Origin of the sequence: Myroides injenensis M09-0166, from assembly GCF_000246945.1 — a bacterium.
Lineage (GTDB): Bacteria > Bacteroidota > Bacteroidia > Flavobacteriales > Flavobacteriaceae > Flavobacterium > Flavobacterium injenense.
In genome coordinates this window covers 1-52595 of record NZ_BAEX01000011.1, presented here as the reverse complement: position 1 = coordinate 52595, position 52595 = coordinate 1, and the positions used below count along the sequence as shown (strand labels likewise).

Sequence of the window (52595 nt, the reverse complement as noted above, 5' to 3'; positions counted from 1 at the left end):
GTAATTTCATATCTCCACTATTTCAGTTTAAAAATAGTTATCACAAACTAAGTCTACATAGCTAAACCTTACATCAGCTTAAAAGCTATTTTTACATTTGTCATTTACCATTAAATTAATTTGTAATTCGGTTTTATACAATTACTGTAAAACTAAAGACAATTAAAATATTCCCTTTATTTTTTCACATGACAAATTCTAAAACCAGCATTAATAAGAGATAAAGATAAGTTGTTGATGATTTAGGCATTCTAAATGCTGTGAATAAGGAGATAATTCTTACATATAATCTTTTCATTAGTAGTAATACGAAGTGATGAATCGGTTTAATCGATTAAATACGTCCTCCTAACCTAAACTTTCATTTAGATGATAATATCGCAATACAAATAGTGCTAATTCATTTCTGACAGCTACACAATTATTAAATTATAACATAGCCAATCCATACTAAAAATTGCTGTCAGATAACCCAATCCATATTTTTAAGTTTATTGACGATAAATACTAAATTGTATCTTTGTACTATTATTATTATTAATATGGCAAGAGACGAACAATTAAAACAAAGGTGGGAATCCTTAGTTAAGAAAATATCAGACCGATTTGGGGATGGAGAGACCTTAGATATTGAGGCAATCATTTACCTGATAGGAGTGCAAGAGCTAGGTAAAATAAAAAAGAAATATAAAAAAGACGAAAAGGTAAATTTGATGCATATTGCTATATGCAGATTACTAGAGCCATATGGTTACTACGAGTTTGACCATTTTGACAATGATGGATGGCCTCACTACAATGTAAAAGAACATTTACCTGCCCTTAAGGCTGGAGAGCAAAGTGTCTTAATGAAGGAAGCCATTGTTAACTATTTCTTAGAATCAAAATTTATTGATTAATTATACTCCTATTAATCATTTAAATACTATTGAATTATAAAATCATTGACCTTTGTATTAATTATTATGACAAGGGAATGTGTTTTTTTGTGTGTGCCTAACGTTAAATACAAAGAATTATAAAAATAATAGGCTTTTAAAATTTTAATCTCTAATTGAAAAGCAGTAAATTTGCTTTTTACTTTTACTCAAGATGATAGATAAAATAAAAGAATACGTTAGTGAAGCAGAACAGTTCAACACTGACAACAAAGAGACGCTTGAAGCATTTAGAATCAAATTCTTATCGAAAAAAGGAATTTTAAACGACCTATTCGCACACTTTAAAACTGTGCCAAATGAACAAAAGAAAGATTTTGGACAAGCTATCAATTTATTGAAAAGCACGATTGAAAATAAAGTAAAATCAATTCAGGAAGAACTAGACTCAAAAGATGTTCAAGGTCTTTACGGAGATTTAACTCGTCCTGGTTACCCTCTTGAAATAGGCTCTAGACACCCTATCTCATTAGTAAAAAACCAAATTGTAGATATTTTTAATAGTATCGGTTTTAATATTTCTGAAGGACCAGAAATCGAAGATGATTGGCATAACTTCTCAGCACTGAACTTTCCCGAGTATCACCCTGCGAGAGATATGCAAGACACTTTCTTCGTACAAACTAATCCTGAACATTTGTTACGTACACATACCTCATCGGTACAAGTACGTTATATGGAAAAAAATACTCCTCCATTGAGAACTATTTCTCCAGGGCGTGTATTTAGAAATGAAGCTATTTCATCTCGTTCACACTGTATATTCCACCAAGTAGAAGGTTTATACATTGATAAAGATGTATCGTTTGCAGATTTAAAACAAACTTTATTATATTTTACTAAAGAGATGTTTGGTAAATCTAAGATACGTTTACGTCCGTCTTATTTCCCTTTTACAGAGCCTAGTGCTGAAGTAGATATCTATTGGGGATTGAAAACTGAAACAGACTATAGAATTACTAAAGGTACAGGATGGTTAGAAATTATGGGATGTGGAATGGTAGATCCTAACGTTTTAAAGAACTGTAATATCGATCCTAATGAATATAGTGGTTTTGCATTTGGTATGGGAATAGAGCGTATTGCAATGCTTTTATATCAAATTGGTGATATCCGTATGTTCTATGAAAATGATGTACGTTTCTTAGAACAATTTAAAGCAAGCTTCTAATTATAGATCAAATCATAAGATATTAAAAAGGCGTTATACAGTTGTATAACGCCTTTTTTTGAACTAATTCAATCAAATTAAAAATCTCTATATGGTATATCTATAAGTAGCTATTTGTTATTATTTGTTACACTTTATTAAGCAAAAAAATAAGAATAGTTAAACCTCATGTAGATAACAAGACTTAATTTTTATATATAACTCCTCTATTTAATATAAAAATTTGTCAAAGCTTAATTTTAAATTCTTTTTACTCAAGCGGTTTTGTATTTTTGTTTGTTCAAACAAAACTAAACTATGTCAAAATTTAATCTATTAACTGTTAAGGAAATCCGACAGGAGACTCCTAATGCGGTATCAATAGTATTTGATATTCCAGCAACTTTAAAAGATGACTATAAATTTACAGCTGGTCAATATCTAAACATCAAATACAACAATCAAGGAACTGAGATTAGAAGAGCGTATTCAATTTGTTCGACACCTAACAGTGGAGAGCTAAGAATTGCTGTTAAAAAAGTAGAAAAAGGTATTTTCTCTACTTATGCTAATGAAGTGCTAAGAGTAGGCGACAAACTTGAAGTAGAAACTCCTGAAGGAAGATTTACAATAATTCCTAATGCTAACGTAGCGAATAACTACGCTGCATTTGTTGCAGGAAGTGGTATTACACCGGTTATTGCAATTATTAAAACAGTTCTTGAGCAAGAAGCAAATAGTACATTTACTTTAGTTTATGGAAATAAAAGTGCAGAAGAGACTATTTTTCATCAAGAACTTCATTTATTACAAGAAAAATATAACGATCGACTTTTTATTCACTTTATTTATTCCAGAACAAAAGAGGATGACTGCCTATTCGGTCGTATAGGTAAAGCTGCAATTAATTTCGTCATAAATGATACTCGTAGTGAGAAGGATTTCTCTAAGTTCTTTTTATGTGGTCCAGAGGAAATGATTGATTTAATTTCTTTAACATTACAAGAAAGAGGTGTAGATAAAGAAAATATAGCTTTTGAAATCTTTACGCCAAATAACGATAATAAAGTAAATATTATAGTTGAAGAGTCAAATAATAATGCTACTATAAAAGTTACAGCACTAGTTGACGATGATGAGCAAAGCTTTGAAATGCCTAAAAATGAAATATTACTTAATGGCGTTTTAAAGGCAGGAATAGATGCTCCTTATTCATGCCAAGGTGGTATTTGTAGTTCTTGTATGTGCCGTATAATAAAAGGATCTGCAATAATGCAAAAGAATAGCATCCTATCAGAAGATGAAATTGCAGACGGATTAATACTGTCATGTCAAGCCTTAGTTACATCTGATGAAATCTACATTGACTATGATGATGTATAATTAAAAAAGAGGTTAGGAAATTATCCTAACCTCTTTTTTTTAACTTAGCTATCATTCTTAAATTTACTAGTATTATCAATAATAGAATAAACTCAGGAAAATATATTCTACTACTTAAATAATCTTATTAAAATTTAGTTCCTATAAAAGTATTAAAAAAAAGCGATTATAAAAGTAAAATAGATAAATTAACAATTAAGATTATATATTATATGCAAGCATAATACTTTATACTTAACGTTTTATTACATTCTAATTTAATAATCCCTGGTATATATAACTCTAGATTTCTTTTATTGTTAACCAAAGTTTGAAAAAAGTAAAAAAAGCTCTCCCACCGCGTGGGAAAGCCTTTTAGCAATTTATCACAACACTAAACTTACTAGTTTCTCATTTACTTGGTCAAAACCAAATGACGCATATACATGGTCAAACTCAGCTTTGATTGCATCATTCATCAGGTTACCTACACTCCCTTCGTGTGTATGGTTAACCTCTTTTGAAGGTTGATAAGTTCCTGCCTCTATAGACAGACCTATCTCTTTATATGCTTCTCTAAAAGGCATTCCTTTTAGTACATAATCATTCACAACCTCAACACTAAACAAATAGTCGTATTTCGGATCGCTTAATATGTCTTTATTCACCTCGATATTATCTAACATCAGTTTTAAAATATCTAAACATTCTTTTAAAGAAGTAAAAGCTGGAAACAGGTTCTCTTTTAACAACTGAAGATCTCTATGGTACCCAGAAGGCAAATTAGCAGTCATTAAGGCTATTTCGTTTGGCAAAGCTTGTATCTTGTTACATCTTGAACGAATAAGCTCTAAAACGTCAGGATTCTTCTTATGAGGCATAATACTTGACCCGGTTGTTAAATTATCAGGAAACTTAATAAACCCCATATTTTGACTCATATACAAGCACCCATCCATTGCGAACTTAGCTAAAGTAGCAGCTATAGCACTCAACCCTTGAGCTAAGATACGTTCTGTCTTACCTCTCCCCATTTGAGCATAGACTACATTATAATTCATAGACTGAAAGCCCAATAAATCGGTAGTCATCTGTCTATTTAGAGGAAATGATGAACCATAACCAGCAGCTGAGCCTAATGGATTCTTATTTGTCACTTTCCATGCGGCTAACATCATCTCTAAGTCATCCACTAAGCTCTCCGCATACGCACCAAACCACAAGCCAAATGACGAAGGCATTGCGATTTGTAAATGCGTATAACCAGGTAATAAGACCTCTTTATACTGGTCGCTTAAACCTTGTAATGTGTCAAACACCTCTTTTGTCTTTACTGCAATCTCTTCTATCTCATGGCGGAAATATAACTTAAGATCTACTAACACTTGGTCGTTTCTTGAACGTCCTGAATGTATCTTCTTACCTGCTTCACCAATTCTTCTTGTCAATAACAACTCTACTTGTGAATGAATATCTTCTACATCATCCTCTATTGTGAATTGTCCAGCTAATATCTCTTGGTAAATCTGTTTTAATTCTTTCTGTATAATTACTAAGTCTTCAGCCTCTAGTAATCCGATGCTTTCTAACATCTGTGTATGTGCTAGTGACCCCATCACGTCAAATGCCGCTAGGTTCATATCTAACACTCTATCTTGTCCTACTGTGAATGTATCTACTGATTGATTCACTGTAGTATTCTTTTGCCATAATTTCATTTGCTACACGATTTGCGTTAACATCTCTATATACAAGGCTATTCCCTCTTTGATTTCATTTACATAGACAAATTCGTCTGCTGTATGCGAGCGAGCTGAGTCACCAGGTCCACACTTAAGCGATGGAATACTTAATAAGGCTTGGTCACTCGTAGTAGGTGATCCATAAGTATCTCTTCCCAATGCTATTCCAGCCTGTACAATAGGATGATCCTTAGCTATAGAGGAAGGTTTTAATCGAGTAGAACGAGCAGTGACATCACAGTTTACATGCTGTTTTACCATTTCTAATACTTCTTCATTTGTATAGGCATCTGTCACACGTACATCTACTACAAAATCACAAGTAGAAGGCACTACATTATGCTGAGTTCCTGAGTTAATCATAGTAACACTCATCTTAATAGGTCCAAACTCTTCAGATACCTTAGGAAACTGATACGTATTAAACCACTCTATATCTTTAATCGCTTTAAATATCGCATTGTCCCCTTCATTGCGAGCTGCATGCCCAGAACGTCCTTTAGCCACACAGTCTAACACCATTAATCCTCGCTCTGCTACAGCTAAATGCATTTGTGTAGGTTCTCCTACGATAGCGAATTCTAATTCTCCTAATTTAGGAATCACATATTCTAAACCATTGTTTCCTGATATCTCCTCTTCCGCTGTTGCAGCAATACAGAAGTTGTATTTCAAATCTTCCTTCTCATAGAAGTAAAGAAACGTAGCGATAAGAGATACTAAGCATCCACCTGCATCATTACTACCCAATCCAAATAACTTACCATCTATAATTTCTGGTTTAAAAGGATCACGAGTATAATCCTTATTAGGCTTCACAGTATCATGATGAGAGTTTAACAGAATAGTAGGCTTACTTGGGTCATAGTATTTATTAAAAGCCCATACATTGAATAACTCTCGGTGAATAACCACTCCGTGTGACTCTAAATATGAAGCAATTAAATCTGAAGTAAGTTTTTCTTCTTTACTAAAAGAAGGAGAAGCAATTAATTTTTGTAATAAATCTACAGCCTCTGTTATTAGTATATCTTTCATGTTTCTGTTTTATAATTATGGTAATGGTATATTCTATTGCTGTATCGTAGTACCTGCCTTTTCAATTAATAAATCTTCTGCCTTTTTGATACATACTCTATCTATACCTTGGTCGATAGCAGCCAAAGCATTTTCTATCTTTGGCAACATACCATCTGCTATCACACCTTCTTGTTTTAGTTGTGTAAAGTTCTCGTAATTAATTGTGCTAATCACAGAGTCCTCGTTGTTAATGTCCTGCAACACACCTTTGCGTTCAAAGCAATATATTAAAGCCACTTTATATTCAGTCGCTAATGCTATTGCTAAATTAGATGCGATGGTGTCTGCATTCGTGTTTAATAGTTGGCCTTCCTTATCCGCCGTAATCGCAGAGAATACAGGACTTAGTCCTATCTCTACTAATTGTTTTAGTCGAACCACATTTACATCGCTAGCCTTAAAATCTCCCACATATCCATAATCTATTGGTTGTATAGGACGTTTATGACTTTGTATCAGCTTAGCATCTGCGCCTGAGATTCCTATCGCATCACAACCTCTTGATTGAAGTTGCGCTGTAATCTGTTTGTTTATTAATCCTGCATATACCATTACAGCTATGGGTAACATCGCTTCGTCAGTAATACGACGACCATTGACCATTTGAGTCTCTATCCCTAATTGAGTAGCCATACGCGTTGCTAATTTGCCTCCTCCATGTACTAAGACCTTAGGTCCTTCTATCTGAGCATAGATGTCTAGAAAAGCATTTAACGCTAACGGATCATCTACGATATTACCTCCTATCTTTATAACTGTAAGGCTCTGCATAATCTATTGGTTTTTTAGCATTTCTTTTAATACAGCTTGTGCTGCCCAAACTCTATTACCAGCTTCTTGGATTACAATAGAGTGCTCACTGTCTAATACCTCTGATGATATCACTAAATCACGTCTAACCGGCAAACAGTGCATTACTTTAGCCTTATTAGTTGCTTCTAACTTATTTAGTGTAAGCATCCACGACTTATCTGTACAAGTAATCTGTCCATAGTCTTCATAACTTGACCAGTTCTTTACATAAACGAAGTCCGCATCCGCTAAAGCTTCATCTTGATTGGTAGTTACTTTAGCACCTTGCGTAAATTCTTCTTTTAAAGCATATCCTTCAGGGTGTGTAACTACGAAATCTACTAATCCTTCTGCCTGCGCTCTACACATCCACTCTGCGAATGAATTAGGTACAGCTTGTGGCAATGCTTTTACATGAGGTGCCCAAGTCAATACTACCTTTGGTTTCTTATCAAGAGGAACTAACTTCTCTTGTGCATTATCATATTGGTAATCGAAATGCTCTACTATAGTAATCAAGTCTGTAAAACTCTGTAATGGGTGTCTTGTAGCACTCTCTAAACTAACTACTGGCTTTCCGCAATACTTAGCAAACTTGCTAAATAACTCTTCGCTATAATCCTCATCAGCATCTTTTAACCCTGGGAAAGAACGCAATCCTAAAATATCACAGTATTCGCCCATTACGGCAGCAGCCTCTTTAATATGCTCTGCAGTATTTCCGTCCATCACTACGCCATCCTTAGTCTCTAATGCCCAACCATCAGATGTCATATTCATTACCATTACATTCATCCCCAAATTCATAGCAGCCTTTTGTGTACTCATCCTTGTACGTAAACTTGGGTTTAAGAATACTAATCCTATTGTCTTATGTTTACCAAGAGCCTCATCTGCATAAGGACTCTGCTTAGATGCTAGTGCACTCTGTACTGCTTGAGATAGAGATGTTATATCGTTAACGGAAAAAAATTGTTTCATTGTTTAATCGAATTTAAAATTGTTGTAATCTATTGCTGAATTTGTCCAAGAATAAATCTGCATCTGCTTGACTTAGATTTAATGCTGGCAATAGCCGAATTACATTAGGGCTTGCTGTCCCAGTAAAGATGTTATCTTTCACTAAAAGTTCTTTACGAACGTCCTTTAACTCAGGTGCAAGATCTATACCAATCATTAATCCCTTACCTCTAACTTCTGTTATCTTATCTAACTTCTTTAACTCGTTGATTAAATAGTTTCCAATATGTGCTGTATGAGCCATTAGGTTATCTTGTTTCATTACTTCCAACACAGATAATGCTGCTGCACAAGCTAAGTGATTTCCACCAAATGTCGTTCCTAACTGCCCATGCCAAGGCTCAAACTGTGAACCTATAGCAATAGCACCAATAGGAAATCCGTTGCCCATTCCTTTTGCCATAGTATAAATATCTGCATCTACACCTCCATCATTTACAGCATAAAAAGAACCTGTACGTCCATATCCGCATTGTACCTCGTCTGCGATAAATACTGCTCCATACTGTGTAGTTAACGTTCTAATTTTCTTTAAGAAACTATCAGTAGCTACCTGAATACCTCCTACACCTTGTATTCCTTCAATAATTACAGCCGTTACCTCATCACCATAAGAAGCAAATGCTTGTTCTAACGCGTTCTCATCATTAAAAGGTAGGAACACAATATTGTCAGTCTGATTTACTGGTGCGACTATCTTTGGGTTATCAGTAGCAGAAACAGCAAGAGATGTTCTTCCGTGAAAAGCTTTATCAAAAGCAATTACTTTCTTCTTACCATTGTAAAAAGAAGCTAACTTTAATGCGTTTTCGTTTGCTTCTGCTCCTGAATTACACAAGAACAATTGATAATTGTCCAACCCAGCGACCTCTCCTAACAAAGCAGCTAACTGCTGTTGAAGAGGAATTTCTATAGAATTAGAATAAAATCCGATTTTATCAAGTTGGTCTTTTAATCTCGCTACATAGTGCGGATGAGTATGTCCGATAGAGATTACTGCGTGACCTCCATATAAATCTAAATACTCTTGATCATTGTTATCATATACTTTACTGCCTATTCCTTTTACAATTTCGATAGGATTAAGTGGGTATACATCATATAATTTCATCATAATAAACTTTTTTTAGAAAGCCGAAGCTTTTAATTGTAAACCTGTCTTTTCGTCTAACCCGAACAACAAGTTCATATTTTGAACTGCTTGCCCACTTGCACCTTTTAACAAGTTATCTATTGCACTTGTTATCAACACATCATCTCCGTTCTTTACAATAGATACAAGGCATTTATTCGTATTAACTACTTGTTTTAAATCTATTCCCTTAGCACTAACATGGGTAAATGGGTGTTGCTCATAGTAGGTATAATACAGTTTGTATAACTCTTCTTCTGTCAATGTAGATTCAAACATTACACTTGCAAAGATTCCTCTGCTAAAGTCTCCACGCTCAGGAATAAACTTAATATTCTTAGCATACCCCGGTTGTAGCTGTGTTAAGCTCTCTCCTATCTCATTAAGATGCTGATGAGTGAAAGCTTTATACACTGATATATTATTCGCTCTCCAACTAAAGTGAGAAGTAGTAGATAGACTTTGTCCTGCTCCTGTAGATCCTGTCAAGGCATTGATATAAATAGACTCTGGTAATTTCCCTGCACTCGCTAATGGCAATAAAGCCAACTGTAGCGCTGTAGCAAAACAACCTGGATTAGCTATATAACTTGCTTTTTTAATTTGCTCTCTGTTTAGCTCTGGCAATCCATATACAAATTGTCCTGCTGTCTCTTTCAATCTAAAGTCTTGGCTAAGGTCGATAATCTTTATTTCGCTATCTATCTCGTTTTCTGCTAAGAATGCTTTAGAGTCACCATGCCCCATACACAAAAACAAAACATCAATATCTTGTGTCAATGACGCACTAAACTTTAAATCTGTATCACCAAAAAGATCAGTGTGCACATCATATACTGGTTTGCCTGCACTGCTATTAGAGTGTACAAATACAATCTCTACTGCTGGATGAGGTAGTAATAATCTTAACAACTCTCCTCCAGTATAGCCAGCCCCTCCAACTATTCCTGCTTTAATTGTCTGCATATCTTATTGGTCTTGATTATTTACTTTGTGCCAAATCATTACTTGGTTACCAAAGATTTTAGAGAACCCTTTTACATCTTCTCCTGTCCATGCATTATTCATCTCTCCGTAGCTACCAAATTTGTTAGACATTAAATCGTGCTCTGACTCTATACCTATTACTACAAAACGGTGTGGGTGAAGCTCTACGATAACCTTACCACTCACAGTCTGCTGTGTACTACTTAAGAATGCTTCCATATCTCTCATCACAGGGTCGTGAAATTGTCCTTCATGTAGATAGTTACCATAAAATGATGCCAACTGCTCTTTCCAGCTTAATTGCCATTTAGTCAATGTATGTTTCTCTAAAGTATGGTGAGCTTTCACTAAGATGATTGGACCAGCAGCTTCAAAACCAACTCTTCCCTTAATACCGATAATCGTATCTCCTACGTGAATATCTCTACCAATACCGAATGGTTGAGCCAAGTCTTGTAATTGTTGGATTACCTCAGTAGGTTTTAGCTTTTTACCATTTAGCGCCACAGGCTCCCCTTTCTCAAAAACAATCTCTACTGTCTCAGGAGTTGTTTTAGTTACCGGGGTAGGCCAAGCCTCTTCTGGTAAATATAGATTAGAAGTTAGGGTTTCTTTTCCACCTACTGAAGTTCCCCACAATCCTTTATTAATTGAATACTTTGCTTTCTCTGCATTAATCTCGACGCCGTGTTTCTGTAAGAACTCGATCTCTTCTTCTCTGTTTAATTTTAAATCTCTAATCGGTGTAATGATCTCTACATTAGGCACCAAAATATTAAAGATCATATCAAAACGCACTTGGTCATTACCTGCTCCTGTACTACCGTGAGCAACTGCCTGTGCACCAATCTTTTTAGCATAATTAGCAATAGCTGTAGCCTGACACACACGTTCTGCACTTACTGATAATGGGTATGTCGCATTCTTTAATACGTTACCGAATATCAAGTACTTAACGCTATCGTTATAGTAATCTTCTGTCTCATCAATAGTCTTATGAGAAGCTACTCCTAAAGCATACGCTCTCTCTTCTATTGCTTTTACTTCTTCTGCATCAAATCCTCCTGTATTTACTGCTACAGAGTGAACTTCATACCCTAATTCTTCTTTTAAATAAATTACACAAAAGCTAGTGTCTAATCCTCCGCTAAATGCTAATACAACTTTTTTATTATTCATGATTGATGTGTTTTAAAATTAAAATAGATGTGTTTTTTTGACTGTTTTTTTCAATTGCATTTGCAAGCGTTTAAGCAACGAGTACTTTTTTTGCATGTTCTTTAGACGCTCTTTAGCCTTGGTCTTTTGGTCTATTTTAGTACGAAGCTCTTTCTCTTTTTCTTCTGGATTCCAAAGCATTGCGGTACATAAGCAATTCTTTTTCTCTTTACTCTGTAAGATTTGGAAATTCACACAACTCTCGCATCCCTTCCAAAACATCTCATCCTGTGTTAGTTCTGAGTAAGGCACAGGTTCATACCCTAAGTCTGAGTTGATCTTCATAACAGCAAATCCAGTCGTTAATCCAAATATTTTAGCTTTTGGATATTTACTTCTAGATAACTCGAATACTCTTTTCTTAATGGCTTTTGCTAATCCAAACTTTCTAAATTCAGGATTAACAATTAATCCAGAATTAGCCACATAATCTCCATGACTCCAAGTTTCTATATAGCAAAAACCTGCCCAAGTCCCATCCTTATGCAAAGCTATAACAGCCTTACCTTCAGTCATTTTATTAGCTACGTATTCTGGCTTTCTTCTTGCAATACCAGTCCCTCTAGCTTTAGCTGATTGAGCCATTTCTTCGCAAATTTGTTCAGCATATCCCACATGTGTTTCATTTGCAGGTATAACAATAAATTGATTTGAATTCATTTCAAAAACAAAGAATAAAAAACAAATAGCCAAAAGCATAGATGTAATTCTTGAATACAAGAATGCCTTGGGTTAATTGAAAAACATTAAAAATTAGATTTGTATAAACAGATATAATGCCAAAGTCAGCATTATCTTAAAAAAAGCTTAATATATATTAAGCAATTGACCGCGAAGACCGCGATGTAGACATAAAGAAAACCTCAACATTTGCTATTGCAATGCTGTTGATGAAATTAGTAATATTTGTATTTGTTTTCTTCATTTAATATTATTTAGCCGTAAAGCTGAAGCAAAGGTTGTCATTTATTTTTTAAAATTCCAAACATTTAATACTATTTTTTAAAAAAAAATATAAAACTGAATTTCAAATAGTTACTTAACAATGATACTATTATAAGTAAAAAACGATCATAAATATATAGGCTAAATGTAGTAAAGAAAGTATTTGGTAGCACTATTGTTTGCGGTACAAGCATTTTCATTATATGATGAATCCATAATGGACTCACAATGGAGTTATCGCCTATGATACTCATATCATTCATGCCTTATTGTGCTATAATGGGAAATTTAGAAACCAAAATACGATTATAATATAGCTAATTAATTCGATATTATATTCTGATAGCTAATCACAGATTTTTTTGGTCAGAAGCGATATGTACTAAGATTAATAACGAGAAGAATAGATTATCTGCATCTAGATTGGCCTACTTGACCTACATTTATTCATCAATAAAAAAAGGAGTCAATCTTTTATAGTAAAAATTGACTCCAAATACATTAAAAAATTATAATACTACTAGCGTATATATTTATAATAATTGTTTAATAACTGATTAAACTTTTAACATCATATCCCTGAAATTTATTTCGTCCATTCAAGAAAGATAATTCCATTAAAAAATTAAGTTGTACAATTTCTCCACCTAGACGTTCTACCAATTTACAAACAGCTTCTGCAGTTCCTCCAGTAGCTAAAACATCATCATGAATTAATACCTTCTCTCCTGGTTTAATAGCATCTTCATGCATTTCTAAAGCATCAGTACCATATTCCAAAGCATACTCTTGAGATATAGTTTTAAAAGGTAATTTACCAGGTTTGCGCACAGGAACAAATCCAACTCCTAAATGCTCTGCTAATAAAGTTCCAAAAAAGAAACCTCTACTTTCCATTCCTACAACTTTGTCTACTTTTAAATCACCTACTAAAGCAATTAATTGTTTTGTAGCTTCTCTCATTGCTTTATTATCGATAAGCAATGGCGTAATATCTTTAAAACCGACACCCTCTTTAGGAAAATCTTTTACATCTCGAATATAATCCTTTATCTGTAGTTCCATTTATATCTTATTTAATTCTTTATCTCTTTTGTATTTAACACTTCTATAATTTTATCGCAAATCTTTTTAGGTTCTATTGTACGCATTGCATCTTCATAACCATCTATCATTTTATTTCCAAAAACAGAGAGAGGTAATAAAGGATACTTTGTACGATCTGCTGTCAAACAATAATCCAATGGTTGATTAAAAGGTGCAAAACCAGCAAATGGATGAGTACCTCCCCATAAAGTTATGACTTTTTTTCCTAACATCGCAGCTATATGAGCATTACCGGAATCCATTGATAGCATAACATCTAGATGCTGTATAAGATTTAATTCAATATCAAATTTAACTTTCCCAGCCATCACAATTACATTGTAATTATCTCTCTTTAATTGATTTAGCAAAGCTATCTCTTTTTCTCCACCACCAAAAAGGAATATCAATGAATTTTCACGCTCTGCAAGGCTATCTATTACTTCTTGCATTAAATCTAATGGATATACTTTAGATTCATACTGAGCAAATGGTGCAATTCCTATCCACGCAGATTCTTTCTTATCCACATATTGTAATAATTCAGATTCTAAAGGTGGTACATCAGGAAAAACAGGATTGCTTAAATCAACTGCAAAGCCTAATTTAGATAGTGTTTTACAATGATTTTCAAACATTGTAGGTAATTGAGTAAAAACTTTATTCTCAGCTCGAGTTAATGCTTTTTTAGCATCTCTACCTTTATCTAAAGAGGCTACCTTTTTTCCTGATAATTTAAATAATGTTCGAACAATTTGAGAACGTAAGACATTGTGAAAATCAGCAAAATAATCCACTTTCAATGCTCTTAAATCATTATAAAGGCTTAATAGACCTAAAAAGCCCTTATGACGTTTCTTAACATCAATTGGAAAAAAGTCTACTCTCTCAATATCCTTGAAAAATGGTTTGAAAAAAGGACGTGACACTACAGTAATGCGAACATCTTTATGTTGCTGTACCAATGCTCGAAGTACAGGAACAGTCATTGCAACATCCCCCATTGCAGATAATCGAAAGACAACGATATGTTTTAAATTTTTCACAGCTTAGGAAAATTTGTTAAACAAAAGAAAAGCGTGAATAATCACGCTTTTATATTATAACTTCAAAAATAGAACTATTTTTTATTTTGATATAATACAGGATTTAACTCCTCATCATTATACATCTTCATTTGTTTATATACTTTCATATATTTATCACCATTAGCAATATCGTTCAATAAATCGTCGATTGCTGTAGTAAGATCTTTCTTTTGCTCAAGTAAAACATCTAGTTTTGCTTGACATTTCTGTCTATGATCCTCACTAGCTTCAGCTCTTGTAGCCTCTTCATTCATATGATAGATCTTAAGTGAAAGTATAGAAAGTCTATCAATTGCCCAAGCAGGACTTTCAGAGTTAATTTTAGCATTAGGCTTCACTTCTACATCAGCATATTTATTTAAAAAATAGCTATCAATGAACTCTACCATATCAGTTCGCTCTTGATTTGAAGCATCTATACGTCTTTTTAATGCCAATGCAGCTACTGGATCAATTTGTGGATCACGAATAATATCCTCAAAATGCCATTGTACAGTATCTATCCAATTTTTTAAATACAATAAATGTTTAATATCTTCTTTTGGATAAGGGTTGTTAATCGGCTGATCTACATTATCGTACTTATGATAATCACGAATACTCTCTTCGAATATCGGGAATGCTAACTCTGAAAACATAATAATAATTTTATTTACAAATATAGTTTTTATACTTTTATGGTACTAATTATACAGATATGAAAATTCATTATATTTCAGCAGAAAACAGTATTTTAAACCACTTCTTAGCTCAACTTAGAGATGTAAACATTCAGAAAGACAGTATGCGATTTCGAAAAAACATTGAGCGCATAGGTGAAATAATGGCGTATGAGTTAAGCAAAACTTTAGTTTATAAAGATATTTCTGTTCAGACACCACTTGGAATAAAACAAACAACTTGCGTGCAAGACCCAGTAGTTTTATGTTCAATATTAAGAGCTGGTCTAGCATTACACACAGGTTTCATGAACTTTTTCGACAATGCTGAGAATGGTTTTGTATCTGCTTACAGAAGACATGGAAAACACGGTGAGGCAAGTGAGATTCTTGTTGAATATCAGGCAGCACCTTCGTTCCAAGATAAAATAATGATTCTAATCGATCCTATGCTAGCCACTGGTCAATCTTTAGTTGCTGTAATTAATAAATTAATGACAGAAGAAACTCCTAAAGAAATGCATATCGCAGTAGTTATTGCCGCTCCAGAGGGAATAGAATTTTTAGAAAAGAATTTACCTGACCATATCCATTTATGGGTTGCTACATTAGATGAGAAATTAGATGATCATAACTACATCGTACCTGGATTAGGTGATGCAGGAGATTTAGCATATGGACATAAATTATAGTCTATAATATTAGTTGCATTACATAGAAAAACAAACTAATAAAGACAATAGAATATACAACTATTTCCTTTTGCCAATTAGATTTTACGCTCTCCACATAGTTTGCACCTAATACAGACAAAGGGAAAAAAGAGAATAGCAATACTCCGTTATTCTTATCATCCGAAACAATATAAATAGCGACGCCTATAAGAAATGCAAGTATCATCTTCTTATAGGTGCTTTGCATATTATATGCTTTATTAGAGATTGCACTCAACTCTGCAACAAAGAATAAAACAGAAATAGAAGCAAAAACTGCTAAGGCTATATTTTGATATACATTATCAAAATACATAAAATTAAAGCTTACCTTCAACTTACTCGTCAACCAATCTACATAACTTATATCGTTGATAAGTAGATAAAAACTTAAAAATATTGTTACACATAACAATGCTAATAAAGGGATAATCCAATTGCGATAATCTTTAGAAGCAAAAAATATAATAGCTACAAATAAGAGTATTAGGAATAATATGCTCCAAAAATGAAATAAAGAGGCTACTAAAATCCATAACGAAGCATCAAATAATTTTTCCTTTGATTGCTTTAAGGAGTGTAATGAAAACAACCTTCTCAAAGCTAACATAATAAAGTAATTGGATATAATTACCTTAGAGTGAACTAAAACAGATGGGAATAACAATAAAAAAGAGACAAAGAAAAGAGGAACATAGGCATTGTCCTTTACTAATCTATTTTTAGTAACAATAAACTGTGAGAAGACCATCATTAGTAACAACAATATCAATAATACCCCTCTCTTTACAAATTCATACTCATTCCAAACAATATCTAATTGATCTATCGTCAAGTATAAAACATAGGATGTTACGACTAATAAAGTCAGTATTATGTAATTAATAGGTTTTGTTTTACTAAAAATAGTTGCTAACATTTATATATTTTATATTTTTGTAATTAATATAGGTAATTGTGACTTCTGTTTTTAATTACTGACTATTACGGATTAATAAAATAATTTTATTTAATTTAAAATAAAGTAAAATGACTTCATTTTTTAATGGTATCGGATTCCTTTTTGAACATGTTTTGTTCATTCCAATGGATTTCTTTGCAAAATTAGAGCTTAAAAACTGGTGGGCAGCAAACATCGTTACTTGGATATTTATCCTTATCACTATTTATTTCTTTGTTTTTTGGTTGAAACAACTAAAATCATTTAAAGATAATAAAGAGGATGATCAAGATACTACAGCCCACTCATTTTTAAAATAATATCTTAAAGATCAAAACCAATATCTTTACGATAATAAATCTTATCGAAATCTAGTTTATCTATATTTTGATAAGATTTTTTTATGCCTTCTTCAAAGTTCTTTCCATAAGAAGTAACTGCTAAAACACGTCCTCCATTTGTAATTACTTCACCATCCTTCAAAGAAGTACCTGCGTGAAAAACAATAGAATCTTCTACATTTTCAAGTCCTCTTATTACTTTTCCTTTTTCATATGCTTCTGGATATCCACCAGATACTAACATAATAGTTGTTGCTGCTCTATCGTCAATAACTAAGTCTTTTGTATCAAGATTTTCATTTGCAATTCCTTCAAATAAGTCAATTATATCACTTTTAATTCTAGGCATTACAACTTCTGTTTCAGGATCTCCCATACGAGCATTATACTCTATCACAAAAGGATCTTCTCCTACTTTAATTAAGCCAATAAATACAAAACCTTTAAAGCCCAATTTATCCTCTTGCAATCCTTTTATAGTCGGTATTACCACTCGCTCTTCCACTTTTTTCATGAATTCATCCGAAGCAAAAGGCACAGGTGAAACTGCCCCCATACCGCCTGTATTTAAGCCAGTATCTCCTTCTCCTATTCGCTTATAATCTTTCGCAGTAGGTAATATTTTATAATTCTTTCCGTCTGTTAATACAAAACAGCTTAGCTCAATCCCAGACAGAAACTCTTCAATAACAACTTTAGAACTTGCATCGCCAAACTTTGCATCTACTAACATGTTCTCAAGTTCATCTTTTGCTTCTTCTAAATCATTTAGAATGACAACACCTTTACCAGCAGCTAATCCATCTGCTTTTAGTACGTATGGTGGCGTTAATGATTCCAAAAAAGCTTTTCCTTCATCTACAGTTTCTTTAATAAAAGTAGCGTAAGCAGCAGTTGGAATATTGTGTTTAAATAAAAATTCTTTTGCAAAATCTTTACTTCCTTCTAGTTGTGCCCCTAGTTTAGAAGGTCCGATTACTGGTATATGTTTAATATCATCATCTTCCAAAAAGAAATCTACAATTCCTTTTACTAATGGATCTTCGGGTCCAACCACTACCATATTGATTTGATTGTCTATCACTGCCTTCTTTACAGCAGGAAAGTCATTCGGATCCAGTGAAAGATTAATTGCTATACTAGCTGTTCCAGCATTTCCTGGAGCAACAAACAAAGCAGTACATTTATCACTTTGCAACATTTTCCAAGCTAACGCATGTTCGCGTCCACCTGATCCTAATAATAATATTCTCATTAATTGTGTTGTTTGTTATTAAGCATCAAAAATAACCTATTTTAATAATTATAGAAAGGTGGAAGACATAAAAAAGCCATTAATAAAATTAATGGCTTTTAATATGCTTTTTTCTCTCCTTTTATGACATTGTAAACAGTCAAATAAATGATCTTTAAATCTAAAAATACTGACCAATTTTCAAGGTAAAACAAATCATACTTAAATCTATTAATAATATCTCTATCTGATTCTATTTCGCCTCTATAACCGTGCGTTTGAGCCATACCTGTAATACCAGGTTTAACCAGATGACGCAACATAAAACGATTGACTCTTTTTGCATACATTTTTGTATGAACTACCATATGTGGTCTTGGTCCTACAATCGACATATCTCCCTTAAAAACATTTAAAAACTGAGGAAACTCGTCTATACTGGTCTTTCTAATAAACGCTCCGATTTTAGTAACTCTCGCATCATTCTTTGTTGCTTGTTTCTCATCACAATCATTGTTTAACGTCATTGACCTAAACTTATAACAATAAAATTCTTCATCATTAATACCCGTTCTTTTCTGCTTAAAAAAAATAGGCCCTTCTGATTCTCTCTTTATTAAATATGCAATTAATGGAATAAGCCAAGAAAGTATAGTAATAATTACGATTGACGAAAAAATTATATCAAATAACCTTTTTACTAATTTATTATAGGGTTTATCTAAAGGTATAACTCTTCTAGGTAAAATAGGTATTATATCATAATACTCAACTTTTAAATTGTGAGTTAATATTTGTTTTTGAGAAGGTACATACTTTAATACAATCAAATTGTTATCTGCAAACTCTAATAACTCGTGATAATCTTCATTATTCACAATTGAAAACTCAATATAAATCTCGTCTATTTTGTGTTTTAAAAGAAACTCTTTAATTTCTTGCATCGTATTAGAAGAGAGAGTAGCATCAAAAACGTCCAATACGCGATATCCTAAATCACTACGTTTCTCAAAAACCTTTTGAAGCTTACGTATTTCTTTACTCCCACCTATTAAAATTGTGTTTCTTGAATTTCCACGCAATACACGTCTAAAAAACTTAAATGAAAAGAAAATGCTAAACTTTATTATAGCAATTGCTATAACGGTATAAATACCATAAAGAATCAATTCCTTTGCGTCAGTAAAACGATCAAAAAAACCATTGTATGAGGCAACAATAACAAATTGTAATGAAAAGTGTTTAGCTATCTTTTCAAAAATCTTCACAACTCTAGTGTGTCGATACACATCATAGAAACCGCTAATCCAAGCAGATACAATCCATCCAAATGTCAAGAACAAATGAAAATAGAACTGTTGGTCAACATGCGTAAAAGTAACTTTTGCAATTAAATTAATAATTACTAAGTCAATTAAAATACTTAGAGGTCTTACTAAGTAAGAGTATCTACCAGAATTCTTTCCCACTAATAAATAAATTTAGAAAAATCTTTATGCTCTTCTTTTAGCAACTGTGTATTAGAAAACGTTTTAAAATAATCATACGTGTTTTTCATCCCTTCACTTCTACTTATTTTTGGTTCCCAATTAAGTATATTTTTTGCCTTAGTAATATCAGGACAACGTTGTAAAGGATCATTAATAGGTAAATCCTTATAAATTATTTTATAATTACTATTTGTCAACTTTAGTATCTCTTTAGCAAAATCTAATATTGAGATTTCATCAGGATTACCAATATTAATAGGCAATGCATAATCAGATAGTAACAATCGATAAATACCTTCCACTTGATCATCTACATAACAGAAAGATCTTGTTTGACTTCCATCACCAAAGACAGTTAGATCTTCACCTCTTAATACTTGACCAATAAAAGCAGGGATAACTCGTCCATCATTTAATCTCATGCGAGGTCCATAAGTATTAAATATTCTCACTATCCTTGTTTCTAACCCATGAAAAGTATGATAAGCCATTGTAATAGACTCTTGGAAGCGCTTTGCTTCATCATATACTCCTCTTGGTCCAATTGTATTTACATTGCCATAATATTCCTCTGTTTGAGGATGTACTAAGGGATCTCCATAAACCTCTGAAGTCGAAGCTATTAATATACGAGCACCTTTAACTCTTGCTAAACCAAGTAAATTATGTGTTCCTAAAGAACCTACCTTTAAAGTCTGTATAGGAATTTTTAAGTAATCTATAGGACTGGCAGGGGAAGCAAAATGAAGGATATAATCAAGTTCTCCTGGCACATGAACAAACTTAGTCACATCATGATGACAAAACTCAAATCGCTCTAAATGAAATAAATGTTCTATATTTTTTAAATCTCCCGTAATTAAATTATCCATTCCTATAACATGATATCCCTCTGCGATAAAGCGGTCACATAAGTGAGAACCCAAAAAACCCGCTGCTCCTGTAATTAATATACGTTTCATTTATTTATTTTAAGTAAATTCTTTTTAAATCCATTAAGTTTTTTTCCAAATCAAATAAACTTTCTGCTCTTTCCCTTGAAGCTTTTTCAAAAGTTTTTAAATTACTAACACATTTTTTAATAGCATCGACAAACTCAATTGGCTCATTACATAAAAAACCATTTATTCCTTGCTCAACCGTAATTTTATTACCTTCAATGTTTTTACTTACTATTGGCTTACCTAATGCCATTGCTTCTATAATATTGAATGGCAATCCTTCCCATAAAGAAGTAGATATAAAAACATCTATTTTTGTGATTAACTCCATTACCTCCTCATTCGTTTTCCATCCAGTAACTGTAATATTGCTACTATTTAAAACTTTTATATATTCGCCATCACCAATCCAAATAAATTTAAAATTAGGCAATAATTTAGCGATTTTATTAAATAGTTGTGGATTTTTCTGCATATGAATTCGTCCAGATGTACCAATTATAATAGGATCTTTAGAATTATTAGAAATTGGCAAATTTAACTTATCTAATTTAATTCCATTTCTAACCAAAAAAACATTATTAGTGAACTTTTTGGCAATTTCATATTCTGAATCTCCACATGCTATTATATCTCCTTTAAAAAGTTTAGTAATATATTTTTCAATGTTTAAAAAAAAATACCTTTTAAATTTTGAAATATCTTCTCTTATAAAAGAATATCCATGAGGTGTGTATAGCACCTTTGTATTATTTAATCCCACACAAGCTAATCTACCCAGAATACCTGCTTTCGAGGAATGTAGATGTACTATATTAGGTTTGATTTCATTAATAATATTTCGAATATTTTTTAAACCTTTTAAATCAGACTTTATTGAAATTTCGCGACTTAAACTAATGGGGATAAAAACAACATTTTTTGAAAAATCTCTATTTATAACTTCCTCATTTTCATTTTCTTGCCTTACAACACTATATAAAACATATATTTGAAAAGAGTTATCATTTTCTAAATATTTACATATATTTTTAATATAAGTATAAACTCCACTTGCAAAAGTTTCTGAAATGTGTAAAAGTTTAATTTTTTCCATACATCAAATATACTATTTTTACATATAATTTTTTCCATATGACAATTGCAATTTTCTTCGGAGGGGCAGGCTATATAGGCTCACATCTTATTGATCACTTCTTATCAGAAAATAGATTTGATCGCATTTACATTTATGATATTCAAAAGCCTCAATATCTTAAAAATAAATCTAACAAAATTATTTATTTAAAAGGAGATGTAAGAGAAAAAATTAAATTAGAAATCAAAGAAGATTTCTCAAAAAAAAGTTCATGGATCTTTAATTTAGCTGCGATTCATAGAGAGCCAGGACATGAACAACACGAATATTTTAACACCAATATTGAGGGTGCAAAAAATATAAATGAATATGCAGATTTTATTAAAATAGAGAATATTTACTTCACAAGTAGTATTGCCCCTTATGGACGTACTTATGAACAGTGTACAGAACAATCGCCTATATATCCGGAAACTCCATATGGAATTTCAAAATCATTAGCAGAACAATTACATCAAACTTGGTTGGCTAATTCACCAAACAAAAAACTTATTGTAGTTAGACCAAGTGTCATTTATGGTCCTAAAGATCCAGGAAACATTCTTAGAACTATAAAAGCAATAAAAAAAGGAGTATTTATGCTTCCGAATGGAGGGGAAATTATTAAATCATACGGGTATATTTATGGACTTGCAGAAAGTGCTTCATTTGTTATTGATCAGAAAAAAAGATTCATACTATACAATTACGCAGAAAATCCTGTTGAAAACTTAAAATCAATGACTAAAACGATAAAAAAGAAATTTAACTACAAAAAACCTATTTTTAGTATACCTATTTCAATCTTAGTTTTTTTAGCTGCAATATTGCAATTGATTTTCAAAATTATTGGCAAAAAAAGTGATATTCATCCTGTAAGAGTCAAAAAAGCATCTTTTCCTACAAATATTAAACCACAATATTTAATTGACAATGGTTTCATTTTTAAATATAGCTTACCTGAATCTCTTGATCATTGGAAGACTAATAGCCCGGAGGACTTTTAATTCTATTTTAATTTGAGAGTATTTTGATAATAATATATTCTTAGGATTAATAATAATGTAAAGGTAAAATAGTACGTTCCTATTTGTCTATCAAATAAATTCTCAACTAAAAAGAAATTAAATGTTACTAAAAGCATCCCAACGGGGATAAAATATCTACGTACTTTATAAAATAAAGAACTAAAAATGCCTACTAATAATAATAATCCTAATACCCCACTAAGTACATAATACTCTAAAAATTGATTATGAGTATTAAATCGATCATGAAGGAAATAATCTCTCATTGGATTATTTATTGTTTTTAAATCATAACAATCTACAAGCTTATTTTCTAACTTCTGCATATTACCAATACCAAAAACAGGATTGAAATCATATTGATTTATAATATTAAATGTGCAACCCCAAATAGTAACTCTCGGTTCTTTATGCGAAAGAGCCTCAATGACATTCTTTTCTTTTAGTGAAGCGATAGCAAATCTCTCTTGTAAATTTGAACTTAGCGTCATCAAACCGATGAACCCCATTAAAATTAAACCTATTGCTGCAATCTTTTTTAATATTGTGAGTCGGTAGTAAAAAAGGAAATAGATAATTGCAATAAAAAATAGAGATAATAATTGAATTCTTATAGATATTATAATCATATAAATAATATATAAAATCGGTAATACAGCATATATATATCTAAATTTTGCTGAAGTATGTTTAAATAAAAACAAACTGCACAAAATCCCTATATTCAAGATAAATCCTAAATAAGGTCTTGCTACAACAAGTATTTTATTAATATGACCACCCCCATTCATATTAAAGACATCTGTAGAAATATAATACTGGTACATATTAAAACATCCCAAGACTACTAAACAAGTGAGTGCTAATAGATAAGTATTAAGCAAAAACTTTAAATTAGCAATTCTAAAAAGAACAACTATTGATAAAACTTGCAAAACCAAATACCCTATTCTTCGATCCCCTAAATCATTGGTTAAAGCAGCAATTAAAATCTGATAAACAGCAGAAAAGAAGATAAGAAGGTACACTAACTTATTGCGCTTTAAGTCATCAATTAAAACATCCTTTGAAACTTTAAAATCAATTAGACAAAGACCTAATATAATCGCTAAAGCAATATTAACAATGCTTAATCCAAACGTGACAAAGAAAATATAGAATATTGCGAATATTGGTAATAATTTATTTATAATATTTGATTTCATATTAGTTATTAAGTAAAATATTCAAGTTTAATTTACCTTTTTTAGCTATCTAAATAAGAATGCTTTTATCTTTTTTATTATTCCAGCTGGCATCCATAAAATCAAATAACTTCTTAAAATACCTACAACTGGATAATATCCTAAATAAAAGTTTTCTTTAATCAACCGAATCCTATTCTTTATCTGCGTTTTTCTGCCGACTGTTGATATCCCTGTCTCATTTAATTCAATTTGAACCAATTCTTTATCAATATTACCAAACTTGTAATAAGGTAGTATCTTTAAGAAAAAAGCATAATCCTCTGCATTTTTATATTCTGTTGGATACCCTCCTAGCTTATGTATAATTTCACTTTTAAAAAAAATTGTTGGGTGAATTAACATCGCATTAAAAAACATTCTTTTTCGAATAATAGCATCTTTGACAGGCATCTTTAACGTATAAAGATATTCTCCATATTCATTTACACATCTTGCATGAGAACCAACTATAGCTATCTCTTCATTGTCTAACAAAAACTTATATTGCAAAGCAAAACGGTTCTCTAAACACAAATCACCACAATCCAAACGTGCTATATAAGGATATTTTTTTTCAATTGCATACTGAAGTCCATCATTTAAAACGTACTCAATTCCCCTATTGATGGCATTATTAATAATCTTAACATTTAAGGAACTAAATTCATTATAAATTTCTTCATTGTCAAATACTACTGTACTTCCATCATCAATTATTAATACATCTACTAAAGCAAATTCTTTAGCTATTGATCGAATAGAGTTCTTTAATCCTTCTGGATTATTATAATGAGGTATTAATACTATTATTTCTTTCATTTTTTCAAAAATATGCAATTTTATTATTGTGTTTTACTTTAATTATTTTTAATAAAATAATTAAGCAAAACCAAAAGCCAAACTGTCTAAAATAATCAATCTGCATCCAATTTATAACGAAACCTACTAAGGATATAAATACTATTGTACTCAAAACATTTTCTTCTTTTCGTCTATATAGAATGCAATTCCAAGATGCAGTAAAACAGCTAAATAAAAAAATTATAAATAATATAAATCCAATAACTCCAGTTTCGGCTAACAATCTAGTAAAAAGATTAAAATCAGGCGGAAAATTATAAACTTCCTCATTCATATACCAATCAGTAAATTCATAATTATTTTTAATTGCCCATTCTGGATAATAATTCTTCTTATGAAAACCATTCTGTCCTAAGCCAACACCTACAATAGGGTTTTCTTCAAATACTTTTAAAGTGGCATACTGCATACCATATCTCGTTTGATTAGATATATTATTTTCGACTGTAAAAAGATTTAATTTACTTAATACTTTTTCAACAATAACATCTCCCTTACACAGTAACACAAAAACAATAATTGTTAGTATACTTTTCATTGCCAATTGTATATATCTTCCAAACTGTTTTACAGACACTAAAAAGAAAAGAAAAACAAAAAACTGTATTAATACAATCAAAGTTGCTGCCCTTGCCCCAGAAAAGATAACTAGAAATATTACCATAATAGTAGGTATTATTCCAATCCATTTATTTTTCTTAGTCAAGATATAACTAAACATCCAGGCTGCCACAGTTATTAAAAAGTTACCCAATGCAGGTACTTCAAATGACACAGAAGAAAGGCGATCATTATAAAAATATTGCTTGTTTATAATTGGTAAATAATTAGCAAAATGAATAAGGTTTCTTGCCCAGTCAAAATTCCATTTATTGACAATTGCCTCTATCATTGCAAAAACAAAAACAAATAAAAAAGTATAAAAAAGTATACTTCTAATAACAGTCAAAATAGTTAGTATCGTCCATTTTCTAATCACATTCCAAAAATAATACATCAAAAAAATGGAAGAAATTAGCAACGAAATAAATTGGGATACAAATCTATTATTACCTGAACGCGATTTAAAAAAATTATTTTGTATTGATGAGTAATTAAACAAATATAATAAAAGGCACCAAGCAATAAAAAAGAATAAAAAATAGATAATCAGACTTTTATGTGGAAAATAAATATTTCCCTTTTTTATAATATTATCTAAGATCAATAATACTCCACCTAATAACCATGGATAAATAGCTGCTTCCTGAGCATACTCGCGTAATACACCTAGACCGTCTATATTATTAAATGGCAAAAGAAAAATTCCTAAGCAAAAAAGAAACGTTATTAATACTTTAATATTTTTCAATAAAAACAATATCATATGTAATTACTTCTTTAATACTCCTTTTATAAATTCGAAAGTTTTATTCCCTATTAAATTACGGACAAATTGTTTAATTTTTATCTCTCTTCTTTTAGCTGTACTCAACCATGAACCAGCAAAATGATGAATTGTAATCGAATTACTCGTGATCCTAATTTTCCCATCAACGTGTGACTTAGGGCAGAAATACTCACTTGGGTAAAAAGTAATATAGTTTTCTATTTCTTGAAAAGTATTATTAAACTGCAATTTTTTATCTTTCATCATCTCCGTGATAATGATAACATTAGTAGTCATATCCATTTTACCATTTTCGTCAATAAAATGCTTTCCTTCATAATAAGCTAGCATATCTTTTGCCCAACTTCCTCCCTTTTCACTTGCCATTATTCCAGTTGGCACACAGTTATTATCCTCAAAACCAGAAAATGCATTATGATGTAAAAATGGATCTAAACTTCCTAAAACTTCTACATCTGTATCAAGATAAATACCTCCAAATTCATGAAGTACAGCTAGACGACATACATCTGATACAAAAGCATATTTTTTATTTTCTAATGCCTCTTTTGCAAAAGGATATCTATCTAATGGAAAGGTAGATTCATTCCAAAACTTTATCTCGTATTCTGGTAAATATTTTTTCCACGATTCTATACAATTTTTAACTATATCTGGAAACTCTGCTCCCCCAAACCAACAATAGTGAATGATTTTTGGTATCATATAATATTTTTTATATTTTTTAAACATCGACTTTTGAAAGCCTTTTCAATATAACTGTCTTATAAATAATTATATTAATTATAAAATATAAAACGTACATAAGAAAACTAACTTTAAACACGACTGTATAGCCATAATAAGGTATTAAAAAATAACACAATATTAGATTAATAGAATTAAAAAGTACCTCTATTATAATAGCTAATCTAATATATGCCTTTGCTATTAAAATAAAACTTAAAACTTGAGATAATATTTTAAATAAATCCGCTAAAGATTGCCAACCAAAATATGGTGAAACAACCAAAAAGTCTTTAGATGCTAATAAAATAATAATAAAATTACGTAGCAAATAAATTACTCCAACAGCTAAAATTGAGATTGGAATTACAAGCTTATAAGTATTTAATACTTCTCTTTTTAATTGATGTACAGTTCTAATCTCTGAAATAATAGGAATATAATATGTTGAAATTATTATAGAAAAAAACATAATTAAAACATTAGATACTCTCAATACAAATTCATAGTAACCTGCGTCTTCTAATCCTCCATGCTTTATTATCGTACCTCTAATTAAAATCGTAACAATAGGAACTAATATTGTAGAAAATAATGCTAGAATTGCATACTTAGATAAATCTACTAGAAAACGTCTTTCAAGTGGTATCTTTAAGTAGGAATAAAAACTAAACCACTTTTCTTTTCTTATAAAAAAATATGTAACTAAAAATAATATCGTTTGATTTAACACTAGACTAATCAATACACCTTTTAAATTAGCTAAATAAATTAAAACGATGGTGATTAAAAGTCCAAACAAATTGCTCAGAATAGTAATTATATTAAACTTTTTAAACTCTTTGAAACCATTTAAAACTGAAGTATAGATTGCATTTACCCCTGAAAGAGAAAGGGTTATTCCCAATAGAGCAAAAACATAATAATAATTACTATCAAATAATATCTTTTTTGATAAGAAAACAGACCCTAAAATAATTAAAAATCCAAAAATAAAGCTACTATATAAAGCAATTTTTAAGCCCGTGCCTATTAGTTTATCAAGGCTTTCTTTATCATTAACTCCACTATATTCCGCTACATACTTTACGATTCCTTGGCTAACTATTACACCTGATAACGTGACAGCAAGTAATACAAAATTGCTTAATTGACCTATTAACGCTAATCCTTCTGGACCTAATAATATTGCGACTACTTTAGCTATAACAATAGCAGAAATAATCTTTGAAATAGCAGCTAGACCAGAAAAAAAACTTGCTTTTAAAAAGCTATTCTCTTTTAATTTTTTAAATACTTTTTTCAATTTAAATTTTTATCATATAAATATTTAGGCTACTAAAATGCTATTTTTTATCTGTTAAAGATGAAATCATTTTACAATTGATTAATAAAATCAACTATACACTTAGATGCTCTTCCATTTCCATAAGGATTATTTTTATTTGAAAATTGAGCATAATAATTTGAATCATTTAACAGCTTATTTGTTTCATAATATATTAAATCCTGGTCTGTTCCTACAAGTTTTACAGTACCTGACTCTATGGCTTCTGGTCTTTCAGTAGTGTTACGCATTACTAATACTGGTTTACCTAAACTAGGAGCCTCTTCTTGGATACCACCACTGTCAGTTAAGATAATTTTTGATCTATTCATTAACCAAATAAATAAGGGATACGATAAAGGCTTTATCAAATGTATATTATTAACGCTAGATAACATCTTAGTCACTGGTTCTAATACATTTGGATTTAAATGTACTGGATACACAACTTTTTTATCTGGATTATTAATTGCTATTCTTTTTAAAGCTTCACATATATTTATAAATCCTTCGCCGTGATTTTCTCTTCTATGCCCAGTTACCAAAACAATTTCAGAATCGTTCCCAACTACTTTTTTAAGAGATTCTAAATCATCTGATTCATAGTGTTCAAGTAGCTCCAATCCATACAATAAAGCATCAATAACTGTATTTCCTGTCACCAAAATAGTTTCATCACTGACTTTTTCTTTTAGTAAGTTTGTTTTAGATTGTTCTGTTGGTGCAAAATGAAAATCAGCTAAAACCCCCGTAATTCTTCTATTAATTTCTTCTGGGAAAGGATGCTTTTTATCGAAAGTTCTCAAGCCTGCTTCAACATGACATAGTTTTACATCTGAGTAAAAAGTTGCCAACCCTGCAGCCATAGAAGTTGTTGTATCTCCATGTACAAATACAAAATCAGGTTTAAAATCATCCAAAACATTTTGAAATTCAAGTAATATTTTAGAAGTAATGGATGTCAAAGTTTGCTTAGGTTGCATTATTGCTAAATCGTAATCTGGTTCTATGGAAAAGAAATCAAGAACCTGATCTAGCATTTCTTTATGTTGTCCCGTTGTACAAACTTTTATATTATAAAGATCATTAAACTTTTTAAACTCCTTGATTAATGGAGCCATTTTGATTGCCTCTGGTCGAGTTCCAAAAGCAAATAATATTTTCTTTTTTTCCATTCTATCTCACTCTTTATCTCAATACACTATATTTTGGCCTTTCCGCCTTTGTAGGATATTCCTCTGTACTAATAGGGTTAACTTTAATATTAATCCCCTCTTCATCAAAAATCGATAATGCAAATCGATACCAGGAATAAACTTTCTCTCCACTATAATGGTAAAGACCATACTTACAATTATCTTGCACTAAATGCAATAAAAATGTACATAAATCGACTGCATGAGTTGGACATCCTATTTGATCGTTAACTACATTTATCTCCTCTCTGGTTTCTGCAAGATATAACATCGTTTTCTTAAAGTTATTTCCAAAATCTGAATATACCCAGGAAGTGCGAACTATATAATAGTGAACTAATAATTCTTTAATATATTGTTCCCCTCTTAATTTAGATTTGCCATAAACATTAATTGGATTAGGAAGATCTAATACAGTATATGGAGTATTCTTTTTTCCGTCAAATACAAAATCTGTAGAAATCTGTATCATTACTACATCATATTTTTTACAAACTAAAGCAAGGTTTTTCACCCCATCTGCATTAATAGCAAAAGCTAATTCACTTTCCTCTTCTGCTTTGTCGACTGCTGTATAAGCAGCTAAATTAATACAATAATCAGGGCGAAATTTGTCAAAAACACGATCACACTGTTCAACATTAGTAATATCTAACTCCGACGAATCTAAAAAAACAAAATCAATTTCAGGGTAACTCCTAGAAATTGATTTTAAAGCCTCTCCTACTTGACCGTTTGAACCAGTAACAAGAATTTCTTTTCTCATAATGGGTTTACTTTATTAAAACTTGGCAACAGCTTGTCCTTTTCTGATATTATTATATCATTCCCTTCTAATGACCAATCTATTCCTAATTTCTCATCATTATAAATAATTCCGCCCTCTGCCTCAGGATGATAATAATTATCGCATTTATAGTTAAAAATAGCCTCTTCACTTAACACCAAAAAACCATGTGCACATCCCCTTGGGATAAATATTTGCTTATGATTTTCTTCCGAAATCACTTCTTTAAAAAATTTACCATAAGTAGGTGAATTCTTTCTTAAATCAACTACTACATCTTCTATCTTACCTTTAATAACACGGACTAATTTGGCTTGTTGGTATATTCCTTTTTGAAAGTGAAGTCCTCGCAGAACTCCTTTTTTTGACAATGATTGATTATCTTGAACAAAGTTAATCTTCATTCCCATGAGTTCTTCAAATTGCTTCTCATTAAAACTTTCAAAAAAATATCCCCTATCATCACCAAATATTTTTGGCTTAATTACAAAACAATCTTTTATTAGTGTTGGTTGTATTTCCATTACATTCCTTTATATCTGCTAAATACATTTTTAATACCAAAGATAACTAGCAAAATAAAAGAAAAAACAATAGCGTATTTAACCATTTGTTTTGCTGGAGATGTGCTGATTACTTCTTTTTTTAATTCTGAATTACTATCTTTTAAAAATGTATTAACTACATAGATAACTTGATTACTTTCTAATTTCTCTACTTCAACTTTTTCAAGCGAACGAAGTGTTTTTCTTTTCATAGAGAATACTTCATTAATGCTATTTTTAGCATTCTCACCTTTATGAGAAGTTGTATTTACAGTATTATCCAACTTACTCAAATAATTATTTAGGTAAACTAAGTCTTTACGTAACTCTTCTTCTTTTAATGCTAAGCTAGAAATACCAATTTCTCTCCTTTTCTTAAAGTAGTCTTGATTATTAAAATAATTCTGTAACTCTTCGATAAACTTATTACAATCAAAATCCCCCTTAGCAAGAAGAACTAACTCTTGATATTGATAACCTTTAGATGTCGAATAGTTCTCTATTAATTCAGTGTAGCTATCAACTTTAGAAGCAATGATTGATAATGTTTTTTGTCTTGTCGAACCCTCTTCTAGGTAGCTGTAAATATCATCTACACCTTTAAGCTCTGCATGGACTAATCCTTCACTGGTACTGAAATCATTAAATCCATTTTGAACTAATTGATTCAAATAATCAATACTTCCGAATTTAGGAGCTAACAAAATAGTAATTTCATTATACCCTCCATTTTTACTTAGTTTAGAAATATATTGACTATTCAAAGTGCTTTTATAATACCCAAAACCAATACCTAAAATAATCGCAATTAAAAAGATCAACCACTTCTTAATTATAAAAGAGATTACTTTATAAAAATAAAAACCTACAGTATCAAAAAAAGACACTGTAGATTCTTTTAAATATTGTAGGTTTATCTCATCAAATTCTTGTGAATCCTTCTGATCTAATTTTCCCATAATCTCATTACTTTGAATTAAAGATTTGCTCTAGAATTTTTATTGTAATTAAATACGTTGGTTTTACACCAGTAGTACCTAATCCTCCAGAAGCTAACGTACTTCCCGTTTCTAAAGGGTTATCAGATGCGTAATAAGCATATCTAACCTTTACGTCAGGATTGATACTTTTTCTAATCTTAGAAGCCGATTGAATTGCTTTTTGGTAATGTGCACCTTCCATTTCTAGACCTATTACCCCCCATGTAGAATCATGGAAGAACTTTAATAAATCTTTATTTTGAAGAGATGTTCCTAAAACCGTTACCATCGTACCACCAAATACAGGAATATCATCATTTTTAAACATCTCTACTGTCAACTCATTGTCAAAAGGATAGTTATCACCAGTACCCTCATTAATATGAGCAAACGGTATCATGATATCCCCTTTTCCACCAACAAGAATACCAGCTTTTCCCATTACAGAAACAGACTCAACATTCATTAATAAAGTTGATTTCTTATAAGGCTTTAATAGCTCATCAATTGTTTCGTACGCTTGCTCACCGAAAGCATAGTCCATCACAATGATAACAGGAAACTCGCCCTCAATTTTTGCTTTTGAGAAATTAGTTTGCTTAAAATTAATCTTAGCAGTGTCAAAAATTTGAACATCGATATTAGTACCTGACTCATCTTCTAAGAAAATCATTCCCTCTCTTTCAGCTTTTTCTTTTACTAAATCGCGTAATTCCTTATTCTCAGGTTTACTCAATTCTTCGTAAATCTCTAACTCATTTGTTGTCGAAAGATGTGATTTTGCAACATAAGGAGCAAAAATAGAATTCATAACACTGTGCATATTAGCACTGATAATATGAATTGGACGTTCTAAAAGCCCTTTGCTTTCTAAAACTTTTTTAATGCGATCAGACCAAATTTCACCATAGATATGATGACCTAAACGCTCTCTTAATAAAGGACTAAAAGTAATTGTACGTTTATTATTATCGATATCTTCCTCTATCGCAAGTTTACCTAACCAATAGATAACATCTAAGAATCTATCAGGGTTCTCTGGAATAGCAAACTTCTCATAGATATCTAACACCTCAGCAAAACTACGTCCTAACACATTAGATAGATGAGACATTATAATCTCTTTCTCTTCTAATTCTAAAAACTCTTTCTTAACTGCCGCTGCTGCAATTTTCTTCCAATCTCTTGTTACTTTTCCTTCTTCATCTAGAACCACGCGGTTTTTGATCTTATGCGATTCTATAAAAATAAAAGTCAAATGCGTTAAAACGTCATAAATATCAGATCTACCTCTAGTAATCTCGATATTCATTTGCTCTTCATCTATACGGTAACAATTTCTTCTTCTTTTTGGAGGAACAATCGCTTTAAAATGAGAAAAAGAATAACCTTCATCAGAAGTAAGATTGATATATCTACACTCCTCTATTCCGATTGGCAAACGCTCAATAACGTATAGCAATCCATTTAATTCTACTTTTTCTTCTGCTATTGTTCCGTAAATTTCTGGACGTAACTCCAACAAAGCCTCTCTTAAAGTATCTCCCGAAACCCCCATTGGTTTATAAAAACCTCTATTGAACAAATGTCTCATTGTAATATACATTCGTTCTACTGCTGCTGACGATACCTGTGCTCTCGTTCTTGATATATTTTTTATCTCTTTCATAAATTTCCTTTTACGTCAATATTTACTTGTTAATTATTAATTTATCTGCAATGTTTCTATCATTGCTTAATCTTGGTAACTTATTTTGTCCTCCGAGTTTACCTATACTTTTCATATACTCGTTAAACCCACCTTCTTTTACCTCTCGTATTACTAAAGTACGAAGAACTTTTCCTACTATTAAATCATCGTAATAGACATTTTGCTTTCTTAACGCTTGATCTACCTTAAGAGCAAAACTTTCAATATCATCTGGTTTACTACTGAATTCTATAAACCATTCATGATACGGCAAACCACTTTCTGGTGTAATCTGTGGGGCTACAGTAAATTCATTAACTTGAATGTTCGTGCCTTTCATTGCTTCTTCTAAAGCAGTCTCTACTTCTTTTCCTATCACATGTTCACCAAATGCAGAAATAAAGTGTTTTATTCTTCCTGACACTACGATTCTATAAGGTTTAAGACTTACAAATTGGACTGTATCTCCTATATTATATCCCCATAAACCAGCATTTGTTGAAATAATTAATACATAGTTTACACCCAACTCTACTTCACCTATCGTATATCTTTTAGGATTATCATTAAAGAAATCTTCAACCTTTATAAACTCGTAAAAAATTCCCGCATCTAATAAAAGTAATAATCCTTTTTCCTTTTGTGAATCTTGATAAGCGAAGAAACCTTCTGAAGCTGGAAACAATTCTATTGAAGGGACCCTTCTTCCTATTAATTGTTCAAATTTAGCTCGGTAGGGTTCAAAATTTACTCCACCGTAGATAAACAAATTAAAGTTTTTAAAGATCTCGCCTACAGGCTTATTTTCCCTAGCTTGTAATTTCTCAAAATACATTTGTACCCAACTTGGAATACCAGAAATAACAGTCATGTCTTCATTCACTGTCTCTTCTACGACAGCATCTACCTTAGTTTCCCAATCTTCAATGCAATTCGTTTCTAAACTTGGTAACCTATTCTTTTGAAGATAAGCAGGAACAAAATGAGCAACAATACCCGATAGTCGTCCTAGCTTTAACCCATTCTTTTCTTCTAATATTGGGCTTCCTTGTAAAAAAATCATTTTACCATCTACAAAATCAGCTTTACCAGTCTCATGAATATAAGCTAATATAGCATTTCGAGCAGCCGAAATATGATAAGGCATAGATTCTTTTGTCAGAGGAATGTACTTTGCACCAGACGTTGTACCAGACGTTTTTGCCAAGTATAATGGTCTCCCTTTCCACAATACATCTGCTTCACCATTTACCATTCGATCAATGTAGGGGCGTAACCCTTCATAATCTTTAATAGGCACATATTTTATGAAGTCTTCATGAGATTTTATCTCCTGAAAATGATGATCTTTTCCAAATACAGTATTACTAGCTTCTGCTATTAAACTAGTAAATACTTTTTGTTGTGCTTCTACAGGATTATCTACCCATTTCTGCGTTTTTTTAGCTATAATAGAGGCAAATACTTTTGCCGCAAATGATTTTAATGACATAATTTTTATTCAAGATCTATGAAAATGGATGCATCTAATGGATAAGTATCTTTCCATAATTCGAAATGGAAATACTTTGTATTCTTAGAGGTTAATCCTGTATTAATTTCACCGTCGTAAACACCTATTACTTCACCAGATTTAATGGTATCATATTCTGATTTTGTCAACGAAGTTAAATGTTTATACACCGATACAATTCCTTCTTCGTGCAATAATATTATTGTGTACCCATCCCTAATCGTCCAATCAACAAAAAGAACAATTCCCTTAGAAATAGCCTTAACTGGAGTACTTTTTGCAGCCGCAAAGTCTAATCCAAAGTGATAATTACTAGGATCAAATTTCTTTACTATCTCTCCATTAATAGGTGAAAACAAGATTTGACTAACTTTAGGAGTAGATTCTGGAAACAGATTATACTTATCCTCAAGTCTAACGACTTCTCTAAGTTCTAAATCCTTTTCGCTAGGTTCTTTGTGCTTAATCTGATTTATAGGAATTTCTGCCAAACTCAGTGAATCCACATTTTCATGTGTTGCTGCCACTTCACCTAACAATATTTTTTTTACAGAATTAATATAAATTCTATTTTGTTCAGCATTTGCCTCTAAAGAGTCAACCTTTAAGGTAAGTTCTATTGCTTTTTGCTTTAAATCTGCTGACGAATATCCAGGGATGTACTCTTTTACAGGTGTTAATACTAACAATAAAACTGTCGATAAAATTAAAAGAAAGATAAGCGTACTAGTTCCTCCTAATACATTCAAAAGATTCAATTTGAAAGATCTTACATCTTCAAATGTCTTATCATTAACTATTACAATTCTATACTTATTTAAAAGTTTACTCTTCCATCTTTTAGGTCTGATCCCTTTATTCGACATAAGTTACTCTTTTAATACACAAATATAACAATAATAGAAGCGATTGTATTTCTTTTTAAGTTTTTATTACCTTTTTAACCCTATTATTTGTCGCATTTCTTTTTTTCAAAAATCTCGTAGAGAAAAAGGGTTTATACTACGTCCATTGATTAGCAAAACGATCAATACTCCGCTCTATTAGATATATAATCTTAACAGTAAAAAAAATCATCTATCGTATATAGAGAGTGAATGATGCTACAATGATCATAAGATGATACCCCAATGATGCCGCTATATCAATTGGTTTTAGCGGCATCATTGGGGTATCATTGGGGTATCATAGCGGCATCACTCAACTCTGATATGCCAAAAAGCAACTATTTCTAGGCAAAACAAAAGCGCGTAGATTATAATTTCACATCAATCTTCTCACTACAAGTATTAGCCGTTTGAAAATTTATAATTTGAAAAGGACAATGAGTTAACTATCTTAAAAAATAAATAAAATTTGCTATAAATAATTCATTTCCAATTTTCTTACTATATTTGTGGCATTAAAATGTTTCAAACAGAATAATATGAACGCATTACATATATTTTTAGGAATGGTAGGTCCTTGGCAATTGATTATTATCATTGCTATTATTCTTTTATTATTTGGAGGTAAAAAAATTCCAGAATTAATGAAAGGATTAGGTACAGGAATTAAAGAGTTCAAAGACGCAACTAAAGAAGAGAACGCGCAACAAGTTTCTAAAAAAGAAACAACTAAAGACGAATCTAAACCAGAATAAATTTCTGTTTTTTATATTAAAAAGGAGTAGTACTTATGTAAGTACTACTCCTTTTTTTATATCTATATATCCCTATAAATCATTGTAATAACAAAAAAAGTGCCTATCCAAAAAATTGAATAGACACTTCACTTATAAAACATAATAAAAACACTACTTAACTCACAATATCCACTATTACCTATTGTAATAATGTATCTTGTATAATACAAGTATTATGCCAGAATAGTGTTTCTATATTATAAAATCATTGATAATTGTATTCTTTTTTTGTCAATATCGATATCAGTAACTTTCACCTGTACATGTTGATGTAATTTAACTACTTCATTTACATCTGATACAAACCCCTCTTTTAATTGAGAAATATGTACTAGACCACTTTCCTTAATACCTATATCGACAAAGCATCCAAAATTGGTAATATTATTGACTATACCAGGTAATACTTGCCCTATTTTTAAATCAGTTATTTGCTTAACACTAGGGTCAAATTCAAAAACTTTAGCTACTCTTCGTGGGTCTAAACCTGGCTTTTCTAATTCTTTAAGCACGTCTTGTAAGGCTAACTCTCCGATTTCACCTGTTATATAGTTTTTAATATTGATCTTACTTATCGCTTCTTTATTAGATATAAGTTCTTTTAATGGAATCTTTAAGTCCTTTGCCATCTTTTGCACTATACTATAAGCTTCCGGATGTACAGCAGAATCGTCTAAAGGATTTTCAGCATCTTTAATGCGAACAAAGGCTGCTGCCTGCTGAAAAGCTTTATCTCCCAACCTTGGAACCTTCTTTAAGTCATTTCTACTCTCAAAAGCTCCATTCTCACTTCTGTACTGTACAATATTCTCAGCCATTTTCTCTCCTATTCCTGATACGTAACTCAACAAAGATTTACTTGCAGTATTAAGATTTACTCCTACACTATTAACGCATTTCATCACCACATGATCAAGTTCTTTCTTTAAAAGTGTCTGATCTACGTCATGTTGATATTGACCAACACCTATCGATTTAGGATCAATCTTTACTAATTCAGCTAAGGGATCTGAAAGTCTACGCCCAATCGATACTGCACCGCGCACCGTTACATCATAATTAGCAAATTCCTCTCTTGCTATCTTAGAAGCTGAATAGACAGATGCTCCAGCTTCACTAACCACAAAAACTTGTACTGGCTTATCAAAAGCAATTTTCTTAATAAAAAACTCCGTCTCTCTAGAAGCAGTTCCATTTCCGATAGCAATGGCTTCCACCTTATAAGAATTTACCATAGAGCGTATCTTTTTCATTGCCATCGCACTATCTTTCTGTGGTGGATGAGGATAAATTGTCTCATTATACAATAAATCACCTTGTTCGTCAAGACAAACTACTTTGCACCCAGTCTTATATCCAGGGTCTATTGCTAATATCCTTTTCTGCCCTAGCGGAGCAGACAATAATAGCTGTGATAAATTATCTGCAAAAACGCCAACTGAATTAATATCCGCTTTTTCTTTTGCCTCTTGTAATGCCTCATTTGATAGAGCTGGCTCTAGTAAACGTTTGTAGCTATCTGCAATTGCTTTTTCTAATATTGTTTTGCATTCACCTTTTCCCTTAATAATGGCATCTTCTATAAATGTAAGCGCTTGTTCCTTATCTATCCCAACATTGAATTTTATATAACCTTCTTTTTCAGCGCGTAGAATAGCTAATAAACGATGTGCAGGAATTTTATATAAAGGTTCTTCCCAGTCAAAATATTGAGTAAATTTCTGAGCGTGCTCTTCTTCTGCCTTTGCCTTAACGACTTTTGTTTTAATGGTACTATTGCGCTGAAATCTATTTCTCAGAGTTCTTCGGATATACATATTTTCATTAATCCACTCAGCAATAATATCGCTTGCGCCTTGTATTGCTTTTTCCTCGTTATCTACGCTATCGCTTATATATTTAGCAGCAATACCTTCAATATCAGTGGCATTTTGAGCCATAATAATCTTAGCTAAAGGTTCTAAACCTTGTTCGCGCGCAGTATCAGCTTTTGTCTTTCTAGTTTTCTTATAGGGTAAATAAAGATCTTCTATTTCTAATAAATCAAAACTTTGCTCAATCTTAGCTCTTAATTCAGGAGTCAATTTATCTTGCTCCTCGATTGATGAAATAATAGATTCCTTACGCTTAACTATATTATCGTATAATTCTTTATATTTTGCTATCTTTTCAATTGCTACCTCATCTAAATTTCCCGTTCTATCCTTTCGATAACGAGCAATAAAAGGGATAGTACACGCTTCATTTAACAACGATAACGTATTTTCGATACTCTTAGTTGAAGCAGTAACAGCTTGTTGAATAAACTCTATCAACGTCATAATTTATTATTTTAAGAATAGCTAAAATACTACCTTTGACGCAATAAAGAAATCATATGAAATTTTTATTCTTTTACTTACTAGTCATCAACTATATTGCATTTAGCATGTTTGCCTTTGATAAAGAACAAGCTATTAAACAAAAAAAGAGAATCTCAGAAAAGAATCTTTTAACGCTTTGCTTTATGGGTGGAAGCTTAGGCGGATGGATAGCCATGAAGAAACTTAGACACAAATCTTCGAAGGACTCTTTTAAACTTAAATTTTATCTTATTCTAATTATTCAAGTAGTCCTACTTTTTGCATTATTCAAAAGATAGAATAGGGTAGAAGTAAGTTTCAAAAAACTTCTTATATCTCATCGTTTGGAGATATAAACATTGTAGAAACTATATAGAAATTACTCGAATATATACATTTACTCTTCGATTATTAATATAAAAAATCTTGTGCATATCTATTCTCTATTTATAATAATGCCTTAACTACATATGTCTAGATATTTGCTTTGGAAATCAAAACTTAGAGCTTATTGGCCATTCATAACTTAGATAACTTTAGTATTTTTATCTCTCTCTTACACTTATAATTATTTCTCCATGGAAAAAGCATCACTTTATACTCATTATTTCAAAAAAGTAGAAAAAGCTATTGCTAAAATGAGCAAACAAAATGTAAAAGACATTTATGCTATCTCCTTTTGGAAGTCTAATGTAGATGATGATCCTAGATGTCCAATTATTTCTATTAGTTATAATACCTATAGTCAAATAGAAGAGGAAAAAGATAATGCAAGTAGCGAACAGGAAGCTAAATGGAATTTTGCTTTTTGGTTACAAGATGAAATAACTATGCTAGGTGGGGAAGATAAGGTATTACGCCAATATCTTAAAGAAGAAGGCTATTTCTATACTTTAAATGAGCAAAGTAAAGCGGAAAAACTAAAAGATAAAGGCGATAATACTGCTTACAATGAAATATCTATGAAAGACGATAAAATACAATCTTCTTTTATGGAAATTATAATAAGGATAGCAAAAGAAATCCAGAAGTCCGATTTAATAAAAGAAAAAATAGGGAAGGAGCTGCCAATTATTATCCATGAGTTAGAATACTACGACCTGCCGCTTGAATGGACAAAAAAAGCTAACCCTCCACAATTAATCGAAGAATTCTTAGCTTGTTATGAATAAGAATGTGAGGATCGTCATAAGCGTAATCAGCTACTTCTTATGTTTTGGGTAAACTTTCATAATGGTAAAATAAGACGTTCTGAAAGCCGCTAGACTCTTGTATCCAATTAGATAAGCAATCTCACTTAGCGTATATTCATTTGTATCTAATAGTTCTATACTTTTCAGTATACGAACTAATTGTAAATATTTCTGTAAGGTTAATCCTGTTTCTTGTTTAAACAACCGTTGAAGATTGCGAATTGACATAGTTGATAAATTGGCTAAATCATCTAAATGAAGTGGAGAAGCTAAATTATCATTGATATACAAGGCAAGGTTTGTTAGCCTTTTATCTTTCGGGATTGGAATTTGTAAAGCTTGATTCTCATTGCAAAAGTTTTTTAAACAGATAAGAATAGTTTGTAAAAACTGTTCTTTTTCCGTTTCATTTTCAATGATTTGGTTCCATTTTGATGCATAATGAAGCATCTCTTTTAATATAGCAGGAGCCGGAAATACATGAAATGTATTGTAAAAATCGTCTAATGGCACTTCCTTATACAACAATACCTTTAGATGAATATGCTTAGAAGTAGTTGTAGTTGCATGCAATTGATCTGATGGTATCCAAGCTACATAATGCTGTGGTACGAGATATTTACTATTGCCTACTTGGATATATTGATAACCTTGTTCCACATAGGTTAGCTGATAGCGTTTGTGACTGTGCTGATACTCGTCATGTACAAAATTGTCTTCATACCAAACATAAGCTTGTACAATATTTGTATCTTCAAATACTCCATCAAACTTCTCCATTAACCCACATTTAAAATTGGCGTTACGCATCTATTTTTTGACAAATATAATATAAACGACAAGGATATATTTGTAGATATAACAAAATCAACAATATGAATCACATATCTAAATTTCTATTAGGGATTATAATACTTCTAATATCTACAAATATTATGGCTAAAGACAATTTAACACATATACTCGTATTAATCCATTCTGATCAAGGTGGAACTTACAAAATGGCTCAAGAAATAGCAAAAGGTATAGAAAGTAACGCTACTGCCCAAGCAACAATAAAATTAGTTCAACCATCAGATAATGCATTGCTTAAAGATATTGAAATTGCTACTCCAGAGGAGCTACCTACTTATGATGGGATTATATGGGGTTCTCCAGTTTATTTTGGAAATATAAGTACTCCTATGAGTGCTTTTTTGGCTAAAACAATAGATTTATGGACCGAGCACAGTTTAGAAGGAATGCCTTCAGCTGTATTTATGTCGGCAGGAAGTGGAGCAGGAAAGGAGTTAGCCTTACAATCTTTTTGGAATAGTCTTGCTGTGCATGGAATGATCTTAGTTCCCAACGGTATCCGTTCCACAGACTTAATAGACAACTCGATTCCACAAGGAAATAGTGTTTTAGGAGCAAGTAGTTTAGCTTCCAATAAAAGTGTCTTAAGACCTAGTGATAGCGAATTACTTATAGCTTATTCGCAAGGACAAAACTTTGCAAAAATAGCTACTGCTCTAAAAGGAACTTTCATTAAAAAAGACATTACTATCACTAAGAATAAGGAAATAGATATAGAAACAGTTCTTAAAAATAAAAATATTGTACTACCAGTAGCCCCAAATCCTGTAGGCAATTATACACCGTATTCACGCTCTGGCAATTTAGTATTCATCAATCAAGTAGCATTAAAAAATGGGAAAATACTATATCCTGGTAAAGTAGGGGTAGATGTAACTGAGGAAGAAGCTAAAAAAGCTACAGAACAGACAATGCTTAATGTAATCGCTGTGCTTAAATTAGCAGTTAATGGGGATTTAAATAGGGTAAAAAAGACAGTTCAGCTAACAGGTATATTTAATACAACAGAGGATTACACACAACATGCCAACTTAATGAATATCGCCTCTGATCTATCTGTTGAAATATTCGGAGAAAAAGGAAAACATGCAAGAGGCACTTTAGGTGCAACTTCAATTCCAGTAAACTCTGCAGTAGAAATACAAGCTATATTTGAAATAGAGTAAACAATTATTCTTCCATTTATAAATATGTCTATAAACAAGTTGAGGTTGCTAAAAGCAACCTCAACTTGTTTATTTAACCGGTTAAATAAAATTACGAACAAGCAATCTTATTTACTCTATTTTGATGTCTTCCTCCTTCGAAATTAGTGTTTAAAAAGGTATCAACCATTGCAACAGCTTGCTCAATAGAAGTATAACGAGCTGGAATGCTGATTACATTAGCATCATTGTGTTGTCTTGCTAATTCAGCTATTTCTTTCGTCCAACACAATGCACATCGAACACCTTGATGTTTGTTAGCTGTCATAGCGATACCGTTACCACTACCACAAATTACGATTCCAAAATCAACTTTGTTATCTTCTACATCAAATGCAACTTTATGTGCAAAATCAGGGTAGTCTACAGAGTCAAAACTATCAGTGCCATAGTTTATTACTTCGTAACCTTTCTCCTCCAGAAACTTTACAATTGCTTTCTTATATTCTGGACCTGCATGATCATTTCCAATAGCTATTTTCATATTTTAGTTGTGTTCAATTATACCTTACAAAGGTAAAGCTTTTCTAAATTACAAGCCTAATTCTTCAATAGCAATCTGACGCATTTCTACTTTTCGAACTTTACCAGAAATAGTCATTGGAAACTCTTTTACAAACTTCCAATATTTAGGAATACGGAAATGAGCAATCTTTTGATCACAATATGTACGCAATTCATCTTCCGTAACTGTAGCTCCCTCTTTTAAAATAAGCCATGCCATGATTTCTTCTCCATATTTTTCACTAGGAACACCTATTACCTGAACATCAGCTACACTAGGATGAGTGTATAAAAAGTCTTCTATCCATTTTGGTGAAATATTCTCTCCTCCTCTAATGATTAAATCTTTAATACGCCCTGTTATTGAAATATACCCTTCCTCATCCATTGTAGCTAAATCCCCTGAATGCATCCATCTATTCTCATCTAGTACTTCACCTGTTAAGGTTCTATTATTCCAATATTTTAGCATTACAGAATATCCACGAGTACACAACTCACCAGCTTCGCCACGAGGTAATATTCTTCCTGTTTCTGGATCAATAATTTTAATTTCTAAGTGATCTTGTACCGTTCCCACAGTAGTAGTTTGTTTTACGATATCAATGCCTATATGGGTTTGTGTAGATACTGGCGAAGTTTCAGTCATCCCATAACAGATGCTAACTTCTTCCATATGCATTTCAGATTTCACCTTGCGCATAATACTTTCTGGACAAAGAGATCCAGCCATTACTCCCGTGCGCAACGAACTCAGATCAAAATCAGTAAAATTAGGAAGTTGTAATTCAGCAATAAACATGGTAGGCACACCATATAGTGAAGTACACTTTTCATCTTGAACTGTTTGAAGCGTTTTTTCTGCATCAAATCCATCGTTTGGAATTACTATCGTTGCACCATGTGAAGTACAGCATAAATTACCGATTACCATTCCAAAACAATGGTAGAATGGAACGGGAATACACACTCTATCCTTTTCGCTATATTTTAAACGTTTTCCTATAAAATAGCCGTTATTAAGAATATTGTGATGGGTTAAAGTTACCCCTTTAGGAAACCCTGTAGTTCCAGAAGTATACTGAATATTGACAGCTTCGCTAAACTGCACAGAATCTTCAATAATAGCTAAAACTTCATCAGACATTTCTTTTCCATCTCCCATAAAAGCATCCCACTCTTCCCCTAAAAATATAACTTCCTTTAAAGAAGGACAGTCCTCAAAAACCATAGAAATCATTTTTCTATAATCACTTTTTTTATGACTGCTAGCAGAAACGATCAGGGAAATCTCAGATTGATTAATGGCAAATTCTAATTCATGAGCGCGGTAAGCAGGATTTATATTCACTAAAATAACTCCAATCCTAGCAGTAGCATATTGCATTAATACCCATTCATAACAATTAGGTGCCCAGATTCCTACGCGATCACCCTTTTGAATTCCATGGGTAAGCAAACTCTTGGCAACTAATGTAGTCTGGTCATAAAACTCATTATACGTTGCCCTATAATCTTGGTGTACGCTTATTAAAGCATCATTATTAGGAAACTTTTCTGATATGCGCTTTAAATTTTGTCCAATAGTTTCTCCTAACAGCGGTGTCATAGACACCCCGTGTACATAAGAAATATTATTCATAAGTTGTTTTTTTGGTTGGTTTGTCTAAAATACAAAAAATATAATACCAAGGTGATTTTAGTGATACTTTGTAGTATAATAAGCTAGTAATGGTAAGTTATTATAAAAAACACTTTGTGATATTAAAAAATATGAATAAATAATTTTATTAAAATTTCATACTTTTAACACAACAATTCAATATAAATAAAGTTTTAAAAAGGCGACAAATAAGTTATTAGAAGATTAAATTTTAAAATACTTAGGATAAAATACTCATTTATTCGTACATTTAAACATAAATTGCATAACACCTAATTATATAATAAAGTCAAAAGCATTACTTATAATGGCAAAAAAAATTAAACATAAAAAAAGAAAATTTATGATTTTTCAGGGAAAATTCTGAAAATCCTTTCAAAAAACGCTAACAAGTCATTAAACTATAAACAGATTGCAGCAGCCCTAGAAGTAAATGATACTCAAGGGAGAAATGAGATTATAAAAGAACTGAATTTTTTAAAATCAAATGATAAAATAGAAGAAGTTGAACCTGGTAAGTTCCGCTTTGTTCCTGCTTCAAATTATGTTGAAGGAACAATTGATATGACTACTAGAAAAACAGCTTATTTCGTAAGCCCAGATCTAGAAGAAGATGTATTTATTCCTACAAATAACTTGCATAAAGCACTAGATGGAGATACTGTAAAAGTTTATATCTATAATAAACGTAAAGGTAAAAAACCAGAAGCTGAAGTTGTGGAGATTATCGAAAGATACAAAACACAGTTTGTGGGTGTTATTGAAATTCAAAAGAACTTTGCGTTCGTTGCAACTGCAGATCCTAAAATGTACACAGATATCTTTATTCCAAAGGATAAAGTAGGAGAGGCACGTGATGGAGATGTAGTGGTAGTAGAAATAGAAGACTGGCTAGACAAAGCAGATAGCCCTTTTGGAAAAGTTGTAAAAGTTTTAGGTAAACAAGGTGAACACAATACAGAAATTCACGCGATATTGGCTGAATATGGTCTTCCTTATGATTTTCCAAAAGAAGTAGAAGACTTTGCAAATAAATTAGATACTTCTATTAATGATGAAGAGGTAAGTAAAAGAAAAGATATGAGAGATGTTCTTACTTTTACTATTGACCCTAAAGATGCTAAAGATTTTGATGATGCTTTATCATTCAGAAAATTAGAAAATGGAAATTACGAAATAGGTATTCACATTGCAGACGTATCTCACTATGTTCAAGAAGGAACAAAATTAGATGAGGAGGCATATAATCGTGCAACATCTATTTACTTAGTAGATAGAACGATTCCTATGCTACCTGAAGTATTGTCTAATTTTGCTTGTTCTCTTCGTCCAAACGAAGACAAATTCACGTTTTCAGCATTATTTGAATTAAATGACAAAGCTGAAATTGTAAATAAATGGTTCGGTAGAACAGTAACGCACTCTGATCAGCGTATGGCTTATGAAGAAGCGCAACACATTATCGAAACCAAAGAGAGCACTATTCCTAAAGAAATCTCTCTAACTGGAGAAGTGCAAGAAATTTCGCCAGAAGTTACTGAAGCAGTTTTAAAATTAAATGATCTAGCAAAAATACTACGTGCTAAACGCATGGGAGATGGAGCAATTTCATTTGATAAAATAGAAGTGAAGTTTAACTTAGATGAAAACGATATTCCTACTGGAGTATTCTTTAAAGAAGCGAAAGAAGCAAATCATCTAATTGAAGAATTCATGCTTCTTGCAAATAGAAAAGTATCTGAATTCATAGGAAAACAAAAGAAAACATTTGTGTACCGTGTACACGATGAACCAGATGAAGAAAAGTTACTTGGATTACAAGCTGTAATTGCACGTTTTGGACATAAGATAAATTTAAAGACTAAGGGAGGTATCTCAAAATCTTTAAATAAATTATTAAAAGATGTAAATGGTAAGAAAGAGCAAAACCTAGTAGATACATTAACGATCAGATGTATGAGTAAAGCTAGTTATTCTACAAACAATATCGGTCACTATGGTTTAGCATTTGACTACTATTCTCACTTTACTTCTCCAATTCGTCGTTATCCAGACGTAATGGCACATAGACTATTACAACATTACTTAGACAAAGGAGAATCTGTAGATGCATCTGTTTATGAGAAAAAAGCGGCACACTGTTCATCAATGGAAAACCTTGCTGTAAATGCGGAACGCGATAGTATCAAGTACATGCAAGTAAAATATATGCAAGACCAAAAAGGAAAAGAGTTTGTCGGTGTAATTTCAGGAGTGACTGAATGGGGTATCTATGTAGAAATCTTAGAGAACAAATGTGAAGGAATGGTGCGTATCAGAGACATAAAAGAAGATTATTATGTATTTGACGAAAAGCAATACGCATTAGTAGGACAAGCAACGAAAAATCTTCTTCAATTGGGAGATGAAGTAATTGTAACGGTGAAAAATGCCGATTTAGTTAAAAAACAATTAGACTATAATTATATAAAAAAATTGAGTTAAATGAAGAATAAATTAGCTTTAATAATAACTTTCTTAGCTACTTCTTTTGCCTTTGCACAAGGAAGTAAAGATGTTGGGACATTTAATAAATTAAGCGTTTATGATCAAATACAAGTAACTTTAATCCCTTCTACAGATTCACATAAAATTGAATTAAAAGGAGAAGGATCTGATAAAGTTAACGTTATCAATAAGAATGGTCAATTAAAAATTAAGATGAACTTTGCAAATAGTTTCCAAGGAGAGGATGTAAAAGCTACCTTATATTACAACAAATTAGATGAAATTAATGTAGGAGAGGGAGCGACTGTTTCTAGCAAAGAGAGTATCAATGCTACAAAATTAGATATCAATGCAAAAACTGGATCAACACTAAAAATTATAGTTGATGTAGATAGATTAAACATTAAAGCTGGCGCAGGATCAATAGTTCGCGTGACTGGAAAGGCAAATGTTCAAGATATTGTTTCTAATTCTGGAGCTGAGGTAAAAAACAGTGAACTAGTTACTAATCAAACTTCTGTAACAGTTAATGCAGGAGGAAATGCAAGTGTAAATGCTACTAAATTAGTAGAAGCAAAAACAAGAGCTGGAGGTAATATTACTATTTATGGAAATCCAGAAGAAGTCATTGAAAAAACAGTGGCTGGCGGTACTATAAAGAAAGTAAATTAGCATTTCTTATGCTATTGCAATAAAAATCTGTAACTTGCACAAAATATCTAAATGCCAATTTTTTCAAATTGGCATTTTTAATTCAATACAATGCTAGACGATTTTATTACAGGGATTTCTTTAGGTTTTTTCCTAAGCTTTATGATAGGTCCTGTTTTTTTTATTCTTATTGAAACAAGTATTACAAAAGGATTTAAAGCAGCTATTACTTTCGATATTGGAGTAATTTTAGCAGATGCCTTATTTTTTGCAATTGCTTTTTTTAGTAGTTTTCGTCTTATTAATGCTATCAAAGATGATCCTGCATTATTTATATTTGGAGGTATAATTATGCTTACTTACGGTATCGTTTCTCTTGTTCGACTAAAAAAAGTACAAGTAGATACCTTACAGATTTCACCACCCAATTTGCGTAGAGATTACTTAAATCTATTAGCTAAAGGGTTTTTATTAAACTTTATTAACGTTGGTGTTTTAGGATTTTGGTTAGCAATTATTATTACACTAGGTCCTAGAATGGATATGGATACCAATCGTATGTTTACCTTTTTTGGGTTTACAATAACAGCTTATTTCATAACTGATGTAATTAAAATAATACTCGCTAAACAATTGCGAAAAAAACTAACTGCTCAGAATATTCTGCGAGTTAAGAAAATTAGTAGTATCGTTTTAATCGTATTTGGATTGGTGATTATGACGAAGGGCTTTTTACCTAAAAATGAAAATAACGAGATAAATTTACCTATCCCAAAAATGCAAAATAGTAAGTAATACACTAGTTATATAATATATAATCACAAAGGCTTAGAATAACATGTTACTCTAAGCCTTTGTCATTTTTAGCAGAGTTGTATTCTTGATGAATCTCATTAAGAAAAGTGTATAATATAGAGTAAACTTTTTTTGTACATAAATTACTTCTATCATAATTCCCAGGGAAAGTATAAACTACCATAAGCTCTTAAACATCATATTCTTAAATAAATAGAATAAAATAATACTCACAAAAATAGTTTCCACAAATTTAGTGATCAATACCTTCACATACATTTCCAAACTAAGGCTAATAAGTAGAGGAGTCTTTATAGATAAAACAATAGCTTATGGAGTTGTTTTTAGGCTATTAGAGCTACTTATATACAAATCCTTTAACTGAGTTCACATTTAGTCAATCATGCGCTTATATTCTTTCTATTAAATTTTTACTAAAACTAATATCTTACTATTCTGCATTGGTTAAGCTGGTTGTGATAGCATTTAATATTAAGCCCGTTATTTTGGTTATTTGAAGTTCATAAAACTATCTTTAAAAGCACAAAAAAAGTCGATAAAGATAAACTTTATCGACTTTGGAGGCTTCGAGCGGATTCGAACCGCTGTAGACGGTTTTGCAGACCGCTTCCTAGCCACTCGGACACGAAGCCATTGTTCCGAATTGGAATGCAAACTTAGCAATAATTTTCAAAGTTCAAAAGACTTTACAATTAAAAATCATTGTTTTTTTTTGCTTATTATCTAAGTCCTTGCATTTCAACAGTAACAGATTCCACATCACCACCTACTGGAGGATTAATTTTTGATACAGCCACTTTAATTTCGTCTACCATTTCTATTTCTAAAAGTACACGATCAATAATACGTTGACATACATGCTCCAATAATTTTGAGCGAATTGCCATTTCTTCTCTAACTATCCTATTTAAATGTACATAATCAACAGCATCAACTAATTCATCTGAAGCAGCAGCATTTCGAAAAGAAGCTTTTGCTTGTACATCTACACGATAATCCGAACCAATTTTTGCTTCTTCTTCCATACATCCATGAAAAGAAAAAACTCTAATATTATTTAATCTAATAATTCCCATTTAATTCCACGTTAATTTTAATAGGCTAAAATTACAATAAATTATGACTGTAGGGGGGAATAAAATGAATTAGATAAATAATTTGCTTGTTTTTTGATACCTTTGTGATTATAATTAATTGTATCCATGTCAACAAAAGAAAAATCATTAAACTTTATTGAGCAAATCATTGAAGACAGTCTTAAAGAAGGAATGTCTCCTGAAAAGCTTCATTTCCGTTTTCCACCAGAACCAAATGGGTATTTACATTTAGGTCACGCGAGTTCAATTTGTTTAAATTTTGGACTAGGACAGAAATACAATGCACCAGTTAATTTGCGTTTTGATGATACTAACCCTTCAAAAGAAGAACAGGAATTTGTTGACGCAATCAAGCATGATGTAGAATGGCTAGGTTATAAATGGGCAAATGAAGTTTACGCTTCAGATTATTTCCAACAATTATACGATTGGGCAGTACAACTGATTAAAGAAGGTAAAGCCTATGTAGATAGTCAAACTTCGGAAGAAATGGCGCAGCAAAAAGGTACCCCTACAACAGTAGGAGTTAATAGCCCGTATAGAGATCGATCTGTAGAAGAAAACCTGGACTTATTCGAAAGAATGAAAAATGGTGAATTTGAAGAAGGAACACATATTCTACGTGCTAAAATAGATATGGCACATAAAAATATGCTAATGCGTGATCCTATCATGTATAGAATCATCAAAAAATCTCACCATAGAACAAAAGATAAATGGTGTATATACCCTATGTATGATTGGGCACATGGTGAAAGTGATTACTTAGAAAGTATATCACATTCATTCTGTACACTTGAATTTTTACCTCATAGAGAGCTTTATGATTGGTTCTTGGATCAAGTATGCGAAGAAGGTAAGATTCGTCCAATGCAACGTGAATTTGCGCGTCGTAATTTATCTCATACTATCGTAAGTAAGAGAAAATTAGCTAAACTAGTAAATGAAGGATATGTTACTGGATGGGATGACCCACGTATGCCGACTATTTCAGGGTTACGCAGAAGAGGATATACACCTGCATCAATAAAAAACTATGCTGATACTATTGGTATTGCTAAAAGAGATAACTTAATTGACGTCTCTTTATTAGAGTTTTGTGTAAGGGAAGATCTTAATAAGATAACACCTCGTGTAATGGCTGTCTTAGACCCTGTCAAATTAGTAATTACAAATTATCCTGAAGGACAAGAAGAGTGGTTAGAAGCAGAGAATAACCCTGAAGAAGAAGTAATGACATTTAGAAAAGTACCTTTTTCTAAAGAACTTTATATTGAGAGAGAAGATTTCAAAGAAGAAGCTAATAGCAAATTCTTTAGATTAACTCTAGGAAAAGAAGTACGTCTAAAAAATGCTTATATCATTAAGGGAGAAAGTGTAGTTAAAGACGAAAACGGAAATATCACAGAAATTCACGTTACTTACGATCCAGAAAGTAAAAGTGGTAGTGGTACAGAAGCAAGTAAAAGAAAAGTAAAAGGAACTATTCATTGGGTTTCTATTCCTCATGCTATTGAAGCTGAAGTACGTATTTACGATCGCCTATTTACAAGTGAAAATCCTGATGGTAATAAAGAAGTGGACTTTTTAGAGCATATTAATCCACAATCATTAGAGGTGGTAAAAGGTTATCTAGAACCAAGCTTAAAAGAGTCAAAAATTGGAGATAAATTCCAGTTCCAACGTTTAGGATATTTCTGTGTAGATAAAGATAGTACGGCAGATAAATTAATCTTTAATAAAACAGTAGGCCTTAGAGATACATGGGCTAAATTAGAGCAGAAATAGATTAATATTATTCTATCAATAAATTATACAAAAGGGCGTTTTAACTGTTAAAGTATAGTTAAAACGCCCTTTTTTCTATAACTTTATAAGACTAATTTAAAAAACAATTGTTATGTCAGACAGAATAGGAAGTACATTAGTTGCTGTATTAGCAGGAGCTGTAGTAGGAGCAGGTTTAGGTGTTTTATTTGCACCTGAAAAAGGAGAAAAAACAAGAAAGAAAATCAAAAAAACTTTTGATCAATCTAAGGATGAGTTAGAAGATAAAATTGATGAACTAAAAAAACAAGTACGTGGTGTAGTTAATAAGAAAAAACAAGATTTCGAAGAAGATTTTGATGAATTCGTTTCTGCAACAGGGAAAAAAAGAGATGAAGTAATCTCTACATTAGAGAAAAAATTAGCTGAACTAAAAAAACAAGCTAATCAAGTAGCTGAAAACGTAAAAAAATAATCCATTAATATTGTATAATGGCATTCGAGGAAATCAAAAATGATTTAGGTGAAATAAAGGAGAATTCAGAGGATTTTATAAATTCAAGTCTGGATTATTACCGTCTTTGGGGCTTCAAAGTAAGCGCTAAAGCTGGAAGTATCTTTATGACACTTATCTTTATGAGCCTTTTCTTGATGATGGCACTATTATTTTTATCCTTGTATGCAGCATTTGCAATAGGAGAGTGTTTAACCAATAGGCCAGCAGGTTTTCTAATTGTAGGAGCATTTTATTTACTAATAACGTTCTTAGCTTATTTGTTTAGAAAATCTCTAGTAGAAAAGCCTTTAATTAAAAAGCTATCAGAAATAATTTTTAATGATTAATTAAATAAAATGAGAAGTAGTTATTCCTCTTTTGAACAAATAAATGAAGATCTCAAAATCTTAAAAGTAAAGCGCGATTTTCATTACCAAAAGGTTTTTAGATCCATAGACAATATTAAAGAAGAATTAGCTCCTGAACGAATTATAAAGAATACCTTAGGTTCAGTCACTTCTTATGTAACTAGTTCTGGTAGGATACAAGCATTTTTTTATAACTGCCGTGTTGAAATACTTTTTTTAATAG

The 52595-nt window shown here is 31.6% G+C and carries 50 protein-coding genes and 1 tRNA gene; 17 read left to right on the top strand and 34 right to left on the bottom strand.

All coding sequences use genetic code 11. The annotated features are described in order from the left end of the window. Positions 1-542: 542 nt before the first annotated feature. The 3 genes from RH98_RS03285 (at position 543) to RH98_RS03275 (ending at position 3471) form a co-directional block, all read left to right on the top strand. The gene (locus tag RH98_RS03285) at positions 543-899 is read left to right on the top strand and encodes a hypothetical protein (RefSeq protein ID WP_010250489.1); all 357 of its coding nucleotides are present in this window, start codon (positions 543-545) and stop codon (positions 897-899) included. Positions 900-1092: 193 nt separating this feature from the next. Beyond that, positions 1093-2109: a phenylalanine--tRNA ligase subunit alpha gene (pheS, locus tag RH98_RS03280; RefSeq protein WP_010250487.1), complete on the top strand. Its 1017-nt coding sequence runs from the start codon at positions 1093-1095 to the stop codon at positions 2107-2109. Positions 2110-2406: 297 nt separating this feature from the next. Then, positions 2407-3471 carry a ferredoxin--NADP reductase gene (locus tag RH98_RS03275; RefSeq protein WP_010250485.1) on the top strand — a complete coding sequence of 355 codons (1065 nt, stop codon included), beginning with the start codon at positions 2407-2409 and terminating at the stop codon, positions 3469-3471. 365 nt (positions 3472-3836) lie between these two features. On the opposite strand, the gene argH is transcribed toward RH98_RS03275, so the two are convergent. The 11 genes from argH to RH98_RS03220 form a co-directional block, all read right to left on the bottom strand. Then, entirely contained in the window at positions 3837-5168 is a 1332-nt protein-coding gene (gene argH, locus RH98_RS03270) for an argininosuccinate lyase (RefSeq protein WP_010250484.1), read from the bottom strand. Between the two features lie 3 nt (positions 5169-5171). Further along, on the bottom strand, positions 5172-6230 hold the full coding sequence (locus RH98_RS03265) for a M20 family metallo-hydrolase (protein WP_010250481.1): 1059 nt from the start codon (positions 6228-6230) through the stop codon (positions 5172-5174). A gap of 33 nt (positions 6231-6263) precedes the next feature. After that, on the bottom strand, positions 6264-7043 hold the full coding sequence (gene argB / locus RH98_RS03260) for an acetylglutamate kinase (RefSeq protein WP_010250479.1): 780 nt from the start codon (positions 7041-7043) through the stop codon (positions 6264-6266). Positions 7044-7046: 3 nt separating this feature from the next. Next, entirely contained in the window at positions 7047-8045 is a 999-nt protein-coding gene (locus RH98_RS03255; protein ID WP_010250477.1) for a Rossmann-fold NAD(P)-binding domain-containing protein, read from the bottom strand. Positions 8046-8058: 13 nt separating this feature from the next. Further along, positions 8059-9198: an aspartate aminotransferase family protein gene (locus RH98_RS03250; protein ID WP_036495432.1), complete on the bottom strand. Its 1140-nt coding sequence runs from the start codon at positions 9196-9198 to the stop codon at positions 8059-8061. Positions 9199-9210: 12 nt separating this feature from the next. Next, positions 9211-10182 carry an N-acetyl-gamma-glutamyl-phosphate reductase gene (gene argC / locus RH98_RS03245; RefSeq protein ID WP_010250473.1) on the bottom strand — a complete coding sequence of 324 codons (972 nt, stop codon included), beginning with the start codon at positions 10180-10182 and terminating at the stop codon, positions 9211-9213. 3 nt (positions 10183-10185) lie between these two features. Then, on the bottom strand, positions 10186-11382 hold the full coding sequence (argG, locus tag RH98_RS03240; protein ID WP_010250472.1) for an argininosuccinate synthase: 1197 nt from the start codon (positions 11380-11382) through the stop codon (positions 10186-10188). 18 nt (positions 11383-11400) lie between these two features. Continuing rightward, entirely contained in the window at positions 11401-12081 is a 681-nt protein-coding gene (locus tag RH98_RS03235; protein WP_026038715.1) for an N-acetyltransferase, read from the bottom strand. Between the two features lie 831 nt (positions 12082-12912). Further along, on the bottom strand, positions 12913-13431 hold the full coding sequence (locus RH98_RS03230) for an adenine phosphoribosyltransferase (protein ID WP_010250468.1): 519 nt from the start codon (positions 13429-13431) through the stop codon (positions 12913-12915). A gap of 11 nt (positions 13432-13442) precedes the next feature. Further along, on the bottom strand, positions 13443-14498 hold the full coding sequence (locus tag RH98_RS03225; protein WP_010250466.1) for a glycosyltransferase family 9 protein: 1056 nt from the start codon (positions 14496-14498) through the stop codon (positions 13443-13445). 74 nt (positions 14499-14572) lie between these two features. Next, a complete protein-coding gene (locus tag RH98_RS03220) occupies positions 14573-15178 on the bottom strand; it encodes a DUF4254 domain-containing protein (RefSeq protein ID WP_010250463.1) in 606 nt (201 codons plus the stop codon). 59 nt (positions 15179-15237) lie between these two features. Here RH98_RS03220 and upp point away from each other — a divergent pair, with 59 nt between their 5' ends. Then, positions 15238-15891 carry a uracil phosphoribosyltransferase gene (gene upp, locus RH98_RS03215; protein WP_010250461.1) on the top strand — a complete coding sequence of 218 codons (654 nt, stop codon included), beginning with the start codon at positions 15238-15240 and terminating at the stop codon, positions 15889-15891. A 1-nt stretch (position 15892) separates the two neighbouring features. Here the strand turns inward: upp and RH98_RS03210 are convergent, their stop codons facing one another. Continuing rightward, on the bottom strand, positions 15893-16831 hold the full coding sequence (locus tag RH98_RS03210; protein WP_010250459.1) for a DUF6427 family protein: 939 nt from the start codon (positions 16829-16831) through the stop codon (positions 15893-15895). Between the two features lie 110 nt (positions 16832-16941). Between RH98_RS03210 and RH98_RS03205 the strand changes: the two genes are divergently transcribed. Continuing rightward, on the top strand, positions 16942-17172 hold the full coding sequence (locus RH98_RS03205) for a DUF6341 family protein (RefSeq protein WP_010250457.1): 231 nt from the start codon (positions 16942-16944) through the stop codon (positions 17170-17172). A gap of 4 nt (positions 17173-17176) precedes the next feature. Here RH98_RS03205 and purD read toward each other — a convergent pair whose 3' ends face one another. From purD to RH98_RS03185, 4 genes are all read right to left on the bottom strand, one after another. Continuing rightward, entirely contained in the window at positions 17177-18448 is a 1272-nt protein-coding gene (gene purD, locus RH98_RS03200; RefSeq protein ID WP_010250454.1) for a phosphoribosylamine--glycine ligase, read from the bottom strand. A gap of 98 nt (positions 18449-18546) precedes the next feature. After that, positions 18547-19896 (bottom strand): exopolysaccharide biosynthesis polyprenyl glycosylphosphotransferase, encoded by a 1350-nt coding sequence (locus tag RH98_RS03195; protein ID WP_010250452.1) that lies wholly within the window; start codon positions 19894-19896, stop codon positions 18547-18549. Then, a complete protein-coding gene (locus RH98_RS03190) occupies positions 19896-20879 on the bottom strand; it encodes a UDP-glucuronic acid decarboxylase family protein (protein WP_010250450.1) in 984 nt (327 codons plus the stop codon). Before RH98_RS03190 ends, RH98_RS03195 begins: the two co-directional genes overlap by 1 nt. Before the next feature lie 4 nt (positions 20880-20883). Further along, complete coding sequence (locus RH98_RS03185) at positions 20884-21954, bottom strand: glycosyltransferase (RefSeq protein ID WP_010250448.1); 1071 nt, start codon at positions 21952-21954, stop codon at positions 20884-20886. A 38-nt stretch (positions 21955-21992) separates the two neighbouring features. Here RH98_RS03185 and RH98_RS03180 point away from each other — a divergent pair, with 38 nt between their 5' ends. Beyond that, positions 21993-22982, top strand: a complete 990-nt coding sequence (locus tag RH98_RS03180) for an NAD-dependent epimerase/dehydratase family protein (RefSeq protein WP_010250446.1) — start codon at positions 21993-21995, stop codon at positions 22980-22982. Between the two features lie 2 nt (positions 22983-22984). Here the strand turns inward: RH98_RS03180 and RH98_RS03175 are convergent, their stop codons facing one another. The 12 genes from RH98_RS03175 to RH98_RS03120 all read right to left on the bottom strand — a co-directional run bounded on the left by RH98_RS03175 (position 22985) and on the right by RH98_RS03120 (position 36110). Next, on the bottom strand, positions 22985-24208 hold the full coding sequence (locus tag RH98_RS03175; RefSeq protein WP_010250444.1) for an O-antigen ligase family protein: 1224 nt from the start codon (positions 24206-24208) through the stop codon (positions 22985-22987). A 45-nt stretch (positions 24209-24253) separates the two neighbouring features. Continuing rightward, positions 24254-25048, bottom strand: coding sequence for a glycosyltransferase (locus RH98_RS03170; RefSeq protein WP_036495437.1), 795 nt, complete (start codon positions 25046-25048; stop codon positions 24254-24256). 4 nt (positions 25049-25052) lie between these two features. Next, complete coding sequence (locus RH98_RS03165) at positions 25053-26456, bottom strand: O-antigen ligase family protein (protein ID WP_010250440.1); 1404 nt, start codon at positions 26454-26456, stop codon at positions 25053-25055. 6 nt (positions 26457-26462) lie between these two features. Further along, positions 26463-27185: a glycosyltransferase family 32 protein gene (locus RH98_RS03160; RefSeq protein ID WP_026038714.1), complete on the bottom strand. Its 723-nt coding sequence runs from the start codon at positions 27183-27185 to the stop codon at positions 26463-26465. Between the two features lie 19 nt (positions 27186-27204). Next, on the bottom strand, positions 27205-28512 hold the full coding sequence (locus tag RH98_RS03155) for an O-antigen translocase (RefSeq protein WP_010250436.1): 1308 nt from the start codon (positions 28510-28512) through the stop codon (positions 27205-27207). A 71-nt stretch (positions 28513-28583) separates the two neighbouring features. Beyond that, positions 28584-29708, bottom strand: coding sequence for a non-hydrolyzing UDP-N-acetylglucosamine 2-epimerase (gene wecB / locus RH98_RS03150; protein ID WP_010250435.1), 1125 nt, complete (start codon positions 29706-29708; stop codon positions 28584-28586). A gap of 13 nt (positions 29709-29721) precedes the next feature. After that, positions 29722-30495: a dTDP-4-dehydrorhamnose reductase gene (gene rfbD / locus RH98_RS03145; protein ID WP_010250433.1), complete on the bottom strand. Its 774-nt coding sequence runs from the start codon at positions 30493-30495 to the stop codon at positions 29722-29724. Further along, entirely contained in the window at positions 30492-31040 is a 549-nt protein-coding gene (gene rfbC, locus RH98_RS03140) for a dTDP-4-dehydrorhamnose 3,5-epimerase (protein ID WP_010250431.1), read from the bottom strand. The genes rfbD and rfbC overlap by 4 nt, the downstream gene beginning before the upstream one ends. Next, entirely contained in the window at positions 31040-32020 is a 981-nt protein-coding gene (locus RH98_RS03135; RefSeq protein WP_010250429.1) for a hypothetical protein, read from the bottom strand. The genes rfbC and RH98_RS03135 overlap by 1 nt, the downstream gene beginning before the upstream one ends. A 7-nt stretch (positions 32021-32027) precedes the next feature. Then, positions 32028-33710 carry a DUF6909 family protein gene (locus RH98_RS03130; RefSeq protein WP_010250426.1) on the bottom strand — a complete coding sequence of 561 codons (1683 nt, stop codon included), beginning with the start codon at positions 33708-33710 and terminating at the stop codon, positions 32028-32030. Between the two features lie 22 nt (positions 33711-33732). Continuing rightward, positions 33733-35223 carry a GH3 auxin-responsive promoter family protein gene (locus RH98_RS03125; RefSeq protein WP_010250424.1) on the bottom strand — a complete coding sequence of 497 codons (1491 nt, stop codon included), beginning with the start codon at positions 35221-35223 and terminating at the stop codon, positions 33733-33735. Between the two features lie 5 nt (positions 35224-35228). Next, positions 35229-36110 (bottom strand): murein hydrolase activator EnvC family protein, encoded by an 882-nt coding sequence (locus tag RH98_RS03120; RefSeq protein WP_010250422.1) that lies wholly within the window; start codon positions 36108-36110, stop codon positions 35229-35231. 560 nt (positions 36111-36670) lie between these two features. On the opposite strand from RH98_RS03120, the gene tatA reads away from it, so the two are divergent. Next, the gene (gene tatA, locus RH98_RS03115) at positions 36671-36886 is read left to right on the top strand and encodes a twin-arginine translocase TatA/TatE family subunit (protein WP_010250420.1); all 216 of its coding nucleotides are present in this window, start codon (positions 36671-36673) and stop codon (positions 36884-36886) included. Between the two features lie 239 nt (positions 36887-37125). On the opposite strand, the gene RH98_RS03110 is transcribed toward tatA, so the two are convergent. After that, entirely contained in the window at positions 37126-39249 is a 2124-nt protein-coding gene (locus tag RH98_RS03110; protein ID WP_010250418.1) for a Tex family protein, read from the bottom strand. A 56-nt stretch (positions 39250-39305) separates the two neighbouring features. Here RH98_RS03110 and RH98_RS03105 point away from each other — a divergent pair, with 56 nt between their 5' ends. Continuing rightward, positions 39306-39569 carry a DUF1294 domain-containing protein gene (locus tag RH98_RS03105; protein WP_010250416.1) on the top strand — a complete coding sequence of 88 codons (264 nt, stop codon included), beginning with the start codon at positions 39306-39308 and terminating at the stop codon, positions 39567-39569. 279 nt (positions 39570-39848) lie between these two features. Next, entirely contained in the window at positions 39849-40442 is a 594-nt protein-coding gene (locus RH98_RS03100; protein ID WP_010250414.1) for a hypothetical protein, read from the top strand. 30 nt (positions 40443-40472) lie between these two features. On the opposite strand, the gene RH98_RS03095 is transcribed toward RH98_RS03100, so the two are convergent. Then, positions 40473-41243: a helix-turn-helix domain-containing protein gene (locus RH98_RS03095; RefSeq protein ID WP_237717501.1), complete on the bottom strand. Its 771-nt coding sequence runs from the start codon at positions 41241-41243 to the stop codon at positions 40473-40475. Between the two features lie 95 nt (positions 41244-41338). Here RH98_RS03095 and RH98_RS03090 point away from each other — a divergent pair, with 95 nt between their 5' ends. Then, positions 41339-42484 (top strand): NAD(P)H:quinone oxidoreductase, encoded by a 1146-nt coding sequence (locus RH98_RS03090; RefSeq protein ID WP_010250410.1) that lies wholly within the window; start codon positions 41339-41341, stop codon positions 42482-42484. Positions 42485-42575: 91 nt separating this feature from the next. Here the strand turns inward: RH98_RS03090 and rpiB are convergent, their stop codons facing one another. Both rpiB and RH98_RS03080 read right to left on the bottom strand, forming a co-directional pair. Further along, complete coding sequence (rpiB, locus tag RH98_RS03085) at positions 42576-43007, bottom strand: ribose 5-phosphate isomerase B (protein ID WP_010250408.1); 432 nt, start codon at positions 43005-43007, stop codon at positions 42576-42578. 48 nt (positions 43008-43055) lie between these two features. Beyond that, positions 43056-44669, bottom strand: a complete 1614-nt coding sequence (locus RH98_RS03080) for an AMP-binding protein (RefSeq protein WP_010250406.1) — start codon at positions 44667-44669, stop codon at positions 43056-43058. A 360-nt stretch (positions 44670-45029) separates the two neighbouring features. Between RH98_RS03080 and rnr the strand changes: the two genes are divergently transcribed. From rnr to RH98_RS03065, 3 genes are all read left to right on the top strand, one after another. Continuing rightward, positions 45030-47174 (top strand): ribonuclease R, encoded by a 2145-nt coding sequence (gene rnr / locus RH98_RS03075; protein ID WP_026038713.1) that lies wholly within the window; start codon positions 45030-45032, stop codon positions 47172-47174. Then, positions 47175-47849, top strand: a complete 675-nt coding sequence (locus tag RH98_RS03070) for a head GIN domain-containing protein (RefSeq protein ID WP_010250402.1) — start codon at positions 47175-47177, stop codon at positions 47847-47849. Between the two features lie 90 nt (positions 47850-47939). Continuing rightward, positions 47940-48623 (top strand): LysE family translocator, encoded by a 684-nt coding sequence (locus tag RH98_RS03065; RefSeq protein WP_010250400.1) that lies wholly within the window; start codon positions 47940-47942, stop codon positions 48621-48623. 579 nt (positions 48624-49202) lie between these two features. On the opposite strand, the gene RH98_RS03060 is transcribed toward RH98_RS03065, so the two are convergent. Then, positions 49203-49276: transfer RNA gene (locus RH98_RS03060), tRNA-Cys, on the bottom strand. Between the two features lie 87 nt (positions 49277-49363). Then, on the bottom strand, positions 49364-49720 hold the full coding sequence (gene folB / locus RH98_RS03055; protein ID WP_010250398.1) for a dihydroneopterin aldolase: 357 nt from the start codon (positions 49718-49720) through the stop codon (positions 49364-49366). A gap of 126 nt (positions 49721-49846) precedes the next feature. Here folB and RH98_RS03050 point away from each other — a divergent pair, with 126 nt between their 5' ends. The 4 genes from RH98_RS03050 to RH98_RS16000 form a co-directional block, all read left to right on the top strand. Beyond that, on the top strand, positions 49847-51529 hold the full coding sequence (locus RH98_RS03050) for a glutamine--tRNA ligase/YqeY domain fusion protein (RefSeq protein WP_010250396.1): 1683 nt from the start codon (positions 49847-49849) through the stop codon (positions 51527-51529). Between the two features lie 112 nt (positions 51530-51641). Further along, positions 51642-51983 (top strand): YtxH domain-containing protein, encoded by a 342-nt coding sequence (locus RH98_RS03045; RefSeq protein WP_010250394.1) that lies wholly within the window; start codon positions 51642-51644, stop codon positions 51981-51983. A gap of 17 nt (positions 51984-52000) precedes the next feature. Next, a complete protein-coding gene (locus tag RH98_RS03040; protein ID WP_010250392.1) occupies positions 52001-52351 on the top strand; it encodes a hypothetical protein in 351 nt (116 codons plus the stop codon). 9 nt (positions 52352-52360) lie between these two features. Then, positions 52361-52595: DUF6327 family protein (locus tag RH98_RS16000; RefSeq protein WP_010250390.1), on the top strand; the 235-nt coding region annotated here is incomplete at its 3' end.

Coding starts and splice junctions, on each gene's coding strand:
- RH98_RS03285 (WP_010250489.1), top strand. CDS start 543: ATGGCAAGAGACGAACAATTAAAACAAAGGTGGGAATCCTTAGTTAAG.
- pheS (WP_010250487.1), top strand. CDS start 1,093: ATGATAGATAAAATAAAAGAATACGTTAGTGAAGCAGAACAGTTCAAC.
- RH98_RS03275 (WP_010250485.1), top strand. CDS start 2,407: ATGTCAAAATTTAATCTATTAACTGTTAAGGAAATCCGACAGGAGACT.
- argH (WP_010250484.1), bottom strand. CDS start 5,168: ATGAAATTATGGCAAAAGAATACTACAGTGAATCAATCAGTAGATACA.
- RH98_RS03265 (WP_010250481.1), bottom strand. CDS start 6,230: ATGAAAGATATACTAATAACAGAGGCTGTAGATTTATTACAAAAATTA.
- argB (WP_010250479.1), bottom strand. CDS start 7,043: ATGCAGAGCCTTACAGTTATAAAGATAGGAGGTAATATCGTAGATGAT.
- RH98_RS03255 (WP_010250477.1), bottom strand. CDS start 8,045: ATGAAACAATTTTTTTCCGTTAACGATATAACATCTCTATCTCAAGCA.
- RH98_RS03250 (WP_036495432.1), bottom strand. CDS start 9,198: ATGATGAAATTATATGATGTATACCCACTTAATCCTATCGAAATTGTA.
- argC (WP_010250473.1), bottom strand. CDS start 10,182: ATGCAGACAATTAAAGCAGGAATAGTTGGAGGGGCTGGCTATACTGGA.
- argG (WP_010250472.1), bottom strand. CDS start 11,382: ATGAATAATAAAAAAGTTGTATTAGCATTTAGCGGAGGATTAGACACT.
- RH98_RS03235 (WP_026038715.1), bottom strand. CDS start 12,081: ATGAATTCAAATCAATTTATTGTTATACCTGCAAATGAAACACATGTG.
- RH98_RS03230 (WP_010250468.1), bottom strand. CDS start 13,431: ATGGAACTACAGATAAAGGATTATATTCGAGATGTAAAAGATTTTCCT.
- RH98_RS03220 (WP_010250463.1), bottom strand. CDS start 15,178: ATGTTTTCAGAGTTAGCATTCCCGATATTCGAAGAGAGTATTCGTGAT.
- upp (WP_010250461.1), top strand. CDS start 15,238: ATGAAAATTCATTATATTTCAGCAGAAAACAGTATTTTAAACCACTTC.
- RH98_RS03210 (WP_010250459.1), bottom strand. CDS start 16,831: ATGTTAGCAACTATTTTTAGTAAAACAAAACCTATTAATTACATAATA.
- RH98_RS03205 (WP_010250457.1), top strand. CDS start 16,942: ATGACTTCATTTTTTAATGGTATCGGATTCCTTTTTGAACATGTTTTG.
- purD (WP_010250454.1), bottom strand. CDS start 18,448: ATGAGAATATTATTATTAGGATCAGGTGGACGCGAACATGCGTTAGCT.
- RH98_RS03190 (WP_010250450.1), bottom strand. CDS start 20,879: ATGAAACGTATATTAATTACAGGAGCAGCGGGTTTTTTGGGTTCTCAC.
- RH98_RS03185 (WP_010250448.1), bottom strand. CDS start 21,954: ATGGAAAAAATTAAACTTTTACACATTTCAGAAACTTTTGCAAGTGGA.
- RH98_RS03180 (WP_010250446.1), top strand. CDS start 21,993: ATGACAATTGCAATTTTCTTCGGAGGGGCAGGCTATATAGGCTCACAT.
- RH98_RS03175 (WP_010250444.1), bottom strand. CDS start 24,208: ATGAAATCAAATATTATAAATAAATTATTACCAATATTCGCAATATTC.
- RH98_RS03170 (WP_036495437.1), bottom strand. CDS start 25,048: ATGAAAGAAATAATAGTATTAATACCTCATTATAATAATCCAGAAGGA.
- RH98_RS03165 (WP_010250440.1), bottom strand. CDS start 26,456: ATGATATTGTTTTTATTGAAAAATATTAAAGTATTAATAACGTTTCTT.
- RH98_RS03160 (WP_026038714.1), bottom strand. CDS start 27,185: ATGATACCAAAAATCATTCACTATTGTTGGTTTGGGGGAGCAGAGTTT.
- wecB (WP_010250435.1), bottom strand. CDS start 29,708: ATGGAAAAAAAGAAAATATTATTTGCTTTTGGAACTCGACCAGAGGCA.
- rfbD (WP_010250433.1), bottom strand. CDS start 30,495: ATGAGAAAAGAAATTCTTGTTACTGGTTCAAACGGTCAAGTAGGAGAG.
- rfbC (WP_010250431.1), bottom strand. CDS start 31,040: ATGGAAATACAACCAACACTAATAAAAGATTGTTTTGTAATTAAGCCA.
- RH98_RS03135 (WP_010250429.1), bottom strand. CDS start 32,020: ATGGGAAAATTAGATCAGAAGGATTCACAAGAATTTGATGAGATAAAC.
- RH98_RS03130 (WP_010250426.1), bottom strand. CDS start 33,710: ATGAAAGAGATAAAAAATATATCAAGAACGAGAGCACAGGTATCGTCA.
- RH98_RS03125 (WP_010250424.1), bottom strand. CDS start 35,223: ATGTCATTAAAATCATTTGCGGCAAAAGTATTTGCCTCTATTATAGCT.
- RH98_RS03120 (WP_010250422.1), bottom strand. CDS start 36,110: ATGTCGAATAAAGGGATCAGACCTAAAAGATGGAAGAGTAAACTTTTA.
- tatA (WP_010250420.1), top strand. CDS start 36,671: ATGAACGCATTACATATATTTTTAGGAATGGTAGGTCCTTGGCAATTG.
- RH98_RS03110 (WP_010250418.1), bottom strand. CDS start 39,249: ATGACGTTGATAGAGTTTATTCAACAAGCTGTTACTGCTTCAACTAAG.
- RH98_RS03105 (WP_010250416.1), top strand. CDS start 39,306: ATGAAATTTTTATTCTTTTACTTACTAGTCATCAACTATATTGCATTT.
- RH98_RS03100 (WP_010250414.1), top strand. CDS start 39,849: ATGGAAAAAGCATCACTTTATACTCATTATTTCAAAAAAGTAGAAAAA.
- RH98_RS03095 (WP_237717501.1), bottom strand. CDS start 41,243: ATGGAGAAGTTTGATGGAGTATTTGAAGATACAAATATTGTACAAGCT.
- RH98_RS03090 (WP_010250410.1), top strand. CDS start 41,339: ATGAATCACATATCTAAATTTCTATTAGGGATTATAATACTTCTAATA.
- rpiB (WP_010250408.1), bottom strand. CDS start 43,007: ATGAAAATAGCTATTGGAAATGATCATGCAGGTCCAGAATATAAGAAA.
- RH98_RS03080 (WP_010250406.1), bottom strand. CDS start 44,669: ATGAATAATATTTCTTATGTACACGGGGTGTCTATGACACCGCTGTTA.
- RH98_RS03070 (WP_010250402.1), top strand. CDS start 47,175: ATGAAGAATAAATTAGCTTTAATAATAACTTTCTTAGCTACTTCTTTT.
- RH98_RS03065 (WP_010250400.1), top strand. CDS start 47,940: ATGCTAGACGATTTTATTACAGGGATTTCTTTAGGTTTTTTCCTAAGC.
- folB (WP_010250398.1), bottom strand. CDS start 49,720: ATGGGAATTATTAGATTAAATAATATTAGAGTTTTTTCTTTTCATGGA.
- RH98_RS03050 (WP_010250396.1), top strand. CDS start 49,847: ATGTCAACAAAAGAAAAATCATTAAACTTTATTGAGCAAATCATTGAA.
- RH98_RS03045 (WP_010250394.1), top strand. CDS start 51,642: ATGTCAGACAGAATAGGAAGTACATTAGTTGCTGTATTAGCAGGAGCT.
- RH98_RS03040 (WP_010250392.1), top strand. CDS start 52,001: ATGGCATTCGAGGAAATCAAAAATGATTTAGGTGAAATAAAGGAGAAT.